The following is a 57,671-nucleotide window of genomic DNA, read 5'->3' on the forward strand; positions in this document are numbered from 1 at the left end:
TAGAGGAGAGGTTACTAATGGTTACTAAAAAAACTTTAGATAGAATAAATGAGTTATCAAAAAAGGCAAAAGAAGTAGGGTTAAGTCCTGACGAGAAAATTGAACAAGATCAATTAAGAAAAGAATATTTAGCAGATTTCCGTTCTCGTATGATGGATGAATTAACTTCACTTAAAATTGTCGATGAAAAAGGGAATGATATTACACCTGCAAAATTAAAATATGAAAAAGCAATGCGTAAAAAAAACTTACATTAAAAAAGTTTTAACAATATAAAAATTTCATATTTCGTTAAAAATAATAGAAAAGAGCAGAAGAATATTCTGCTTTTTTCTATTTCTTGGAAAGAATTTGTTAAAAATGTCAAAACTAAGTGTTAGTTATTGTAATAAATCATGGTAAATTATATGATAATATCTATGAATAAGCTAAAGGAGCGAAATTTATGTCTAATAATATTGAACAATTAGCAATTAATACGATTCGCACATTATCAATTGATGCAATCGAGAAATCTAATTCTGGTCATCCAGGAATGCCAATGGGTGCTGCACCGATGGCATACGCATTATTTGCAAAATTTATGAATCATAACCCAAAAAATTCAAAATGGTTTAACAGAGACCGATTTGTGTTATCAGCAGGCCATGGTTCAATGTTACTATACAGCATGTTACATTTATCAGGCTACGAAGTGTCAATTGAAGATATTAAAAACTTCCGTCAATGGGGAAGCAACACTCCGGGACATCCTGAATTTGGACATACACATGGTGTTGAAGCTACAACAGGTCCATTAGGACAAGGTATTGCGATGGCTGTTGGGATGGCTTTAGCAGAGCGTCATTTAGCAGGTACATATAATAAAGAAGATTTAAATGTAGTTGACCACTTTACATACTCAATTTGTGGTGATGGAGATTTAATGGAAGGTGTTTCTGCAGAGGCAGCTTCATTAGCAGGACATTTACAATTAGGGCGCTTAGTAGTTCTTTATGATTCAAATGATATTTCATTAGACGGAGAATTAAATCGTTCATTCTCTGAAAGTGTAGAAGACCGTTTTAAAGCTTATGGATGGCAAGTGATCCGAGTAGAAGATGGTAATAACTTAGATGAGATTACTGCAGCGATCCAAAAAGCTCAAGAAGAATTATCAAAACCAACTCTAATCGAAGTAAAAACAACAATCGGTTACGGTTCTCCGAATAAATCTGGTAAATCAAAATCGCACGGTGAGCCATTAGGAAAAGAAGAAACGATTTTAACGAAACAAGCGTATGCTTGGGGTTATGAAAATGCATTCCACGTACCAGAAGAAGTGTATGCACATTTTAATAAAGTGATCGTTGAAGCTGGTGCAAAGAAAGAAGCAGAATGGGATGCTACATTTGCAAAATACGAAGAAAAATATCCTGAATTAGCAGCTCAATTGAAGAATGCAATTGAAGGTAAGATTACTGTAGATTTAGAAACAGCATTACCTAAATATGAAGTAGGTAAAAAAATTGCGACTCGTTCATCTTCAGGTGAAGCAATTAATGCTATTGCAAACGTATTACCTAGTTTCTTTGGTGGATCTGCTGACTTAGCTGGCTCTAACAAAACATATATGAATGGTAAAGGTGACTTTACAAGAGAAAGCTACGATGGACGAAATATTTGGTTCGGTGTACGTGAGTTTGCAATGGGTGCAGCCTTAAATGGTATGGCACTACATGGTGGAGTTCATGCGTTTGGCGCGACATTCTTTGTTTTCTCTGATTACTTAAAACCAGCAATTCGCTTAGCTGCTTTAATGAATTTACCAGTTACTTATGTATTTACACATGATAGTATCGCAGTTGGTGAAGATGGACCTACTCATGAACCAGTTGAGCAACTAGCAGCATTTAGATCAATGCCTAATCTGAATGTAATTCGTCCAGCAGATGGAAATGAAAGCTCAGCAGCATGGAAAGTCGCAGTAGAAGCTAAAGACGCACCTACAATGTTAGTATTGTCACGTCAAGATTTACCAACTTTAGAAGGGACTACTACTGATATTTATAACAAAGTTTCAAAAGGTGCTTATGTTATTTCTCCTGCGAAACAAGATAAAATCGATGTAGTAATAATTGCTGCAGGTAGTGAAGTACAATTAGCAGTTGGAGCACAAGAAAAATTAGCTGTAGAAGGAATTTCTGCATCTGTTGTTTCGATGCCTTCGATGGACTTGTTTGAAAAGCAATCTGATGAATATAAACAATCAGTATTACCAAAAGAAGTTACGAAACGAGTAGCAGTAGAAATGGGTTCTTCATTCGGCTGGCATAAATATGTAGGATTCGATGGAGAAGTCATCTCAATCGATACATTTGGCGCATCTGCTCCAGGTAACTTATTAATGGAGAAATTCGGATTTACTGTTGATCATGTCGTTTCAGCAGCAAAAAAAGTATTACAGTAATAAAGTAAAGATGGGAAAAGTAGGGAAGGAATTTTAAATTCTTTTCCTATTTCCTAAACCTTTTTTCAAATATAATGCTTTATTAAAGAATTTTCGACAAAACTAGTTGATTTTCACTCCTTAAAAATGACAAATATTTTGAATGGAATTTTATATAATCTTCCTTACAGATAGTTGTTGGGAGTGGACAAGATATGAGGGAATATAAAATTTTTTTAATTCGAGAACCACTGTCTATAGAATTTTATGGGAAAGAGCATAAAATATATCAACTAGTATATGAGTATTATTACTCATCGATTGAACTAAGGAAAATTATCGAAAAACAATTAGAATATATAACAGAACCAATACCATTATTCGAGCTACATACATTTATTCGCAAATTTGATTCTCAACAGATTTACTTTTATGAAGAGACTGGAGAGTATCTTCTCGAACTTATTGATGGTGCAAAAGCTCAGCTAAAACTTTATCCTCACGAACTAATTTTATATGCAGAAGGATCATTAGAGGCAGAAACAATATTCTTTGAGCTATTAAGAAAATTTCGTTCAACATTCATTGCAATTGATGTGAAGGATCAGCGATTTGGCTGGCTAAGACCTATCGCCTATCAAAAGTATATTTAAACGATTAAATTGCAGTTTGCTCTTGTATAAACTGGTTAGTTTTAGTAAAATTGTTTCTAGATGATTTTAAGGAGGAAGCAATAAAATGTGGGTATACTTTCTAGTCGGCATCTTAGCATTAATTGCAGGTGTAGCGATTGGATTTTTCATAGCTCGTCAATATACAATGAACTACCTAAAGAAAAATCCACCAATTAATGAACAAATGTTAAAAGTAATGATGGCTCAAATGGGACAAAAACCTTCACAAAAGAAAATTAACCAAATGATGAAGGCTATGAACAACCAAACAAAATAATAAATCCTTTTATAATATAAGGCTTTATAGCTTGTTTCGAAATAAATATTGAACATATTCTTTCAGGAAACAGCTCTTTAACGTGAATCCTTTATCAAGAATTTGTAATTATTTAAATCATGAATCATTATACTAATTTAAACCACTTATTCTGTTGGAATTAACCAATAGGAGAGTGGTTTTTATGTTTTAAGAGGGAAAATTAAAATTTAACAACACCGACTACCGTGAAAAAATTTTCTTGATTATGTCTTTAGAGATTTTTAACTATTTAATGAACTAAATGAAGTCGGTTACCTGTGCCGGTTATGAACTGATAAGGGGAGTAGTAAACTAAACCACTTTCTATTGGGAAACGAACCAATTGAAAGTGGTTTTTTGGTATTAAATAAATTTGTAATTTATTGAGTTGAAAAAAGGTGACTCAAAAGTGACCCTAAATGTGAATATAGTCTTTCTATCGGAAAGCAAAAAAGACAGTATTCTCAGTTGAATGCAAATAAAAACCTGAAAATCACAAATAAAATTAGAAAACCGCAAATAAAAATAACTGGGGTGCAATTAAATCAAAATAAATCGCAATTAAAATTAATATTTACCCCTACAGGTATGGGTAAATTGACCTGTAAATTGGTCACTTAACGGATACTTCTATATGAAAAGCTAGCAAAATACTCTTACTCTTATCTAATTGAATAAAAATCTTATACTTTTCTTTAAAATAGGTCAAATTAAGTAACTACAATTGATAGTTTTGAAGAAATACCTACAAAAAGATCACACTTACTTCTTTATGAGAATTAACAGCTATTCAGGTTCTCGTGTAGGTTTTTTATCGTAAAATTAAACATCTACCTTAAAAAAGCAGATTATTAAAAAACATTTAATTTTTATGTTATAATGTACACTGTGTTTTGATTTTTCTAAATATTTTAAAATTAAATTTAATAGCATTGCGGGGGTGAAGGAATGTCTGTTTTTAAAGATTTGTTTTGGTTTTTTAAACAAGAAAAAAGAAGCTATGTATGGGGAATATCTCTTTTAGTAATCGTTGCAATTTTAGAGCTACTACCTCCGAAGGTTATTGGTTATGTAATTGATGAAATGGTAAAAAACTCACTTAATAGTAAAAACTTATTTTTTTGGGTAGGTTTAATTTTTATTAATGGGTTACTTCTTTATGCATTTCGATATTGGTGGAGGAGATTAATATTTGGTTCTTCTTTAAAGCTAGCGAGACAACTTAGAGATGATTTATATCATCATTTTTCAAAAATGTCTCCATCATTTTATCAAAAAAATAGAATTGGAGATTTAATGGCTCATGCAACTAATGATGTTCAAGCAGTACGTGAAACAGCTGGGGCTGGGATTTTAACTTTTGTTGATTCGATTATTTTAGGTGGATCGGTACTAATAATGATGGCAGTTTCAATAAGTTGGAAGTTAACGCTTATTAGTTTATTACCATTACCAATTATGGCCATTTTGACTCAATACTATGGTAAATTATTACATCAACGTTTTCATTTAGCGCAAGAATCATTTTCAGAATTAAATAATAAAGTGCAAGAAAGTATGAGTGGTTTAAAGGTTATCAGAAGTTTAGGGCAAACAAAAGAAGATGTAACTGCTTTTAAAAATCAAGCAGATTTAGTAGTGAAATACAATATGAGAGTTGCTAGAATTGATGCACTTTTTGATCCAACAATCATGTTAGTTGTTTCGATTTGCTATATTATTGCAGTTGTTTATGGATCTAGATTAGTTATAGCAGATGATATTACTGTTGGACAATTAATTACATTTGTTACTTATTTAGGCATATTAATTTGGCCAATGCTTGCAATTGGATGGTTATTCAATATTGTCGAACGAGGCCGTGCTTCTTATGATCGAATCCGTTCTTTATTAAGTGTTGAACCTGAAATTAAAAATAAAAAAAATGCATTAGAAAAACTTCCAATGGGTGAAATTACTTATTCAATTGATTCATTTAAGTTTAATGAAGAATCACATTTTGAATTAAAGGACATCTATTTTAATGTTCAAGAAGGTCAAACAATTGGAATTGTTGGTAAAACTGGTCAAGGAAAAACAACTCTTTTAAAACTTTTAATGAGAGAATATGAAGTTTTTAACGGGAGTATTTCAGTTGGCGATTTAGATATTAAAGATACAACCTTATTATCACTTAGATCACATATCGGTTATGTACCTCAAGAACATTTCTTATTTTCATCATCAGTTAAGGAAAATATAGCGTTTAGCCAAATAGATTCTTCAATCGAAACAGTACAGAAAGCAGCCGAGATTGCTAATATTCATGCGGATATTTTAGAATTCCCATTAGGCTACGACACGATAGTAGGTGAAAGAGGAGTATCATTATCTGGAGGCCAGAAACAAAGAATTTCAATCGCTAGATCTTTAATTAAAAACCCTAATATTTTAATATTAGACGACTGTTTATCCGCGGTGGATGCAAAAACAGAGGAAAAAATATTACATTCTTTAAAGGATGAGAGAAGTGGGAAAACAACATTTATTACTTCTCATCGTATGAGTGCTGTCATGCATAGTGATTTAATCATCGTTTTAGACGAAGGAAGAATTATACAAAGAGGTATACATGAAGATTTAGTTCAAATTGATGGTTGGTACAAAGAAATGTTTCAAAGACAACAACTAGAAGAACTAGTAGAGCAAGGAGGGAGATAAAATGAATCAAGAGATTGAAATCGATGCTAAAAGGCAGAAAAAAGATTTAATACGTCTTCTTTCATTTCTAAAAAAATATAAAGTTTTACTAACTTTTGCATTTATCTTCTTATTCCTTGCAACAGCATGTGAAATGTATGGTCCAATTTTAGTTAAAAGATTTCTAGATGATCATTTAATGAAAAGGTATTTTCCAAAAGATACAATCGTAATGTTATTTTCTATATATGTTGCAATAACAATCGGAAAAATTGTTTTATCATATTTACAGCTTTTAATGTTTCAACAAATTGCTTTTAAAGTTGTTCAAGATATAAGAATGAAAGTATATGAGCATGTACATTCATTAGCTTTTTCGTTTTTTGATAAAACGCCGATTGGAAGTATTGTATCAAGAATTACGAATGATACAGAAGCTATAAAAGATTTTTACGTAAGTGTACTGGCAACGTTTATCCAGCAAATTGTCTTTTTAGTGGGAATCATTATTGCGATGTACTCATTAGACGCTAAATTAGCAACGATTTGTGTAGGGTTAGTTGTAATTGTTTATTTTATTATACTAACGTATCGCAAAAAGAGTTTTCCATTTTTTATGGAAACTAGAGGACAGTTAAGTAATTTAAATGCTAAATTAAACGAACACTTACAAGGTATGTCAATCATTCAAGCATTTAACCAACAAAAAAGATTACAAAATGAATTTGAAGATGTAAATAAGTCTCACTATAAGGCAGGTGTAAAAACAATACGATTAGATTCTCTGTTTTTAAGACCGGCAACAGATTTAATTTATACAATTGGAATAATGTTTGTTCTTAGCTTCTTTGGCATTACTTCTTTTAGTAATCCAGTTGAGATTGGTACCGTTTATGCATTTGTAAGTTACTTAGAAAGATTTTTTGAACCGATTACGCAAATGATGATGAAATTGTCTTTATTACAGCAAGCTGTCGTATCATCATCCAGAGTATTTGACTTAATGGATGAAGAACAAAAAGCTCCTACTAAAATTGGAACTAACTTACCAAAAATAAAAGAAGGAAGTATTGACTTTAAAAATGTATCATTTGCATATGACGGAGTACACAATGTCATTCATGATATTTCATTCTCAGTTAAACCTGGTCAATCAGTTGCTTTTGTTGGTCATACAGGAAGTGGTAAGTCAACAATCATGAATCTACTATTACGTTTTTATGATGTGAAAGACGGAGAGATTCAGATTGATGATCAAAACCTTTCAACATTTGAAGAAAGTGAATTACGATCTAATATCGGATTGGTTTTACAAGATCCATACTTATTTGTTGGAGATATAAAAGGAAATATCTCAATGTATAATAACAAAATAACAGACAGGGAAATTAAAGAAGCATCCGAATTAGTTAGAGCAAATGATTTTATTGAAAAATTACCAAATGGGTATGATGAGGCGGTTGTTGAACGAGGTTCAACTTTATCAAGTGGACAGCGCCAATTAATCACGTTTGCAAGAACGATCGCAGCAAAACCTACTATTCTTATTCTAGATGAAGCAACTGCAAATATTGATAGTGAAACAGAAGAAGCAATTCAAGAAGCTTTAACAGAGATGAGAAAAGGTAGAACTACTGTGATTATTGCTCATCGTTTATCAACAATTCAAGATGTTGATTGCATATATGTATTGCACAAAGGGAAAATCGTAGAGGTAGGGAACCATCAACAGCTTCTGGCAAAACAAGGATTGTACTATAATATGTATCTATTACAAAATAAAGGGTCTTTATTATTGGCTGAGTAATGAAAAAGTAGCTAGATTTTCTAGCTACTTTCAGTGTGTAGACAAAGTACTAAAAACTTGATTTTCTAGCTACTTTTTTTATAAAACCATATCTATTCAGAAGGATATTAGTAAAAATTTAATAGATTCATAAAGTGGAGGTAAATTAATCGAATCAGTGGTTTACAGTTTAAAGAGTTAAATTATCCTAGTAAATAAAAAATTAATAAGTAGTTTAGTTGTTAATAAAACTAGTTAATTTACAAAAGTTTAATATATGTTCGATCTTAATTGATTTACAATATTTTTCCACCTTCATACATTTCACGAATTAATAGTTAAGTTGATTGGAACGGATGTTGCTCGACTCCTATAGGATATGCGGGAAGGCTAAAGACCCCGCAGGCTTGCCGAGGAGGCGAAAGAAAGAATCTCGCCCCATGGAAAGCGAGCATTCTGTAATGGAGATCAACATCACTCCACTCCTTTTACGAAAATTTGATAATTAATTGACAAGGTAGTAAATAACAGCGTGGGAAAAAGTCGCATCTATTTGCGACTTATTTTATATTTACTTGAATATTGAAAACTAACTAAATAAAATAAAGCTTCATCACTAAAACCGTGCCAATTGCACCAAAAACAACGAAAATGATATGTAATCTAAGTAATGATAAGATAATTGCAACTAATCCACCAATGAGTCCAACACTCATATTTCCTTTTTGAACACTTAAAATTCCTGGGAAAATTAATGCACCTAATGCAGCATATGGAACACCTTTTAACCAAGAGGATACCCAATTTGGAAATTGAATCCGATCAACAATAAATACAGGAATTATTCGGGGAATCATTGTCACTAGGCACATACCAAAAACAAGTAAAAAGACAATCATTCTTTGTGATCTCCTTTCATTAATCCAATTGCAAGTAAACTCGCAAAAATGGAAGACAATATTAATGACCATCCTTGACTTAAAAAAGATGAAAGCGTGAAATTTAATAGCATACTTACAATTACGATTAAACATGCTCTCCAATTTGTACGAATGGCTGGGGTTAATAACCCGATAAACATAGCATATAAAGATATTCCCATGCTTTCGCTAATTATTCTTGGTATAAGATTAGAAAAAACTACTCCTAAAATAGTACCGCTTATCCAAGTACAATAAGCAATTGTATGTAATGTAATTAAATAAATCGACGAATAACTTGTTGAACTGCTTTTTTTACCTAAAGTCGTTACAGCAAAATTTTCATCAGTTAGTGTGATAGATAAGTAGACTCTATGCCAAAATGGTAGAGTTTTAAATTGATGATTGAATGATAGGCTCATAACAAAGTTTCTAAAATTTAAAATAAATGTAGCGATATAGATTTGGAAAAAGCTCACACCCGCCAAATACATGGATAACCCCATAAACTGACTAGCACCGGCATAGACTAGTGCACTAAATGAAAGAGTATTTAGTACATTAATGTCAGCTTGCTTTGCAATTAATCCGAATGTAAAAGCAACAGGCAAATAACCAATAATTAAAGGAACAGATGCTAAAAATCCTTCCTTCATTTCCTTACTACGATTCGCTTTAGTGTGTGTAGTTTTTGATTGTTGCAAAACAGTAGACATATTAAGTTGTTAACTCCCTTCAATTAAATTACCCATTAATAAGATTAGAACAATAAAATGTTCTATAGGTGCGATGGCAGTTATATAATATGTTTTTTAACACATTCTATTTCCATATTCATACTTGTTTAGTGTGTTTGGAAAAGAATTGGCCATCAAAGATTGTCATATGATTATACTATAAAATTGAGAAAATTTTTATAATACTAAAAATTTAATTTGATTAATAGTTGGGATCATGAATGAAATTAAAGCATTTGAAGTTAAAAGAGGAGTTTTTATTCATGAAATTTATAAATTATGGGTAATATTTTCCAGTAGTAAATGATAAGGATTAATAATAATAAAATACTTGGCCATATTTTTTTAAACATGTTTCCACCTTAATAATAAATTAGTTTATTAAGAAGTTTGCCGTTATCTTATTGAAAATATTCCATATTCATCACTATTTTTCAATTTTATGGTAATGAATGAAATCTTAGAGGTTCTTAAAATATGTATATGATGTGGTCTATTAACTACTTTTAATACTAAATAAAAAACAATTCTGTTATAATATTATCTAGAATGTAAAGATGAGAAGGGATGTAAGTTAATGGGGGATTTAAATATTGGCATTGCATTTGGAGCGGGATTTCTCTCCTTTATTTCTCCATGTTGTCTGCCGATTTATCCAGCGTTTTTATCGTATATTACAGGGGTATCTTTAAGTGATTTACAAAATGAAAAAAGAATACATAAAAGTAAAACTTTACTACATACTTTATTCTTTTTACTAGGTTTTACAATCATTTTTATTGTTTTAGGTTTTAGCACTTCTATTATTGGTTCCTTTTTTATGCGTTATCAAGATTTTATTCGTCAAGTTGGTGCGATTTTAATTGTATTTTTAGGATTAGTCGTAACGGGAATTTTTCAACCGAAGTTTTTAATGAATGATCGAAGGTTTCAATTCTCAAAACGCCCTTCAGGATTTCTAGGTTCTACTTTAATTGGATTAGCATTTGCAGCAGGTTGGACGCCTTGCACTGGACCAATCTTAACGTCAGTATTTGCACTTGCAGTAAGTAACCCAGGTTCAAGTCTATTTTATATGTTAGCATATACACTTGGATTTTCTATTCCATTTTTTGTATTGTCATTTTATTTAGGCTCACTAAGTTGGATTAAAAAGTATTCGCATAAAATCGTCGTTTTTGGTGGATATATCATGATTATTATGGGAATCATGTTATATTTTGATTGGTTGACTAAAATAACAATTTATTTTACTAGATTTTTTGGTGGATTTACTGGGTTTTAAACATTATTTTTCCAATGTAAAAAAATGCAGGATTTGAAGTTATTGGATTTGCATCGATGTGGCAGAAGCAGTATTATATAATCAGTTTATATGATAAAAAGAATGCTTTGTATTCACAAAAACTGTAGTTTTTAAAATAGTCAATGCATATTAGTATTGTTATTCTTTAAGATTGAGAAAAAAGGTAGTGAAAAAATGAGTAAAGATATGAGTATAATTTTTAGCACAGTTTTTGCAACTTGTATGGCTTTAGGTGTAATTGTCGTAAGACTAAAAGCTGCTAAAAAGCCGACAAACCTTAAAAAAATTATTTTACCTCCATTTTTTATGAGTAGTGGAGCTTTAATGTACTTAGTACCAGAGTTTAGATTGACAGGTTCTGAAGTATTAGAAGCTGTTTGTATGGGAGTATTTTTTTCGTTATTTTTAATTAAAACATCTAAATTTGAAATTGTAGATAATGAAATTTATTTAAAAAGATCAAAAGCATTTGTCTTTATCTTACTTGGTTTATTAGTCGTTCGAATTGTGATGAAGTTATATTTAAGTACTTCAATCGATGTAGGCCAATTAAGTGGGATGTTCTTCTTATTAGCATTTTCAATGATTGTTCCTTGGCGCTTAGCAATGTACAAATCTTATCAAAAATTGAGAAGACAGCTTCCTTCAAATACAATTATCACATGAAAAAACGTGTACCTTTTCGGGTACACGTTTTATTTTGCTAGTAAATGCTTATAATCAGCATAATCGATTTCTTTTTTCTTAAGTGTTTTAACTAAAAATGCATGATCTCGCTTAGGGGTTGCTTTAATATATCCTTCAATAATTAAGCCTTGTGTAATTTGTGAAGCGTTATTTAGTAACGCCAATTCACCAATTTTTCCAGCTATTTTATCTCGAGCTATATCTCTAAATAAAGATGGAACAGGTTGTACTAATTCTTCAAGTAATTCTTTCTGTTCAGTTGACCATAAATGTCTTGTTTTTTGTAAATATTCTTCCTGCCAATCTAAAATTGATTTCCCATCCTCTTTAGGTAATCTTTTCAAAAACTTTCTGAACATAAAGTATCCGCCGATTGACATCATTCCTAACAAGAAAATTGTCCATAAGACAATCATAATTTGAGAAAAGAACGAAAACATATGTATCCTCCTTGTAATAGGTAAACATACCACTATTATAGTAAGAAAATATGACAAGTATCAAGCAAGTACATATATTTTTTGTCAAAAAATGACCATTTATTTTTAAGTACTAGTTTCATTTTAAGTATTTGAATCATATAGTAGAAAAAATAAAGAAAAAAGTCGTAGAGGAGGCAAAGAATGTGAAACAAACTAAATTCTCTTCTCACTTTACTTTTCTAAGTCTTTTGTTTTATATGGCTGCCAGTTCAATATTCCTGATTATCCTGTACAAGTTAATATCAATGCTTGTAGGAAACGGAAATGATTTAAAGAGTTATCTACAAATCGCTGTAGTCGTAATTGTTTTAAGTATTACAGCTTTCCGCCTAATAAGAAGCGATATCGTATTAATCCAGGATGAAATTATTATTCATAAAGGCATTCTAACAGTTAAACTAAAGGTGAAGGATATTACAGAAATAAAGCAATTAGTCGAAGTTTATGGAAAAAATAAAGAAATAATAACTTTATTAATTCATATTAACGAGTCAGTCCAACCAATTATTTTAACCCTTGAAAATCCAAAAGCTTTTATAAGAGAAGTGTTAATTTTAAATTCTGACATTATATTTGATGAAGAATTGATTATTTTAGTTAATAAAAATAACTAATAAATGAAAGCCAAGTTTATTTATTTGTAGACTTGGCTTTTTGCTTTTTAGAAAAATGAAGTCTTTCCTGAGTGAAATCTGATACCAGGTTGGTTGAATAGGAAATCTGCGAAAAATAATATACCAAGGTATTTAGATTTGATAAAATTGTACAATAAACTTTTTATTAATAAATTACAAAGGATGAATCTAATGGGAAGAAAAAAAAAGACGTTAGAATTGGATTTTACATTTTTAGATGATTTTCATCCTTCGTTTACTTCAAAAATGATCACGCAATTAACCGAAAGTGGTTCTACACTTTTAGGTGAATCAATTACTAATTGCCTTTGGGGCATATTAATAGACGAAGATGGCTCAAAACTTGCTAACGATGGACAAGGATTTATGAAAGTTAGTGCTGTTGACTGGAAATCATATGGTTTTGACGTAACAATTAAATGGAGCTCACCTGAAAAAGTTAATATTTTCCCTTATGATAATGTGGAAGACATTGATATTAAATTTTTTTGGTGCGAAGATTTTCCGGTTAACGCGATTAAAAAACAATCCAAGAAAAAGACCATCGTTGTTGATTCAATTACTTTTCCATTTGAAGTAGAATATTCTGGTTTTATTGAATCTGATCTATTACTTGAAGTAAGTTTAAACACACAACTTGAAGAGGATAAACAAATAGTAGTTGATTCCTTAAAGAGTGCATTTGTAAATTGGAATCTTGAAACAGAAAAATCAGGTGGCAATGATATGAAATATATGAAGTACATTAAGAAATTCAATAATAAATATATAACATATTTTGACATAGGAAGTTCAGGAAAAGAAGGTTTAAATTATTTAATCGATTCTTTAGCAATGAATGAAAAATTAGAAATCTCAAAAGTCTTTGTTAAACAGTCTTAATTTTTCAATTTTATTTAATTTAAAGATGTGCACTGCTAAAAATAAATCCTATTTGGATGAAGCATGTAAAGGAAAAAATTATCAGGCATTAAATAAATAGTAACAGTGGAAATCTAAATGAGGGAATAACGAATAAATATACCCTTATATTTTAATTAAAGTGGCTTTGAAAGAGTGAAAAGTATAAGGATAATTATAGTTTCATCTGGATGAAAATGGAGATATATGTAAATACAAAAATGAAATGAAAACCATTTCATAATGGATTATTTTATTAAGTTTTTAATGTTTTTAGTGATATATGCAAGGTTAAGCATTATAATAAGGTTTTCTTTTAGTAAAATATTGTATATTATATTTGTTGAATAGACTCTCTTTTAAGACAGAAAAGTAGGTGAATAAAGTGGGAAAATATCAATTAGATACAAAAGGTCAGATGGCTGTGTCAAAGTTTCATGAAAAACAGACCCCTGCCAAAATTGATAAAAAGCAGCAACTTGAAAAAATGCGTGCAGAGTATTTGAAAAATAAGCAAAAACAAACAGATAAATAGTATGAAAAAAAACATAGGAAGACTAAAATCTCCCTATGTTTTTTTTGAAGTTCTTTTTAGTAAACTCCAACAGAAACGTTCCCTTTAATGGACAGTTTCTTTTTTTGTTGTCGCTGCTTTTCCCGCTTTATACATAAAGGTAAGAAACAGCAGGGTCATAACGCGATCAATCCATGTTAATGAAAAGTCCACAAACAAAAAAGCAATGATTTCTACGATAAATGAAACGAACGTAAATGAGATTGCTCCTACGAAAAATAATTTGTACCACTGGCGGTACGTTAAATAAATGTCCTTTTTTCGTGCAGCATATTTATATACAAGTGAAAACAAGACCGGCATCATCACCGGAATAATAAGTACAATGAACGGGATGACAATGAGTAGAAATAGCTCAGCATTGTCTCCAAATCCATTTTCTAAAACCGTCCATAATGATGTCGTATCCGATGCAATATCGAAATTCATCAAGAGCTCAAATAGCCCTGCACTTAACACGACACTTGCCAGTAAATAGTAACCGATAATGCTTCGTTTTTTCGAATGAAGCACTTCATTGTACTTACTCGGCTGAAAGCTTGATAGCATGATTTTAAACATAATTTTCCTCCAATTTTCCAAATCATCTTCCATTATAAAGGGGAACTAGCTTCAAAGAGACTAGTAATTTTTAACATATTTTTAGAAAAAAATGCCTCGGAAAAGAGGCTTTGGTGTATGCATTAAATACAGGGATTTATTTTTGTATGAAAAAAGGAGTATAAAAACGAAAAAAATACCAAATAAGAATTTTAAGTTTTGGAAGATCTAAATACTAAGAATAATTTTCAATTAAGAGGGTTATAAATAGTTAGGTTCCTTTGGTTTATGTTACAATATTGTACAGTACATAATTGTAGGGGGAATATAGCACTAATGAGTAAAAAGAAAAATTCTAATAGTAATCAAACGTTTGCTATTTCTGTATTTGTTGGAATAGTGGTATTAGTTGGAGCATTATTTTTAGTTTCTAAATTGCAAGATAAAAAGACTGAAGAGGTATATCCAACAATTGCTGGGGTAAATCAAGTGAAAGTTGATGGGTTTGACACTAAAGATCAACCAACATTTAGCAATAAAGATGCAAAAGTGGAAGTAGTTGAATTCGGTGATTATAAATGTCCAATTTGTGCGCAATGGAATAAAGTAGTTTTTCCACAACTAAAAGCTGATTATATTGATAATGGTTTAATCAATTTTTCATTTATAAACTATCCGTTTATATCGAAAGATTCAAATTTAGCTGCACTTGCCTCAGAAGTAGTTTATAAAACTCATAAAGATTCATTTTGGAAGTTTCAAGAGCAAATCTATTTAAAACAAGAAGATGAAACAACTACTTGGGCTACACCTGATAAATTAGCAAGTATAGCGAAATCTGTTATTCCGAATTTAGACGAAAAACAATTTAAAAAAGATTTATACAAAAAAGATGCAATGAAACAAGTTGCTAACGATGTAGCAATTGCTAACCATTATGGTGTTAACGGTACACCTACAATCTTTGTGAATGGTAAAGCAGTGGACAACCCTAGTTTAGAATCAATTAAAGCAGCAATTGACGCTGAAATAAACAAATAAAAATCAATTAAGTAAAGGTATGCGAAAAATCGCATACCTTTCTTTGTTTGAGAAAACAAATTACATTTTTTTCTTTACTCGTGCATCTGCTTGAGCTGAACGTTCTTGTGCCTCTATATCATCATGATCTGCTAATTCTGCTGAATACTCGACATCAAGTCCATCAGGCTTTACATTCTTATTAATATTAGAATTGTAAGTACTTTTCTTCTTTTGCAAATTAAACCCCTCCATAATAACTAATTCATTTAAATTACATATCGTGGTGACTATGTTTTTTCTGTCTTGTATGATTTTGGTTCTTAACTTTATGAGAACCGCTTAGTGGTTTTGGTTGTCCACTTTCATGGTCAATTGGGCTATTTCTTTTTGACGATTTGTTTGTCATTCTTGTCACCTTCCTTTACAAATAGCTTTAGTTGTAAGCGAAAAAATATGCCAAAATGAAATATTTACTAATTTATAATTGAAAGCGTTTTAATCATTTTTTTCTAATAATTTTCGATAACCTTTTTCCATATATATAAATAAATTAATAAAAGGGAGGTAATTCATATGATCTAATTTATCTTATATTAATTAGAAAAATTGAATGTTGAGAAAATTATTTTTCATAATAAAAAACGACAAACAACAATTAAATCTGAGAAATTAATAGAGTAAAAGTTAATTTTTTTCGTTTGTCTGACTCTTTTGATGTATGAAACAAGTAATTTGACCAATACTAGTAATAGTCAAAATGAAAGAGGAGACTGATACTGATTATGCAAGTACTAACAGTTTGTCTTATATATTCGGGTGTGATCGTACTCTATCTCTTGTTCAAGAAAGTTCAATATAATAAGAGACAAAAAAATGTAATTAATTTTTTCCTATACTATAATCGAAGAAAAAGTAATGTTAATAGTAATACGAAAAGAACAGGAGATATTATTTATTTAATGCCTCAATCGACGGTGAGCAAAGGTATTTTAAGAAAGCGAAAAGATGAGTTTGAGTAATGATCATGATTAAAAATTATAAAAAATAGCAAGCAATTCGTACAAATTGCTTGCTATTTTTTTATTGTCTTTTTTTCGTCTTTTTATTGTTTAGCTTATAATCGGCCGAAAGTGGCTCTTGTGCTGTTTCTTCATTAAAACCAGCAGCTTTTCCTTGCTCGATTGAAGCTGACATTCCGCTACCAGAATTATTTTTGCGTCTAGACATAATGATTCCTCCTTATATAAGGCTATTTTCGCAAACACTTTTAATGAATTGGTTTGAAAAAGCCTTTTATAATCGATATTCTTTCCTATATTTTTTTTAGTACCCTAAAAATTCAGTTGGTAAATAATGAGAACCTCATTTTAAATTGTTCAATATCAGTACCTTCCAATAGGTGTTTTTTATGTATGAAATGAACTGGATTTAACAAGATTTCAAAAACGAACAAGGTTAAAGATTTGTCTGGAAGAAAAAATCGAGAACTTTTGGACTATTTATTCAAACCGTTTTTAATTTTATGAATATATTGGCTTATGTATGATTTGATGGTTTGGTTAGAAGTGTTCCTAAGAATGAAAGCAAGCGATGCTATTTCTGGATAAGTCTTCCTATGTAGGTTGGCTTTTTAAATTTATTTAAAAGGAGAAATCTTAAATGACAAAACCAACTTATCACGAAAGAAATTTATCAAATATAAATAAGCTAGCTCCCAATACAAAGCAAGCAGCTTTAAAATGGTACAATTATTGTATAAAAAACAACATCAACGTTTTAATTTACGAAACGACACGAACAAAAGAACGTCAAGAAGAATTAGTTGATAATGGTAAGTCTCAAACTAGAAAGTCATATCATCTTGTAGGTCAAGCATTAGACTTTGTTCCAATTGTAAATGGAAAAGAAGGGTGGAACTCTTACGATATTGAACCATTTAAATCGGCTATTCAATATGCTAAATCCATTGGCTTCACATGGGGTGGGGACTGGAGTGGGTTTGTAGATCAGCCACATTTACAATTTGAATACAAAGGGTATGGTACTGATAAAGTATTGGAAGCTAAACCTCCTGTATATCCAGGAACGGTTTTAAAATCAGGTTCAAAAGGGAATAGTGTTAAATTAGTTCAAAAAGAATTAGGAATTACCGCAGACGGTATTTTCGGGCAAAATACTGATCGGGCAGTAAGAAATTTTCAAAAGAAAAATGGCCTGAGAATCGATGGTAAAGTAGGTCCAAAAACTTGGGCAAAATTATTTGACTAATCTCATTACTAAATTTAGCTTAGATAAAAATTAACATACCATTGTGATATTGCGTAAAAAAGAAAACTACTTCAAACCCTGTATCAGTATTGTACAGGGTTTGTTTTAATATACAACAAACCATATCAATATTGGCATTCATTTAAATTTTTCATTAAAAAGATTCCAATTTTAAACAGCTTACTTAACGGTAAGGGAAAACTAGTCATTATAGAAAATACAATCAATCAACTAAAGGCATCATAATAAATTTAATAAAAAAGCCCTGTAACCTATTCGGATACGGGGTTGTTGTTTTCGTAATTCAATTGCTGAAGCACTCAATATTGTTTGAGAGCTTTTACTAATTTTATTTCTTCCATTACTTGTCTACTAATAAGGGTAAGGTTTCTTTCTCATTCCCACATTATTAATTTGAACGTCGACATTCACAGATACTTTTGACTTTTTAAATGTATCATTCCAATTTCCTTCATATTTTTTAAAAATTTTAGGATTAGTCAAGTGTAATTTTTCCCCAAAGCCAAATGCATCTCCACCGAGTTTTTTTACTTCCGATATGCCTACTTCGATTGTTTGTTTTATAACATTTTCAGCTAATTTTTCATATTTATTGAGCGTTATTGCCTTATCAAAATTGTCATTACAAAGTACTTCGTCAATATGACCTATTGAGTTAACTTTTATATTTATTATTGGAATAGTACCCTTCATTTTAATTTCAGTCGTTGATTTTAATCGAGTAATCTCCATCGAATCATATTCTTTTTTATTGCATGGTATTTGTATATTCGTTTCCTTGATTAGATTATCAATAATTTGTATTGATTTTGCCTGTGGTCCATCTAACCAACCAACTAATTTCCCATCTCTAAATATACCAGTGCCATTTATCTTATCGTAACTTGATTTGACTGTTTCCATATTTTCAAGTGTCTGTGATTTTTTAGTTTTTCTTTCTAAACTTGCACCATTTATAACTGGTTCTCTTCCACTGCTAGAAATTGCAGAAATGACCTCACGCATTAAGGTTTCTTGGTTTTCACCTAAAAGAGATGAGGTATTTTTAATTTTTCCTACAATTGATTTAGATGATATTTTATCAAGTGATGCGATGTTATTCATCACTGTATTTACGTTTTTATCTCTTGCAATAATAACAGGAATATTTACACGAATTTTAGAATCTCTTTCAAATACATCGAAAATATAATTTAGTGATTTTTCTTTTGCTAATGTTTCTCCTATTATAACAAGTGCAACATGAGAATAAATATTTGTTCGAGATCCTTTCTTTGACACGTTTCGTGCTGCTTCTGATATGGTTCTACCTTTTTCTTCTAATGCAATAACTGGAATACCTTGCGGACTTGTCTGTGAAGCTATTGCACTGGGATTCATAATTTGAATGGTTACTTGATATTTATTTTCTTTCGGTAAGTAGTCGATCCCCATTGCGACCACAATCGCTATTTGATTTAATTCTTTATAGTTAGAGCAACCACTTAAAAATATACTTACGATAAGAAATGAAACGATTAATTTCTTTTTGATCATTTTATTCTCCAATATCTTGGCTTTTGGTTTTTAAAAATCAAATTCAGAAAAAATTATATGCTACATAATATATTTTTCTATTTTTTTGTAATTTAATGTACCATTTTCCAAAATATTATCTACTTTTATATGCCTCAATAAAATACTATGTACCCATTATCAATACAGGGTATTTTGTAATATAAATCATAATTTAGATTCTAAATGGTAAAAATAAACATGTATTAAAAGAAAATATGAGGAAGTAATTATTAAATGAAGGTACTAAAATGAATCGTAAATTAAAAGTAAGTGGTTTCCAATTATTATGTATGATTTTTATGTTTATTAATGGTACATCGCCACCAGTAGAAATATACTCTATAGCCAAGCAGGATTCATGGATGAGTTTATTATTAGCACTTACTGTGGGTTGTCTACTATTTCTTGTATATATAAAGTTATATTCATTTTTTCCTGATGTACCATTTACAAAATATATACAAACTATTTTAGGTAAATACATTGGAAAACTGTTAGCTCTAATCTATATATTATATTTTATTTATATAGGTGCACGAGTTTTGCGTAATTTTGAGGAGTTAATGGTTATTACTCTTTACAATGCTTCATCACGTATTTCAATAGGAATATTAATGATGATTTTAGTGATCTATGCAAGTCATAAAGGATTTGAAACATTTGCACGTTCGAATGAATTTATTTTTTTATGTATAATGTTTCTTATTTTTATCATTATTGGATTAGAAATTATTTCTGGTTTAATCAAAATTAATAATTTAAGACCTGTATTAGAAAGTGGTTGGAAACCAGTCTTAAAGGCAACTCCAATATTAGTTGCAAATCCATTTGGTGAGATATTTACATTTACTATGATTTTGCCATATTTAAATAAACAAAAAAAAGTAGTAAAAGTAGGAATAACATCATTTCTATTTTCTGGGCTAATATTGACTTTATTTTCAATGTTAAATACTTCTATTTTGGGTATTTCTGAAATAGAAAGAACTATCTATCCACTTCTTTCAGCTGTTAGTTATATTAATATTGCTGATTTTGTTCAAAGATTTGATACCTTTATTATAGTGATTTCAGTATGTAATTATTTCGTTAAAATTACGATCTATTTCTATTGTGCGTTTTCAGGAGCAGCAGATTTATTTGGCATTAAGGAAAGTAAGCAATTAGTTTATCCTACTTCCGTTATAATGTTGGCTAGTTCAATGTGGATGACTACGAATTTTCTTGCATTACGTAATGAAGCAAGGGATGTTATACCCTACTTACTACAAATACCTCTACAAGTTATTATCCCAATTTGTTTACTAATCATAGTGCTAATAAAAAGGAAACTAAAAAATCCAGCCTTATAAAAGAAAATTTCTTTTGAATTTTAAATTGCACGCAAAATATTGGAAAACGTTTAACATGTTGAAGCGCATTTTATTAATAAAACAAATTCTTTATTTAACCCATGCTGCAATAAAAATAGCTATGACCACATTTTTGTGGTCTTTTTCTTTTGATCAAAAATTATTAATTGAATTTAACAGAGTCTTATTTTTAGTAAAAATAGTGAACTGGTAGTAATCAATTTGGATAGACCTCGTGTTCTTTGATTTGGACATAAATGACATAAATCATTAAACGAAAAGCTAAAAGCAATGATAATAAAACTTAAATTCAAATTGTAAAAAAATGGAAATTTGTGGTAAAATATTATTTGGAATTAAAGAAGGTTCTGGCCCTTTAATTAGTTGTTATAATGCATATTGAAAAAAAATGGGGTGTAATATGAATAATCGTTGGAATGAGTTGATATACAAAATTTGGTCTCGTTTATATGATAATTTTTTTAACACTGGGAAATTCCTCAATGCAAGGAAAGAGATTTTCAGTAAAACTAACTTTAAGAAAAATCAAAAGATACTATTTGTTGGTGTAGGAACTGGTGCAGATTTGGAACTGATTAATCATAAAGAACTAGATATTACATCTATAGACTATTCGGATGATATGCTCAAGAAAGCAAAAGAAAAATTCAAAGACTCTTCAATAAAATTTTTAATAATGGATGCTCAAGACATGAGCTTTAGTGATTCCTATTTTGATGAAGTTATAGGGAGTCTTATTTTATCGGTTGTTCCAGATGCAGATAAGTGTGTTAAAGAGATGTTGAGAGTATTGAAACCAAATGGAGAAATTATCATCTTTGATAAATTTGCACCAAAAAATAAAGGACTTTCGCCATTTAAAAAAGCAATTAGACCATTAATAAAATTATTAGGTACTGACATCGGAGTTAACTTTGAAAAATTGTATGAAAAGAATAAAGATAATTTATTTATTAAAGAAGATTTTCCAATAATGTTTGATGGGATGTACAGAAAGATTATTATAAATAAAGTGAGTACCAATGATCTATCATTATAAGACGCTAATATTAAAACTAAATATGAAAAGCTCAGAGCATAAAGTCTGAGCTTTTTGTATAATAAGCGGTGAGTTAACCTTTGTATTTAAAAACGAACGAATTATGGTATTTTCGGGTTATTATTCTCCTGAGAATCACTCATAAATGCTAAATAAGATTGGTTATAAATTGACATGGAGGGTACATATTCTCCGAAAGCGGCTCATTTCATGCAAGATACAGAAGCAGAAGGTTATATAATGGCCGAAATTAGTCAGGTATAGCTACTCTAGGTGGTCCTACAAAACGATTGTCCTACAAAACGATTTTAGAGAACAATTTTACAGGATAACTTAGAACTAATAATAGTCCTGTATTGCTTTTGCAATGGCAAATGCAGTTACTAGAAGTGAAGCGAAGGACAATATCATGTTAGATATATCTAAATCTACAGATCGAATTGATCCAGCAGCAGCGTCAATTAACTCTCATGTGAGAGCAATGTTAAATATTAACACTACAAGTGTCTACGAAAGTATGTGCTTTTTATTTTTATAATTTTTTTGCAATAAATTATTTTACAAAATTTTCCAAATTAAAGGGCGGATAACTAAACAAAAGATATTAATTTTTATATAATGATATTACATTCTCTTTAATTGATTTTATCACCTATTTTTTATAGAGAAACTTAACCTGAGTTTCTCTCTTTTTTAAAGATAGTTTGCCTTTGCCCAAAATATAAATTAAAAAAAGAGAATCTTCCAGAAAAGGAATTCTCTTTTTTTATATTTAAAAGGGGAAAACGATTAAATGTAATATTTACAAACTATAAGAAATCAATAAAAAAGACCACCTATTAATCGGTTGATGTTTAACTAAGCTTAAGCCATTAAATAGTTAGTTATGAATATAATTTATAAATTATTAACTTCATTAGCAGTTCTTATTGCTGATTCGATTGCCCCTTGTATCCATCCAGGAGTAGAGGATGCATGAGATCCTCCAAAATGTATTCTGCCTTCAGGTGTGCTAATAAAAGGGCCAAGTTCTCTTTGTTGGTTTGGTTTATACATCACAAATGCTCCACCTGTAAAAGAAAATTGCGTCCAACTTTGAGAATAACCTGCCAAAAATTCTTTATAAACTACGTCACCAAAAATCATTGATAGATTAGCTAATGCCTTATCAATACGCTTATTATTTTTCATATGATCCCAAATGGTAGCATCATCTTCCCAGGTGTAGCTTGCTATCATAATACCCGTTTTAAAACCCATATCATGGCTAGGGAAATAAGAAAATTTGATAGGTAAATCGGTTGTTAGCTTTCCACCATACAAGCCAAACCTTTCCCAAAATTTTGTTCTGAATTGAATAGCAATTTTCGTTGAATCTGCATAATGCAATTCTCTAATAACTTTCCATTTTTTATCAGATATAGACTCGTATGGGAAAATATCAACAAAGTTAAATAAAGAATAAGGGATTGTAGAGATAACATAGTCACATTCATACTGATTCTGTCTAGTCAGTATTTCATTCTCTGTGTGAATTGTTACATTGGAATCTCCTTGTATAATTTTGGTTACCCTTTCGTTCAGTATAATATTGTCCCTCAATTGTGGTAAAAAAGCTCTTACAAGGTGATCAGTTCCTCCTGTAATTTCATAAAGTTTTAGATTCGGAGTTAAAAGTACTATAACTTCTCGTAATATAGCTGTAAATCCAAGTTCTGGAAAACCTTCCAAACCTACAATTGCTTTAATCATATCGATTGCACCAGTTGATAAAGAATTTCCTACGGGATTGTATTTCAAAAAATTTTCCATTGAATATTGATCGTATTTATCAATAATGATGTCCCAGTTTTTATCTGGATCTTGGTTTATAAAATCAACCACTGGACCTATTGCAGATAAGAGTAGCTCTACTGCCGTTTTTCCTTTTTCATTTGGGAGAACAGAATACTTCAAGATATCTGGATTTGATTCATACGTTTTTTGATTTGTTAGTACATTATTAAGATAAATTAAATCATTTGGAGTACTATTAATAAATTCATTTACTTGTAAATTAAATTTATTTATTAGTGCAATTGTCAAATGATGAATTGAAGGGATACGCATAGCACCTAAGTCAACATAATCGTAATCAAGAAAAGGTTCTCTTCTTGTGTAAATTCGTCCACCAATTCTTCTATTTGCCTCAATAATTGTAACTTGGTGTCCAGCTTCTTTTAAAAGTGAGCTACTTAATAGCCCTGATATTCCTCCACCAATAATTACTACTCGTTTTGGAGAATTCGTTTTAGATAATCCATTTTGTATTATACTTACCATCTGATTCATCGAGATTTTTTCTTGTACCAAAGAATCCCACCTCATCTGTAGAATAAATAGATTGTCTATTAAAATTATTCATCGACAAGTTGAAGTAGAATTTTCATTATTTAAATAAAAAAATTTATTAAATCTAAAATAAAAATAGCCCACCGAAGTGAGCTACATATATTATTTAAATGGTAATCTGATATGTCTTCTTTTAGGAAATTCGAATCCAATTTTTATTTCACTTGAACATAAATTTCTGCACATTCTTGTCCTGTCGGTTCATAAAAACAATGATTCTTCCATTTTCCTGCAAACGGTTGATTATACCATGAGTTAGGACAAGGTTGACTTTCCACTCCTGGCGGATTGAAATACCAAAGAGAATATTTTGCAGGATAATCTCGCCAGATTTCTAAACATTGTTTAGCAAGCCCAATATAAGGCTCAGTCGCTTTTTGATAAAAATATGGCGATTGAATCGCATCAAATGAAGCATCGCCATCATGATATTGATAAATAACTTCTCGAACCGTATTGACATTTTTAAAATCCGAACATCTAACTAGTGCTCGATTGATTACAACACACCCGACTGCTAACATACCTCTTTTTCCTTCCGCTTCGGCTTCCGCTCTTATTAATCTTGCCAATAAATTAATATCATTTTCATTGTATTTTATTCGAACCATGGCAAAACCACCTTTTTATTCTTCTTCTTGAACAAGCTTCATTTTTTTACAATTTTAATAATTTCATTGGTATTAAAGTATATAGTTCAAAGAGGAAGAATATTTGTGTAACCTTTTATTTTATTTAAATGTTTATTTGTCTAAATTCATTTCCATCTATTAGAGTGATATTTGTTTTAGAAGTATACTCTAATTCATCCTTAGAAAATCCTAAAGAAGTATATAATAACCTCGTTTCACACGATCAGCACTCATGGCTCCTTCTAGTTTTTAGATAACAGGTCTACCCTCATTACCTTTCTAGTGCTTTACCTCTTTATGTACTCGAAGATATATAGGAGGAAATTTATAAAAAAAATTTCGGAATGAAAACTTATTTTACAACTGAATAGTAAGTACTTCATTTCTTGGCAATAGCATTAAATTCTCTTAATTTTATACGAGTTTTTATACAAAAAAACTCGAAATAAAATAAGTAATGCTCTTGGAAGCTTTGCTATTATGTAAACTTTACATGAATTCAATATGTATAAATTCTATTCTTTTTTGGAAATGTAAAATTGTACCATTAATAAGAATAAATATGGAAAATTGAAAAGTAATGAGCCTTCTGAAAGTAGTAATTCTGAATTGTGAATTAAGGAAGTGACCTGCGATGATTACTAGCCCCAAAGACAGTATTACAACATTACAAGTAGTTGTTATCATTATTAATTATATACTTGGAACGGGAATTCTGACCTTGCCACGAGCAGCTACAGAGAAAGTGAAAACACCAGATACATGGTTAACTGTAATTTTAGGCGGGCTGATTGCGATGGTGGCAGGAGTTATTATGGTAAAAATAGGACAACGGTTTCCAGGAAAAACCTTTTATCAATACAGCCAAGAAATTGTAGGGAAATGGATGGGGAAATTACTAAGTCTAATCCTTGTATGTTATTTTATAATGATGGGTGGATTTCATATCCGTGCATTAGTAGAAGTAACAAGTTTATTTTTGTTGGAAGGTACCCCATATTGGGCCATCGCGATGCCATTTATGTGGATAGGTCTCTATTTAATTATAGGCGGCATAAATTCGATTGCCCGTTTGTTTGAAATTATTCTCCCCATTACGGTCGCCGTTTTTTTGGTGGTTGCTTTTATGAGTCTTAAAATATTTGAAGTGGATAATCTGCGCCCGGTACTGGGGTTGGGGATCATGCCCGTACTAAAAGGAATCAAAACAACAGCTCTCTCATATATAGGTTTTGAAAGCCTGTTGATTATAATGGCGTTTATGAAACAGCCAAACCAAGCAGTAAAAGCTGTTTTAGTTGGAATTTTGATCCCACTGATCTTTTACCTGATAACTATCGTAATGGTCATCGGTGCACTATCCGTCGATGGTGTGGTAACCAAAACTTGGCCAACGATTGATCTCGTGCGAAGTTTTGATATGCCTGGTCTGCTATTTGAACGGTTTGAGTCTTTGTTGCTTGTAATGTGGATTATGCAAATGTTTACTTGCTTTAACGTTAGTCATTACGCTGCTTCTTTGGGGTGTGCCCAACTCTTTAAAAAAAACATTCATCCATTTATGTTTGTCCTGCTTTCGGTTATTTATATCATTTCCATGACCCCGAAAAATACGAATGACCTATTTAAACTTGGGGAAACGATGGGCAATGTTGCGTTTTTTTTATTTGGTATACAACCGCCGCTACTTCTGCTTGTCTTAAAATTAAAAAAGAAGAAGTATAAAGCAACATCATAACAAAGTCAGAGTGTTGAAATATAAAATCGTCAATAGGGAAAACGGACATTAATTGAACATTTATTAATGATGAAATTATCATCATTTGGAGGATCTTTTAATTGTTTTAAATGGTTTTAAATGTTAAATATTTGAGCAACTTCATCAATTAAAACAATAGGAATGATTTATCGAAATTAATACCGAACATAGATTAAACTACACAACATCAAATCTAAATTAAACAGTTAGATTACGCTAAGTAAAGGCTATTTGATTAGGGTTTATCGCAGACATTTTTTGATGAATAAGTTGATTGGAACGGATGATGCTCGGACTCCTATGGGATTAGCGGGAAGGCTAAATACCCCACAGGCGGAGCCGAGGAGGCCAAAGAATCTCGCCCCATAGAAAGCGAGCATCATGTAATGGAAATCAACATGACCCTACTCATTTACGAAAATTTGAAAATGAATTGACAAGGTAGTTTTTCAACAGCGTGAAAGTATGGTTTCTTTTCTTTTAGTCCTACTGCTACTGAGAGATAGGAAGAGGTGGAAGAATAGTTTTCGGATTAAATGTAGAAATAATAATATAAAAATATAGGCTCTTAGTAAGATTTAGGAGTCTTCTTTTTGTTTACACATCTTATAGTTTCACACCTACAATAATCACATCTTGTTCACATTTCGTTCACGAACTTTTAATAACTTAAATTAATTATATTGATATAAACAGTGATATAATTTAACAAAATATTATAAATAAACTATTTGATTTAAAAGGTCATAAGCAATACTTATTACAAATGATAAGTTACTTGTTATTTACTTATGATATACATTGTAATAATATATTATTGTAAGGTATTGAAAAGTTTGGATATAAAATATATTCAGACATTTTTTGCTTAATAGGGGGAAGAAAACATGGGGAAAAATGACGTTTTCCAATCTCGTTCGACATTTACTGCGAACGATAAAACTTATCATTATTATCGCTTAAAAGCAATTGAGGAAGCTGGAGTAGCTAAAATCGGTAAATTACCTTATTCGATTAAAGTGTTACTAGAATCAGTTCTTCGTCAAGTAGATGGAAGAGTAATTACAAAAGATCATGTTGAAAATTTAGCAAAATGGGGAACAAGCGAGCTACAAGATGTAGATGTTCCGTTTAAACCTTCTCGTGTTATTTTACAAGACTTCACAGGTGTTCCAGCTGTAGTTGACTTAGCTTCATTACGTAAGGCAATGGCTGATATGGGTGGAGACCCTGAAGTAATTAATCCAGAAATTCCAGTAGATCTAGTAATTGACCACTCTGTAATGGTTGATAAAGCTGGTTCAGCGGATGCATTAGAATTCAATATGGATTTAGAATTTTCTCGTAACGAAGAGCGTTACCAATTCTTAAGCTGGGCTCAAAAAGCATTTAATAACTATCGTGCAGTTCCACCAGCAACTGGTATCGTTCATCAAGTTAACTTAGAATACTTAGCAAATGTAGTACATGCAATTGCAAATGAAGATGGTGAAGTGGTTGCTTTCCCTGATACATTAGTAGGTACTGACTCACATACTACTATGATTAATGGTATTGGTGTATTAGGTTGGGGTGTAGGTGGTATTGAAGCTGAAGCAGGTATGCTTGGTCAACCATCATATTTCCCAGTTCCAGAAGTTATCGGTGTTAAATTAACTGGTGCTTTACCAAGTGGAACAACTGCAACAGATGTTGCATTAAAAGTTACTGAAGTTTTACGTAAAAAAGGTGTAGTAAATAAATTTGTTGAGTTCTTCGGACCAGGTTTACAAAGCATGCCTTTAGCAGACCGTGCTACAATTGCAAACATGGCTCCTGAATACGGTGCAACATGTGGATTCTTCCCAGTTGATGCTGAAGCACTTAACTATTTACGTTTAACAGGTCGTTCTGAAGAGCAAATTCAATTAGTAGAAGCATACTGCAAAGCTAATGATTTATTCTATACAGCCGATTTAGAAGATCCTACATTTACTGATTTAGTAGAAATCAATCTTTCAGAAATTGAATCAAATCTTTCTGGTCCAAAACGTCCACAAGATTTAATTCCTTTATCTGAAATGAAAAAATCATTCAAAAAAGCAGTTTCTGCTCCAATGGGTAATGCAGGATTCGGTTTAACTGATGAAGCGTTAGATAAAGAGGTAACTGTTAAATTTGAAAATGGTACTGAAACAACATTTAAAACTGGTGCAGTTGCAATTGCAGCAATCACAAGTTGTACAAATACTTCAAACCCATACGTTATGTTAGGTGCTGGTTTAGTAGCTAAAAAAGCTGTTGAAAAAGGATTAACAGTACCTGCTTATGTAAAAACTTCATTAGCTCCTGGATCTAAAGTTGTTAGTGGATATTTACAAGAAGCTGGCTTAATTCCTTTCTTAAATCAATTAGGATTTAACATCGTTGGTTATGGATGTACTACATGTATCGGTAACTCAGGTCCATTAGCTCCTGAAATGGAAGCAGCTATTGCTGAGAATGATATGTTAGTAACATCTGTACTTTCTGGTAACCGTAACTTCGAAGGACGTATTCATCCTCAAGTTAAAGGTAACTACTTAGCATCACCACCATTAGTAGTTGCTTACGCGTTAGCAGGTAATGTAAATATCGACTTTTCAGTTGAACCAATCGGTCAAGATAAAGATGGAAACGATGTATTCTTAAAAGATATTTGGCCAACATCTGCAGAAGTACAAGAAGTAGTTGCATCTACAGTTACTCCTGAATTATTCAAAAAAGAATATGAAAGAGTATTTGAAGATAACAAACGTTGGAATGAAATTCAAACAACTGATGATTCATTATACAAATGGGATAGCGAATCAACTTATATCGCAAATCCTCCATTCTTTGAAGGATTATCAAAAGAGCCAGGCGTAGTTAAACCATTAGCTGGTTTAAAAATCGTTGGTAAATTCGGTGATTCAGTAACAACTGACCACATTTCACCAGCTGGTTCAATCGGTAAAACAACTCCTGCAGGTCTTTACCTACAAAGTAAAGGTGTTAAACCTGTAGACTTTAACTCATACGGTTCTCGTCGTGGTAACCACGATGTAATGATGCGTGGAACATTTGCTAATATCCGTATCCGTAACCAAATCGCTCCAGGTACAGAAGGTGGATACACTACTTACTGGCCAACTGGCGAAGTAATGTCAATTTATGATGCAGCAATGCGTTATAAAGAAGATGGTACTGGATTAATGATCTTAGCTGGAAATGACTACGGTATGGGAAGTTCTCGTGACTGGGCTGCTAAAGGAACAAACCTTTTAGGTATTAAAACAGTTCTTGCTGAAAGCTTCGAGCGTATTCACAGAAGTAACTTAGTATTAATGGGTGTTTTACCACTTCAATTTAAAGATGGTGAAAATGCTGAAACATTTGGATTAACAGGTAAAGAAGTATTTGCTGTTAATGTAGATGAGAATGTTAAACCACGTGATCTTGTTAAAGTAACTGCAACAAAAGAAGACGGCACAACTGTTGAATTTGATGTAGTTGCTCGTTTTGACAGCGAAGTTGAAATCGACTACTACCGTCATGGTGGTATCTTACAAATGGTATTACGTGATAAATTAAATAATTCTAAAGTAACTCATTAATTAATATTGAAAACACGGTCTTTATTGGGCCGTGTTTTTTGTGTTTTGGGTTAGTGGCAAATCGCAATTAAAAGGATGTCGTCGCAAATAAAAACCAGAAATCGCAATCATAAATAAAAATCAGAAATCGCCAATAAATCTGTAGAAATCACAATTAAAATCCGAATATTAGTAAGTAATCAGACAGAATCAATCAGCCTAACACGAAAATGGACTAAATGGTTAAAAAATTTAGGAATTAATAAGGCATTCTCGTAAAAAATATATTTAAAGTGGATCTATATTAAGATATTTTGAATTGAAAAAAGGATTTAAGGGATAATCCAGAGAGAGATTGTCAAAGAACAGATGCGAGCTTGTTCCACTTTTGTATTTATTATGGTTAAATAGAGATAGTTCATTAAAAGGGTGATTTGTATGAAAAAAGTAATTCCTTTGCTGATACTATTAGTAGCATTAGGATATTCAATTTTTCAATTATATGAGAAAAAAGAAGAAGAGAAAAAAGTCAGTAATAATAATGATGCTTATATTGCATCAATTCAAAAATTAGGTGTTCAAGTTGGACAGCAGGCACCAGATATACAATTGATGACTTTAGATGAAAAGAAGGTTAATTTATCTTCATTTAAAGGTAAGAAAGTAATCTTAAACTTCTGGGCTACTTGGTGCCCTCCTTGTCAAGATGAGATACCAGCATTAGAGAAATTCCATCAACAGCATAAGGATATTGAAATGATCGGTGTTGCGGATTATATTGGCGAGAAAAAGGATTTAAATTTTATCAAAAACTTTGTTAATAAAAACAGTATGAATTATCGTATTTTAATTGATGAAAACGGTGATAATTTTCGTAAATATGGCGTGATTTCAATCCCAACTACATACTTTATTAATCCGAATGGAGAAGTAGTTTTTAAGCAAATTGGACCATTGACTGAAAAACAATTAAATGCATTTTTAAAATAAGAAAAAATTTACTAAAATGTAAGAAAACTCTTTTTTTTGGCAATACTAACATAAAAAGAAGAGGTGAGTGTTTTGAGAAAGAAAAGACATAAGTCGTTTCAAGAATTAATTCTTGAAAATAAAAATTCTCTATTAAATGATGAAGAAGCTTTGAATAAAATATATGATCGACTAGAAGAACGTTTAGAAAGAAAAGCTAAAGCTGAGTAATTAGTCACTTTGAAAATCGAATCTTATTTATACAAGAGAAGGAATTATTTCCTTCTTTTTTTGTTGTCAAAATTGATCATTTTTTAATTTCCTATTACATAATTACAGCAACAAAACTCATACTATCGCTAGGGGGCGATAAAATGGGAAATCCAAAAAAACATCCTAAAGATTTTGTACCAAATCATATAGGTACTCAAAACAAAGCAGCTGGTGGGAATAAGGGTAAACAAATGCAGTATAAAGATCCTACTGGTAAACAACCAATCGTAGATAACGGGTAAAATTAAAAAAACAAAAATATAATGATGAAACGGAGTGTTATTTTTATGGAACATACACCAAAGCCAGATGATCGTAGTGATAATGCAAGTAAAATCCAAGATATGATTAATAATACGAAGGAAAATATGAACAAAGCAGAAGCTTCAATGAAATTCGGGAATGAACAGGATCGTCAAAATGCATTAGCTAAAAATCAACGTCGCGAGGAGTCATTATCAGCATTAGAAAGTGAACTAAGAGACGAGCAAGCATTTAATAATACAAATGACTGATTAAAAATAAGCTAGGTATTTAGAGTTAGCCTCATAAATACCTAGCTTTTCTTTATGCTCTTTTAACTACATTAAAATTAGCTTCAAGAAGTTCCCAATTTTGAATAAAAGGTAATCCTAATTTCCAATACGATATCCCACGTATTTTCTCTTCTTTTATTAAGTTAAACTTGGCTTGAATTGATCTTGCATCTTCGAACCAAACTTCATGTTTTTGACCATTTGATTCTGTATATCGGAAATGAGGTGCTCTAGCTCTGTTATCAAAAAGGATTTCGTTTGTCATTTGAATTGCTAAATTTGTAGCTGCCTCAGCACTTAATGCTTTAGCCATCGTACCTTGTTTAAATGGAACTTTCCAGTCAAATCCATATAAATTTTGACCCATTACAATTTTTGGTACAGGAATGACCGTTTTCGCATAGTTGATTACTTTACGAACTTGATCAATTGGTGATACGGCCATAGGAGGACCGCCTTGCCAGCCCCAATCATATGTCATGATGACAACGAAGTCTACTACTTTACCTATGTTAGCATAATCATGAGCTTCGTAAAATCTACCTTTTTGGTTTGAACTTGTTTTTGGGATTAAAGTAGCACTTAAAATAAATCCTTGAGGCAGCCTTGATTTTACTTTATTTAAAAAATTAATATAAGCTACACGATCAGTTGAAGCAACATCTTCAAAGTCTATATTTACTTCTCTAAATCCATATTTATTAGCAGTACTAATAATTGTATTTATTAGTTTATCTTGAACAGCTGGACTTTGTAATATATCGGTTGCAAGTGATGTTGAAAACTGTCCATTTTCAAGATTAGAGACAACCATCATATAAATACAGCGATTATCCCTAGCAATTTGAGGAATGTTTCCAAGCGGTGGTTCTGATAGTGTCCCATCTCTTTTTGCATCAAAGCTAAAATGCGCTAAATAAGTTAAAAACTTACTTTCAGTTCGAGCCGATTCTTCAAGTGCTGGTTTAATTGGGTTTGAAGTAGGTTGTAAATAGCCAATTGATTCGATATTTCTTTTTTTTCGTGGTGGAAGATGTAGCTTTTGGCCGATATTTAATGAAGCATATGGACTAATACCACTTAAAGTTGCAATCTGACTTGATGTTACACCATAGGTTAGAGCTAAATCATGTAAGTTATCACCGGGTTGAACAAAATATTCGTTTCCTGTAGTTGGTACAACAAGCGATTGACCTTTTATTATTTTATAAGGAGCTACAAGAGCATTTGAATTAATGAGTGCTTGGCGTTCAACTCCATAAAAATCTGCAATACTCATTACTGTTTCTCCACTTTTTACAACATGAATTTGCATCAAGTTTATCTCCTTTCATTAAACGTAGATATTCGTCTCTATTAAATATATGCCGAAGAGTTTGGATTAGAAGAGAATAGGTGGAAAAGCAAATCGAAATTGATTTTGAACATAAAAAACCTAGCCAAAGCTAGGTTTTTAGGACAAATATTTATTTTTTTGATTCTTTCTCACTATTTGGATCAAGCGGGAATTGAATGATATTTGAGTTACTGCCTGAGACAGTAGGGAGTTTACCATCCCATTTCTCTGCTTTTTTGTATTCAATTAATTCATTGGTCAACGTTTGTTGGATTACTTGGTTCGCTTTTGCTTGACCTTGTGCTCGGATTAGTTGTGAATCAGCATCAGCCTTTGCTTCTACTTTTTTCTTTTCTGCTTCAATCTTAGCCGTTTCTAGTTCAATTTTTTTACGATCATTTTCTTGAGCAGCTTGTACACGAGCATCAATGGCATCTTGCGTTTTTGCGTCTGGTTTTGGTGTTCCTAATGTTAAATTTTCAACAAAAAAACCAAGTACTTTTACATCGTCTTTATAAATTGTTTCAATATCAGCTGAGGCATTACTTGATTTCTCACCGTATAATTGCAAAACTGTGTATTTTGATACGGCAATTCGAGCTGCATCTTGTAAACGTTTCTTTAAATATGTATCCTCTATTTCTTCGATCGACACAGGTCCAAACTCATTAAACATTGATACTACTTTAGAAGGATCTATTTTATATGTATATGATAAATCCATTTCGATTCTTTTACCATCTGAAGTAGCTAATGCAACGTCTTTATATTCTACAGTTCGAAGACGGACAGGATATTCGGTAACTTTATCGAATAAACCAACGAAATTCCAACCTTGTGATAATGTATTTTTCTGTATTCCTCCATTTGGTGAATAGACAACCCCTACATAACCAGGTGTTATTTTTTCAATGAAGAATGTGGGAATTGTTGCGATTAAGATCAGTGCTATACCCGCGATGATTCCTCCAATTAGTTTACGATTGAAAAATGTAGTCTTTTTTTCATTTGGACGAATTTCCATTATTTTTTTCCCCCTTATCCTTTAAAATATTTTTTACTTTCACGGATTTCTCTCCAATTTTTTCAAATGTTGGAGAAAGAAGAAGCCACACTCCGAATAAAAAAAGAAGGATGATTAAGATTGAGCCCACTAGTACCTTCAAGAAGATCGACCTCCTAACTAATGTTAAAAAACCATTAGTATTTTATAAGAAAATTATAACATTTAGGATAAGTTAAAAAATAGAACAATTATTAATTTTTTGGTAAAGTATTCTGTAGAAGAATAAGAGGTGACTTTATGTTTATTTCAGAAAAATTAGTTGAAGTAAGATATGCAGAAACGGATGCAATGGGTGTTGTTTACCATGCAAATTATTTAGTATGGTTTGAAATTGGACGTACCCAATTAATAAAGGATTTGGGCTTTAATTATGCAGAAATGGAATCACAAGGTGTTATTTCTCCAGTGATTGATTTGAATGTTTCATATAAGAAGAGTCTTCGATATGGACAGACTGCTACAGTAAAAACAAAAATTAAATCACTCACACCACTTAAAGTGATCTATGAATATGAAATCCTTAATGAGGAAGGCGATATTTGTTGTATAGGAAATTCAACACATGTCGTTGTTCATAAAGAAACATTTAGACCGATTAAATTTAAGAAAGTGTTCCCTGATTGGTATGAAGCATATGAGAAGGCGATGGAGCAGGAATAAAGGGATAGATAAAGAAATCAAGAGCTACAAAAATAAAAGATTAGAGAGGGAAGATTTTAATCTTCAATCTCTAATCTTAAGTATCTCTTGCTTTTAAAATTTTACTTTTGGTTCTGTTTTGTCTTTAATTCTTTTTATATTTGGACGATGTTTATATACGACAAAGATTGTAAGTACAATCAAAATATAAGTTATTATGTATCCATTGTCTTTAATTAGTCCAGTGTATTCCATTATAAAAGCTAAAATTGTACCTAAAAAAGCTGTTAACATTGACGAAAGTGAAACGTATTTTGTTGTTTTTAAACTAATAGCGAAGATAATGATTAAGCAGACAAAAAGTAGTGGCGATGCATATAATAAAATCCCTGCAGAGGTTGCTACCGCTTTACCACCTCTAAAACCGGCAAATATTGGATACATATGACCAATAACAGCAACTAGGCCGATAATTAAAGGGTGAATTCCATGATAATGGAATAATACAGGTAATGAAGCTGCTAGAGTTCCCTTTAAAATATCTCCAAGTGTTACAATAATACCTGCTTTTTTACCTAATGTGCGGAATGTATTTGTCGCACCAAGATTACCGCTACCGTGTTGACGGATATCTACTCCGTAAAATATTTTTCCAACTACTAAACCGAATGGTACAGATCCGATTAAATAGGCTAGTACAATAATGACCAAACTCATTTTCTAGCTCCTTTTCAAACAATAATAAATTAGTGCAGTATCATATGATTTTATCATAATTTTAAGCGAATATATAGATAGTTGCTTTAGAATATTAATTCAAATGAGGAAACAAAGGACATTTTATTTTAGGTAGAAATGCTTATATCTATCAATTTTTATGGAAGGAAAAAAATATGAACCCGACAGTTTTAATTATTGAAGATGAAAAAAGGTTAAGAGAAATCGTAAAAGAGTATTTTGAAAATGATCAATTTACAGTAATCGAAGCAGAAGATGGAGAAGAAGGCATAAAGAAATTTAACGAAAATCAAGTAGATTTAATTATTTTAGATTTAATGCTACCTAAATTAGAAGGATGGGAAGTTTGTAAGCTAATTAGGGAGCAATCAAGCATTCCAATCATTATGACAACTGCTCGCTCAGAAGAAGAAGATCAATTACTTGGTTTTGATATTGGAACAGATGAATATGTGACAAAGCCATTCAGTCCTAAAATTCTAGTAGCAAAAGCAAAAAGTGTCCTTAGAAGAACGGCTGATTTAAAAGAAGACGATAAAGATACTAAAACGATTTGTGGCATTACAATCAATACATCATCAAGGACTGCTTCAATTAATAATGAGTTATTACAACTCACGAATAAAGAGTTCGAATTATTATGTTATTTAATAGATAATAAAGGCATCGTATTAACAAGAGATCAATTATTAAATAATATTTGGGGCTTTGATTATTTTGGTGATGGAAGAACTGTAGATACACATATAAAAAAACTGAGACATAAATTGGGAGACAAAGCAAAGCATATAGCAACAGTTATTAGAGTAGGCTATAAGTTTGAGGAGTAGATGATGAAAAATAGTATAGTCCGTAAACTTTTTTTATCCATAACGTTATTACTAGTTATTTTTTTAGTAATTGTATTTGTTGGACAATCAATCTTTCTGCAATCGTTTTATACGAATAAGAAAGTAAATATTGTAACAGAAGAACTAACACAGTTTGCTAATGGGTATAAAGCGGGTAAATTTAACAACAATCAGTTTCAACAAGAACTATCCAAACTATATTCGAAATACAATACAACTTTAGCCGTTTTAGATAAAAGAGGGGTCCTAAAAGCTGAGAATAATTTTGATTTAACCGTACTCACAAATGATGGAAAGAAGGTATATGTACCTTTAAATAATCTATTATATTCGGATCAAATAGACAGCATTTTAGGACTTAATATTAAAGAAAATTCAAGGATTACAATCAGAGGTTATGTTCAAGATGATTATTTTTTTCCACTCTATATAAAAACGAATATGGGTGTTTGGCAAGAGGAAAATCAGCCGGCTAACACGGTTCAATTGTCATCTAAAAATAGTCTTCAGGAAATGGTGAATATTGAAATTAAAGGGAAAGTTGTTAATTTACATTTACCGATTGCAAATCAATATACGTATTCAGCTCAAATGAACTCATTAATGGGTGCAATATCTGATTGGACAAAGAGTAATGAAGATTTTTCTAACTATACGAAGCAGGATTTCCCATTAATTTATCGCTATTTAGACCGAGCAAATGGATTAGAAAATAAAGTTTTTATTTACCCAATTACTACGAATAAAGGTTCAAAAGAAGTTATTTTTGCCATTACATCTCTTCAACCAGTAAATGAAGCAATGTACGTACTAAAAGATTTTTATCTATACGCATTTATTATTGCTTTACTATTGATTGTGATTGTATCTTTTTACTATTCGAAATTAATAACGAAGCCATTATTGAAAATGAATTCTGTAACAAATCAATTAGCAAAGTTAAATTTTAACGAGAAAATTGATATTCAATCTGATGATGAAATTGGCCAATTATCCAAATCAATTAATTCATTATCCGAGAATTTAGCTAGTACGATTGAAAATTTACAGCAGGCAAATGTTAAATTAATGAAAGATATTGAAAAAGAAAAACAGTTAGAACAAATAAGAAAAGAGTTTATTAGTGGAGTATCTCATGAGCTAAAAACTCCTTTGAGTATCGTGCAAAGTTATGCAGAAGGTTTAAAAGATGGATTAAATATTGAAAAAAATGGTTATTATGCAGATGTAATCCTTGAAGAAGTTGACCGGATGAACGGTTTAGTTGTCGATATGCTTGAACTTTCCAAACTTCAATCAGGAACATACACACTTAAAAGTGAACCTTTCTTAATTGTGGATTGTATAGAAAATGTGATTATTCGCATGTTTGAAAATAGTAATATTCAATACCATTTCAATTTTAATTTAGATGAAGATACGCTCGTAATAGGAGAAAAAAGAAAAATAGAACAAGTACTCATTAATATCCTTTCAAATGCTATCCATTATGGTAACCCAGGTAGTGTCATAGAAATGAATTTATTAGATGAAGGGGATTATGTAAATATCGCTATTTTTAATGAAGGTAATCCAATCCCTGCTGATAAAATTGATAAAATTTGGGATCGCTTCTATCGAATTGATGAATCAAGAAATAGACAAAATGGTGGAACAGGTTTAGGTTTAGCAATCGTAAAAACGATCCTTGACTTACATCATTCATCTATAAAAGTTCATAATAAGGAAGATGGAGTTGAATTTATTTTTAATTTGAAAAAATATTTAAATTAAATCAAAAAGTTCACAGCAAATACACATGAGTGGGTTAAATTAATATCAATCAAAGATACCTACATATTGGAGGAATGAATTATGGGATATTATGATGAAACAGATTTATACGATGAAAATAATCCTAAAAGGCAAAAGAGAAGTAGACGTGGGGGGTATCCACTAGTTACAGGTTTTATTGGAGCGATAATTGGAGCTGTAACGATTTCAATCGTATCCCCAGATATTTTTAATTTAACAAATAAACCTGCAAACTTATCAAATGATACGAATACAGTACCAACACAAGTTATTAATGTATCACGCGAAGATTTGACAACTACAATTCAAAATGCACGTAAATTTGTAGTAGGAGTAAATAATTATCAATCATCAAATCCATTTTCAATGGAAACTGAAGAAGCAGGATCTGGTTCTGGGGTAGTTTATAAAAAAGTAGGAAATAAAGCTTTAGTAGCGACAAATAACCACGTTGTTGCTGGTGCAAAACAATTAAAAGTTAAGATGGCAGACGGTCAATTAATAGATGCTAAACTTGTTGGAACAGATGAATTATTAGATTTAGCTGTTGTAGCAATTGATGCAAAATATGTTACGAATATCGCTAAATTAGGTGATTCAGAAAAAATTAACGTAGGTGAAACGGCTATTGCAATTGGAAATCCCCTTGGATTTTTAGAAAGTACAGTAACAGAAGGAATTATAAGTAGTAAAGCTCGAGAAATACCACAAGATATCGATGGAGATGGAGTTGCAGATTACCAAACTCAAGTAATTCAAACAGATGCTGCGATTAATCCTGGTAATAGTGGTGGTGCTTTAATCAATGCTAAAGGTGAAGTAATCGGGATTAATTCAAGTAAAATTGCCGAACAAGCTGTTGAAGGAATTGGATTTGCGATTCCAATGAATATTGCAAAACCAGCTTTAGATCAAATCGAAAAATTTGGTGAAGTCACTCGTCCTGTAATGGGTGTAGGCTTAAAATCACTTAATGAAATACCGCAATTTAATATTGAAGAAACATTAAAATTACCTGGTTCTGTTACGAAAGGTGCCGTAGTTACGCATGTTGACCCAAATACTCCTGCTGCGAAAGTTGGAATGAAACAATTAGACGTTATCGTTGCACTTGATGACAAACCAGTAAGTGACGTAATTTCGATCAGAGAATACCTCTATTCACACAAAAAAGTTGGAGATAAATTAAAAGTTACTTATTACCGTAGTGGTAAATTAATGAATTCAACATTAACATTAGCATCTAGTCAATGATTGACAGGTAATTGACTTAGGAAATATGATAAAAGAATAATAAATAAGCGAAAAGTTATCTTTTCGCTTATTTTATAAAGAAAGGGTGATTAGCAAATGAGTAAATACCCATCAAGAGAAGAAATTGGCAAGATTTTAAAATCAAGTAAAGTAATTGCTGTTGTTGGATTATCAAAAGACCCGTCTAAAACGTCTTATATGGTAAGCAAGGCAATGCAAGATGCTGGGTATAAAATTATTCCAGTAAACCCAACGGTTGATACTGTATTAGGAGAAAAAGCAGTAGCGAGTCTAACAGACATAAAAGAAAAAGTCGATATTGTAAATGTATTTAGAAGACCTGAACACCTATTACCTGTAGCAGAAGAGTTTCTAAAAATTGATTGCGATGTTTTCTTTGCACAACTTGGAATCGAAAACGAAGAAGCATATCAATTGTTAAAGGAAAATGGTAAAACGGTCATTATGGATCGTTGTATTAAAGTTGAGCATGCAATGACAAGATAGGCCGTTAAAAAAGCTCACTGTTTTCGGACTGGCTTTTAGACGCTCGTTTTCTTCGTTGCTTTAACTGTGATGTTGATATACCGAAAAGGGTACTTAGGTCATCTCCAGTATTCGTGACTCGAAATTTAAGCGCTTGCAATCAGTCTGAAGATGAAATTTTTAAAATTGTTTTTAATCTGGCTCACTGTTAATCAGTGAGTTTTTTTAACGGAAGATCGAGTAGGGATTAGAAAATTAGGGTATGTCGAGGAATCGTTCGACATGCATAAAAATAAATAAGTAATTAAAAAGCCACTTTGTATGATCTTTAAATTTGAGTTTTGTTTATTTATTTTATCAATTTTCAACTTAAACCTTGTTTTTCTTGATTCTAAAATCCAGTTTTTTATGAAGTTTTCCGATATTTTTTTTCATGTTCGACTTGTAAGTTAGGAAAAAAACCATTAACATGAACGATTAGAAGAAACATTTTATTTATACTATGATATAATGGAACGGATGTTCTTATGTAAGTGTTTAGTTAGAAAGGAGAAATGGTGTTGGCAAAGAATGAAACAACATATAACGAAGATGCGATACAGGTACTAGAAGGTTTAGAAGCTGTACGTAAACGACCTGGAATGTATATTGGCAGCACAGATAGTAGAGGTCTGCACCATTTAGTTTATGAAATCGTAGATAACTCTGTAGATGAAGCATTAGCTGGTCACGGGACTCAAATAGATGTGGTTATTCATAAAGATAATAGCTTAAGCGTAAAAGACCATGGTCGTGGGATGCCTACTGGAATGCACAAAATGGGAAAACCAACTCCCGAAATTATTTTAACTGTATTACACGCAGGTGGTAAATTTGGACAAGGCGGTTACAAAACAAGTGGCGGTCTACATGGCGTTGGTGCATCAGTAGTAAATGCTTTATCAGAATGGTTAACAGTTGAAATTCACCGTGAAGGAACAATTTACAAGCAACGTTTTGAAGATGGAGGTAAAGCAGTAACTTCATTAGAAATTGTTGGTAAGACAAGACGAACTGGTACAACAATCCATTTTAAACCAGATCCAACTATTTTTAGCACTACAAATTTTAACTTTGATACTTTATGTGAAAGACTTAGAGAGTCAGCATTTTTATTAAAAGGATTAAAAATAACAATTAAAGATGAACGACATGATGCGTTTGAAGAGTTTTATTATGAAAACGGTATCGAAGCATTTGTATCGTATTTAAACGAAGAAAAAGAAGCGCTACATCCTGTTGTATTCTTTGAAGGATTACAAAATAAAATAGAGGTTGAATTTTCGTTCCAATTTAATGACGGATACTCGGAAACAATGCTTTCTTTCGTAAATAATGTTCGTACAAAAGATGGTGGTACACACGAAGTTGGTGCAAAAACCGCTTTAACAAGAGCATTTAATGAATATGCAAGAAAAGTAAGTCTCTTAAAAGAAAAAGATAAAAATCTAGATGGAGCGGATATTAGAGAGGGATTAGCTGCAATTGTATCTGTACGAATTCCTGAAGAGCTACTTCAATTTGAAGGACAAACAAAAGGTAAATTAGGTACTAGTGAAGCAAGATCAGCTGTTGATTCAGTTGTTTCGGATCAATTAGCTTATTTTCTAGAAGAAAATCCAGACATTGCAACTTCATTAGTAAAGAAATCTATAAAAGCTTTTCAAGCTAGAGAAGCTGCAAGAAAAGCACGTGAAGAAGCAAGAAGTGGTAAAAAGAGAAAACGCTCAGAAACTTCATTAAGCGGTAAGCTCACACCTGCACAGTCACGTAACCCACAGAAAAATGAATTATACCTAGTTGAGGGTGATTCAGCTGGTGGAAGTGCTAAACAAGGTCGTGATCGACGTTTCCAAGCAATATTGCCCTTGCGCGGTAAGGTGATCAATACCGAGAAGGCAAAACTTGCTGACATAATGAAAAATGAAGAGATTAATACGATTATTCATGCGATTGGTGCAGGAGTAGGTAGTGATTTTGATATAGAAGATGTTAACTATGACAAAATCGTTATTATGACCGATGCGGATACCGATGGAGCGCATATTCAAGTACTTTTACTAACATTCTTTTACCGTTATATGAAGCCATTAGTAGAGGCTGGTAAAGTTTATATTGCCTTACCTCCTTTATTCAAAGTAAGTAAAGGTTCTGGAAAAAAAGAAGTAATTGAATACGCTTGGTCAGAGGTAGACTTACAAGATGCAATCAAAAAAGTTGGTAAAGGGTATATGATTCAGCGTTACAAAGGACTTGGTGAGATGAATGCAGACCAACTTTGGGAAACAACGATGGACCCTGAAACGAGAACACTTATTCGCGTGAAAATTGATGATGCTGCAAGAGCAGATCGTCGTGTAACTACTTTAATGGGTGATAAAGTTGAACCTAGACGTAAGTGGATTGAATCGAATGTAGTATTTGATTTAGATGAAGAGGATAAAATTTTAAACAATGAGCAAGTTGAAGTAGATTCAGAAGGGAGCAATGTCTGATGCAATCATCGGAAAAATTATATAATATCCCTTTAGAAGATATAATCGGTGACCGTTTTGGTCGATATAGTAAGTATATTATTCAAGAACGAGCATTACCTGATGCTCGTGACGGATTAAAGCCAGTTCAGCGTCGTATTTTGTATTCAATGCACGTTGAAGGAAATACGCAAGACAAGCCTTATCGTAAATCTGCTAAAACAGTCGGAAATGTAATTGGTAATTACCATCCTCATGGTGATACTTCTGTTTATGATGCGATGGTAAGATTAAGTCAAGATTGGAAATTAAGAAATGTATTAATTCAAATGCACGGAAATAACGGTAGTATTGATGGAGACCCTCCAGCAGCTATGCGTTATACAGAAGCTAGGTTATCAGCAATTGCAAGTGAACTATTAAGAGATATTGACAAAGAAACAGTTGATTTTGTGCCAAACTTTGACGATACGAGTATGGAGCCTGTTGTTTTACCATCAATGTTTCCAAATTTACTAGTCAACGGTAGTACTGGAATCTCTGCTGGTTATGCAACTGAAATTCCATCGCACCACCTTGGAGAAGTAATCGATGCCACGATTATGCGAATTGAAAATAAAAACTGTACAGTAGATGATTTAATGACCGTAATCCATGGTCCTGATTTTGCTACTGGAGGGATTATTCAAGGTGTAGATGGAATCAAAAAAGCTTATGAAACAGGAAAAGGAAAAATCATTATTCGAAGCCGTGTTCATACGGAGGACTTACGTGGTGGTAAACAGGCTTTAATCATTACAGAAATTCCTTCAGAAGTGAATAAAGCGAATTTAGTAAAGAAAATAGACGAGGTTCGTCTTGATCGAAAAGTAGATGGCATTACGGAAGTGCGTGATGAAACAGATCGTACTGGACTACGTATTGTCATTGAACTAAAAAAAGATGCCAATAACGAAGCGATTTTAAATTATTTATATAAAAATACGGAGCTTCAAATACCTTATAACTTCAATATGGTTGCGATTTATAATCGTACACCAAAACAGATGTCATTACCGGCAATTCTTGATGCTTATATTGAACATCAAAAAGAAGTCATTACAAATCGTTCAAATTTTGATTTAAGAAAAGCAAAAGCTCGCCAACATGTTGTAGAAGGTTTAATGAAGGCTTTATCGATTTTAGATGAAGTGATTACAACTATTCGTTCTGCAAATGATAAACGCGATGCAAAAGATAAGTTAATCGCTCAATTTGAGTTTACTGAACAACAAGCGGAAGCAATTGTTATGTTACAGTTATATCGTTTAACAAATACTGATATTACTGCATTACAAGAAGAAGCAGATGAGCTAGATAAAAAGATCAAACAGCTAGAAGCAATTTTAAACAGTGAAGCAAAATTATTGTCAGTTATCAAAACAGACTTAAAGAAAATTAAGTTAAAATATGCAGACGACAGACGTTCAACAATTCAAAAAGAGATTGAAGAAATTAAAATTTCTAGAGAAGATATAATCGCTCAAGAAGATGTCATTGTCACTGTTACAAGTGAAGGATATGTTAAACGAACAAGTCCAAGATCTTTTTCAGCTTCTAATGGGAAAGATTACGGAATGAAAGAAGGCGACCGTTTAATTTATCAAATAGAAAGCACAACGACGGATACGCTAATTTTATTTACGTCAAAAGGTAACTATTTATATTTACCAATTCATGAAATGCAGGATATCAGATGGAAAGATATGGGGCAACATGTTGCTAATATTATTCCTATTGATCGAGATGAAGCAATTCTTTCTGCTACGGTCGTCAATAATTTTGAAGAAAATAGAGATTATATTTTATTTGTCACAAAAAATGGTGTTGTAAAACGTACAAGTATACAACAATTAAAAGTACAACGTTATTCTAAACCACTTGTCGGTATGTCAATTAAGTCTGATGATTCCTTAATTTTTGCTGGTGTCACTTCAGAAACTGATCAAGTTTTATTGGCTACAAGTTCAGGGTACACATTGTTATTTAAGGTTGAAGAGATTAGTATTCAAGGATTAAGAGCTGGTGGAGTTAAAGGAATTAACTTAAAGGATCATGATTTTGTAGTTTCTGCAGACACGATTAGTAATGACGTGAAGGAAATTTTTTGTGCAACACATCGAGGGGCAATTAAAAAAATGAAACTCGATACAATCCCTCAAAGTTCTAGGGGTACACGAGGAGTTAAAGTACTTCGAGATTTAAAAAATAATCCTCATTTATTAATTGGGGTATACGCAATAAATGAAAAAGATATGTTTGCTTTATTAAGTAAATCTGGTCAATTTGAGACTGTTGACCCAACTGATTTAAGAAATAGTGATCAATATAGTAATGGCTCGTTTGTTATGGATACAGATGATTCTGGAGAAATAAAGACGATCATTCGATATAAAAAAGAAGAAAATAATTAAAATTAGGCCTATTCCAAGCTTTTTGGAATAGGTTTTTTTGTCGAATTTGTCGAAAAACGTAAAATGATACTAAGAAAATATTTTTTAAAGATTAACCTAGTAAAATATATTGAAATCTTTTAATTTTATATTTCGAGAATAAGGAAAAAAGGTTTTTAATAATTATTTAATGGGAATAATTACCTAAAATAACAAGGAATCGACAGAATTGTCGAAATATTTTGAACCAAAAGAACTTGTCTAACGAAAAAATATAGCTTACTATTTTCTTAAGAATTTTAAATTTTCAAAAAATAGGTTTTTAAGGGGGCGTACATATGGTTTTTAAGAAAGGATTTGCAATTTTAGCATCAGTATCGTTAACTGCGGGTATTTTAGCAGGCTGTGGAAGTAATAGTTCAAAGGATGGAAACCAAGTCATTAAAATCGCAACAAATACACCACTATCTGGTAATAATGCAATTTTAGGTGAATCCATTAAGCTTGGAGCTCAGCTTGCATTAGAAGATCAAAAAGCAGCTTTCAAAAAGTTAGGCTTTGATTTAAAGATTGTACCTTATGATGACCAAGGGGATCCAAAAAAAGGTGTAGCAAATGCTGAGCAGTTAGCTGCAGACAATAAAATCCTTGGTGTTGTAGGACATTTAAACTCTGGTGTAGCAATTCCTTCTTCTGTAAAGTATGAGAAAGACCATATCGTAATGGTATCTCCTTCAAATACTGCAAATGAAGTAACTGATCGTGGATTAGGAGTAGTTAACCGAATTTGTGCTCGTGATGACTTCCAAGGTCCTGCAGGTGCGAATTTCGCTGTTAATACTTTAAAAGCTAAAAATATTTTTATCATTCAAGATAAAACACCTTACGGAACTGGTTTAGCAAATGAATTCAAATCTGCTGCTGAGAAATTGGGCGCTAAAATTCTAGGTGAAGAAGGAATCTCAATCGGAGATAAAGATTTTAACGGGGTACTAAATAATGCAATTGCGAAAAAGCCTGATTTAGTATTCTTCGGTGGACTATATGCTGAAGGTGGCATTTTATTAAAACAAGCACGTGAAAAAGGATTAAACATCCCATTCATGGGTGGAGATGGAATGGACTCTTCAGGTTTAGTTGATATTGCTGGAGATGCTGTTAAAAACTTCTACTATACTTCAGTAGCTGGAGATACGTTAAAAACAGATAAAGGGAAAGCTTTTGCTGACGCATATAAATCTAAATTTAATAAAAACATCGAATCGTTCTCATCTTATGGCTATGATTCTGCAGGCGTTTTATTAGCAGGATTAAAAAATGCGATCAATGACAATAAAGGAAAAATGCCAACACGTGAACAAGTTGAAAAAGCAGTACGTGCGATTCAAGATTATGATGGTGTAGTAACGAAGGTAGGCTTCGACAATAAAGGAGACAACAAATACGCGAAAGTATTTATTTATACGTTTAAAGAAGCTAAATATCCTGGTACTCAAGAAGGCGAAGTTTCTAAACCTTAATTAGAAACGATACCAACCAGAAAAAGAAAAGAGTATCCCGTAAAAAACGAGATACTCTTTTTCTCACAATAAGTTGAGAAATTTGTAAAAAATTGGAATTTGGTAGGAAATAAACTACATTATTTATAGGAGGTCTTATACATGAATGAAGTAATCCAAACACTACCTCAAGTACTAATAGACGGTCTTGTTTTAGGAGCGGTATATGCAATCGTAGCACTCGGTTACACGATGGTTTATGGGATTTTGGAACTAATTAACTTTGCACATGGTGAAATATTCATGGCAGGTGCGTTCATTGGTACTGCGATATTAATTACATTTACTGGTTTAGGTTTATTAAGTAGTTTACCTGCAATTATCGTATTAGCAATTGTTTTAATTATTGCTTCATTAGCAACTGGATTCCTTGGAATGGGGATCGAAAGGGTGGCGTATCGCCCATTACGTAAAGCACCAAAATTAATTACATTAATTACAGCAATTGGTATTTCATTTTTACTACAAGATATCGTACGTTTTATTGCTGAATTAAAAGAAGGAAATTACATTATTACTGGCCCATCACTATTTTCAGGACAACACCAAATTAAAACTAGCTCACTTCTTTCTTCATTTGGAAATGCACAAATTAAATCAGCATCAATTATTATTTTAGTCGTTGCAGTTGTAATGATGATTTCATTAGATTACTTCATCAATAAAACAAAATGGGGTACAGCAATGCGTGCAGTAGCTCAAGATCGTGAAACTGCATCATTAATGTCTGTTAATGTTAACAAAGTCATCTCTTTAACATTCTTTTTAGGATCTGGATTAGGTGGTGCAACTGGCGTGCTCTTTGCATTACAATATAACACAATTGATCCATACATTGGTTTTATTTTAGGCCTAAAAGCATTTACGGCAGCAGTATTAGGTGGGATCGGAAATATCCGTGGTGCAATGTTTGGTGGTTTATTAATCGGTATAATCGAAGTATTTGCGGCAACAAATTTATCAACATTAACACACGGCATTTTCCCATCAGAATATAAAGATGTAGTTGCATTTGCAATATTAATTCTAGTTCTAATATTCAAGCCAGAAGGTTTATTAGGTAAACCTGTAGCTGAGAAAGTGTAGGTGAATTAGATGAAGAGCTTATTAAATGGGTTAAAACAATCAAATAAATTACAAGGAATTTTCTTAGGCGCTTATATCATTGTTACATCATTAGGATTATACCTTTTGCAAGAATCTGTTACAGCATTTCTATTAATCTTGTTCTCGCTTTACTTATTATATAAAACTAATTTTCCAGTCAAATTAAAATGGAGCATTGGAATCCTAGTTTTAACTGTGATTATGCCGTATGTTGCATCACAAGGTACAGCATTTGAATCATATATGGGTGTAGCGACTTTAGTTGGAATCTATGTTGCAATGGCACTTGGATTAAACGTAGTAGTTGGTTTAGCTGGGCTATTAGATTTAGGATTTGTTGCCTTCTTTGCAATCGGTTCATATACTTATGCAATTTTTTCGACTAAACAAGTTACGAATTTCTTACATTTTGATTTCCTTCCGTTTTCAGGAAACTCATTCTGGGTATTTATCATAATCGGTGGAATTATCGCTGCTATTGCTGGCGTATTATTAGGTATTCCAGTACTTCGTGTAAAAGGTGATTATTTAGCAATTGTAACACTAGGATTTGGAGAAATTATTCGAATTGTATTTAATAACTTAGATAAACCAGTAAATATTACTGGAGGGGCACAAGGTATTTCTTCTATTCCAGCTCCAACGATATTTGGACTAGAGATTGATAATTCCGGCCAATTTTATTATGTTGTGTTAGTTGTTTTATCAATCGTCATTTTAGCTGTAACTAGATTACAAGATTCTAAACTTGGACGTTCTTGGAAAGCGGTACGTGAGAATGAAATCGCTGCACAAGCATCAGGCATTCACTTAGTACGTACAAAATTAATTGCATTTGCAATCGGTGCTTCTTTCTCAGGAATGATGGGAGTAGTATTCTCTGCAAAGCAAATGTTCATTGACCCGACAAGCTTTACGTTACTTGAATCGATTACGATCTTGGTAATGGTTATTTTAGGCGGAATGGGTAGTGTGCCAGGTGTTATCCTTGGAGCTGCTCTTGTTACAATTTTAAATCTACAAGTATTAACAGAAGTAACAAACTATTTAAACCAATTAACATTAGATGGAGTGATTAATTTACCACCGGCTTTATCTCCTTCAAAAATGCAACGTATGATTTTCGGACTGATTTTAGTATTTGCAGCAATTTTTAGGCCAAAAGGATTATTGCCTGCCAAAAATAAGGTTGTTCCAAAAGAAGACGTCGTAGATCAAACTGTAGTCGAAGAAAAAACACGCACAGTTTCATTTTAAGAGAGGAGGTTATCAAATGTTAAAAACAACGAATTTAACGAAAAGTTTTGGCGGTTTAACTGCTGTTAATAATGTCAATATTGATATTAAAGAAGGCTCAATTACAGCAGTTATTGGACCAAATGGAGCTGGAAAAACAACATTTTTTAATATGATTACTGGTGTCTATACACCTAGTAGTGGTGAAATTTTGCTAGGGAATGAGAGTTTAGTAGGGTTAAAGCCACATACAGTTAATAAAAAAGGGATCGCTCGTACATTCCAAAATATCCGTTTATTTAATAGTATGACCGCTTTAGAAAATGTCATGGTAGGAATGCATCAGCATTTAAAGTATGGAATTTTTTCAACAATATTCCATTTACCTAAATTTAAAAAAGCAGAAAAATCGGCGATGAAAGAAGCTTATAAATGGTTAGAATACGTTGGATTAGCTGATGTTTATAATGAGGAAGCATCGAGTTTATCATACGGTGCCCAAAGACGACTTGAAATTGCGCGTGCATTAGCATCTCAACCAAGAATCTTACTTTTAGATGAGCCAGCTGCAGGGATGAATCCGAAAGAAACGAAAGAATTGACTGATTTAATCTATCATATGAGAGATGACCTTAACTTAACAATCGTCTTAATCGAACATGATATGAAGCTTGTGATGGAAATATCCGAGTATCTATTTGTACTTGATCATGGCGAAAAAATTGCAGAAGGAAAACCACTCGAAATTCGAAATAATCAAAAAGTAATTGAAGCATATTTAGGAAAAAGTGCAGTGACTACTGCATAGTGAAAGGAGTACGAAAAAATGACGCTATTACAATTAAAAGATATTAACTCTTTTTACGGTGGTATACAAGCACTGAAAAATATTAACATTGAAGTAAATGAAGGCGAAATCGTAACATTAATTGGAAGTAATGGTGCGGGTAAATCTACTACTCTAAAAACGATTTGTGGCCAAGTTAAACCAAAATCTGGAACGCTTATATATAAAGGTGAAGAAATTATAAAGCTACAATCCCATGAAATTGCTTTAAAAGGAATCGCCCATGTACCAGAAGGAAGAAGAATTTTTTCTAAATTAAGTGTAAAAGAAAATTTAGAAATGGGAGCTTTCTCAGTTAAAGATAAAAAACTAATCGCTGCACGAATGGAAATGGTATTTGATTATTTTCCAAGACTGAAAGAGCGTTTAAGCCAAAAAGGCGGTACGATGAGTGGAGGAGAACAACAAATGCTAGCGATTGGAAGAGGGCTGATGATGGGACCATCATTACTAATGCTAGATGAACCATCTATGGGTCTTGCTCCAATTATCGTTGAACAAATATTTGAAATCATTGAGCAACTAAACAAACAAGGAATGACAATCTTATTAGTCGAACAAAACGCATACCAAGCATTACAAATTGCTCATCGAGGTTATGTCATTCAAACAGGTGAGATTCAAATGGTTGGTGAAGGTAAGACATTAATGGATAATGAAGAAGTGAAAAAAGCTTATTTAGCTTAATAAATCTTCAAATCAAAGGGGATGTATCATATGTCAGGTCAACTGACATTTGAACATCCCTTTTTGCTGTAATTGCTAATGAAAATTCATTTACAGAGGGTATCTCGAAGACACTATGCATTTAAAGTTTATTTTACAGACTTTTTTAAAGATAAATGGCAGATTTGGATTAGTATTTTATTGTTTAAAAAGATATATGATAATTTTACACTTGATCGTTTCTACAATGAACTAATAATTGTATAGGGATACTTTTACGGGTATAGGTAATTTTTTACTTTAATTGCAGATTCGCTGATTTTAAATGTAGTTTCGGTAATTTTAATTGCAGATTCACTGATTTTATTTCCAGTTCAGCCGATACTTTCCTAAGGTTTTCTCTACAAAAATAAAAAGAGGGAACCCCATTTAGATTCCCTCATTAACATGAAATTTTATCTATTAGAAATAAATTCCGAAACTTTTAATTGCTCTTCACTTGAAGCATTGTTAATGGAAGATTGAAGTGATTCCTCTAGTAAACTACGATTCTTGTAAAAATCTTCATGTTTACTATTATAATAGTACTTCACTGCTTCTAAATCTGAGAAAAACTCTTTTCCAAGCTTTAGAAGAAATGTTACTGGAAGTCCTTCGATCACTACTGTATTTACATTTTCAGAAATTTCATTTACCGTACTGTTTGAAGTTGAAATCATTTCCTCGTTTAATTCTTTAACAAGTAATTGTTCGAACCCTTTTATTTTATTGTTTCTTTTGTTTACGATTCGCTTTTTGTTTGTCTTTAATAAACGAATGGAATGATGTTTATCAAGCAATACTGCTGAACGTTTCTTTTTCTTTAAAAAAATGCTGCTACTCAAAACTAGCACTCCCTTCTGATAGTTAGGTATATAAATAAAACAACTTTTCTATCATACCAAGTAATGCTCATACTGTAAAGGTTTTATCTTTACATGTAGAATCCTCTGAAAAATTCAATAAATTCACAGTATATTTTTATCATAATTGTTCATAATAATAATTGACTTAAACATGGTCACTTTGTTAAAATAACAACATATTATTTATTACATATAACGTTGACGGAAAGAAGTACCTAAAGATTATTTTGCTTAGCGAGTTGAGGATGGTGTGAGCTCAATCAAAACCTTTAGCGAAAGGCATTCCTGAGTTAATTTTTAAAGTGGACAATTTTTTTAATTGTCAACTAGGGTGGAACCGCGGGTGCATATACAGCTCTCGTCCCTAGGCAGAAAATGCCTAAGGATGAGAGCTTTTTTATTTCATTCTTGCATTTTCAAAAAACAATTGAAAATTGGAGGCAAATGAAATGTCAGAAAAATCGATGGATGTTGTAGTAAGTCACGCTAAACACAGAGGATTTGTATTTCCAGGATCTGAAATTTACGGTGGTTTAGCAAATACGTGGGATTATGGTCCACTTGGTGTTGAATTAAAAAATAATGTGAAAAAAGCTTGGTGGAAAAAGTTTGTTCAACAAAGTCCATATAATGTTGGATTAGATGCAGCAATCTTAATGAATCCACGTACTTGGGAAGCTTCAGGTCATATTGGTAATTTTAATGACCCAATGATCGATTGCAAAAATTGTAAAGCTCGTCATCGTGCAGATAAATTAATCGAAAATGCACTTGAAGAAAAAGGAATGGAAATTATCGTTGATGGTCTTCCATTTTCAGAAATGGCTAAATTAATTGAAGAACATAAAATTGCTTGCCCTGATTGTGGTAGCCATGATTTTACAGATATTCGTCAATTTAACCTAATGTTTAAAACATTCCAGGGTGTTACTGAATCAAGTACGAATGAAATTTTCTTACGTCCAGAAACAGCTCAAGGTATTTTCGTAAACTTCAAAAATGTACAACGTACAATGAGAAAGAAAGTACCATTTGGTATTGCTCAAATTGGTAAAAGCTTCCGTAACGAAATTACTCCAGGAAATTTCACGTTCCGAACTCGTGAATTTGAACAAATGGAGCTTGAATTTTTCTGTAAACCAGGTGAAGAGTTAGAGTGGTATTCTTATTGGAAAGAAACTGCTAATAAATGGCTTTTAGCTTTAGGTATGAAAGAAGAAAATCTTCGTTTACGTGAACATAGTGCGGATGAATTATCACACTATAGTAACGCGACAACTGACTTTGAATATAAATTCCCATTTGGTTGGGGCGAATTATGGGGCATTGCGTCTCGTACAGATTATGATTTAAAACAACATATGGAATATTCAACAGAAGATTTCACATATCATGATCCAATTACAAATGAAAAATATGTTCCATATTGTATCGAGCCATCATTAGGTGCAGACCGTGTTACATTAGCATTTTTAATTGATGCATATGAAGAAGAGGCATTAGAAGATGGTACTTCTCGTACAGTAATGCGTTTACATCCTGCATTAGCACCATATAAGGCAGCGATTTTACCTTTATCTAAAAAATTATCTGAAAATGCTCAAGAAGTATTTGCTTCTTTAGCAGAAGAGTTCAATGTTGATTTTGATGAAACTGGTTCAATTGGTAAACGTTATAGACGTCAAGATGAAATCGGTACTCCTTTCTGTATTACGTACGACTTCGAATCAATTGAAGATAAAAAAGTAACTGTTCGTGACCGTGATACTATGGAGCAAACTCGTGTTGCAATAAGTGAATTACAATCATTTTTAGCAAATAAAATTAAATTTTAATTTAGTTTTTTGAAATAAGGTGTCCTTTTGGACATCTTTTTTCATATATTTTACTAAAGCTTGTTTAAAGTTTAAGAAATATACTAAAAATGGTAAAATAAAGGTATAAAATAAAGGAGGAGTTTAAATGAGGAGTTCAAATCCTATCTTAAATTCTGAACGATTAACGAAATCAAGGCATTCTGCTAAGGCAATGACGATCGGTGGGACAATTGGTAAAACAATTATCGCATTAATCTTATTAATCGCAACTGCAGGATATTCATTTTATCTAACGGCTACTGGAACACTTAATTCTAAAGTGTTTATTGGATGTTTAATCGTTGCATTCATTATTGGCTTGGTAACATCTTTTTCTCCTAGAATTGCACCGATTACTACACCTATTTATGCAGCAGTTGAAGGGATTCTAATTGGTAATATTTCTGCTGTTTATGAAGCAACATATGGAATGATTGTTCTACAAGCGGTTCTATTAACAATTGCAATTATAGCAGGTACATTAATTTGTTATGCTACTGGACTCGTTAAAGTAACGCACCGTTTTAGATCAATTGTTTTCGGTTTAACAATCGGAGTGTTTATATTTTACTTACTAACGATGGTCCTTCAACTTTTCCATGTTCCAATTCCATATATCCATCAATCTGGTCCAATAGGGATACTTGTTAGTTTAGCGATACTTGTTATTGCTTCATTAAATCTATTCTTGGATTTTGATCTAATTACAACAAGTGTTAGACAAGGAGCACCAAAAGAATTCGAGTGGTATTGTGCTTTTGGTTTATTAGTAACAGTCATTTGGGTTTATATTGAAGCACTTCGATTCCTATCAAGGCTTCGCGATTAAATAATTTTAGTCAGTCACCTTACTCTCAAATGAAAGTAAGGTTTTTTACTATATTTTGATTTGAATTCGATCATGAATAGATAGAATGACAATAGTAGAAAGTAGGGAAATAGATGAGTAAGAAAAAATTTGAAGTCTTTGAAAATGAAACAATTAATGATTGCTTAGAGAGAATGGAAAGAGAAGGCTATAAACCTGTTAAAAGAATGGAAGTACCAATATTTTCAGAACAAATGGTTAATGGAAAGGTAGAAATTGAACCAACTGGAAGAAAGATTGTATTTGAAGGCAGATTAAATAAGAATTAATACGAATAAAGATAATAATTTAATGGAATAGTAACCTTATATGAATAAAATGAGGTGAAAATATGCATAAATTAGCATGTCCACGCTGTAAAACAAACAAAAGTAGATTTTATTTAATTGAACAAAACCCAAAAGCAGTTAAATTAAATGCTCAAAGCGGAGATGTTGAAATAGAAGAATATGTTTCAAGTGGGCTAGATCCATTTTTTGTTCCATATAAAGGTCCAGAATATTTAGTTCAATGTGGAACTTGTGGTTTAATTGATCAAAGTGTAATGTTTGAAAAAACAGCGGATTCCTTGAAATAAATTTTTTAAAAAACAACTATGTGCGTAGGCATAAATAGAATTAAAATAAGATGACCTCTATTTTGAGAGATCATCTTATTTTTGTGGATAAAAGATTCCATTGCTAAAATGAGAGTAAATATATTTCTTGAATAACAAATCTATTTAGAACCAATCTTTTTTCTTGAACCACATCACTAATCCAATCACGATCAATAGCATAATTACCCAACAGTAATAATAACCATATTTTAATTGAAGCTCGGGTATGTGAACAAAATTCATTCCATATACGCCAACGATGAAGGTTAGTGGCATGAACACAATTGAGACCGATGTTAACATTTTCATCGTTTTATTCATTTTGTGTGAGTTTGTTGAAATATAACTTTCTCTAATGTCATTTGCCACTTCCCTGTTATCTGCGATGTCATCTAATAATTTTAATAAATGTTCGTAGACGATCCGTAATTTCTTTGTCGTTTCTTTGTCAATTTCAACGTGGGTTGAATTTAATATACGATAAATTAAATCTTTTGTTGGTTTAACTGTTTTTCTCATTTTTGATAACTTGCTTAATTGTTTTTTAATTCCATCAATCATGCTAAGATCGGAATTTGATCCTAATTCATCAATCTCTTCAATGTCATCTTCAATTTTTTGGACAATTGGAAAGAATTTATCAACAATTTCATCACAAATGTGATACAGGATTCTTTCTGGTTTTATTCCTTTTGTATTCTTTAATCCTTTTAGTTTGTTCCAAACAATTTGTATCGCATTTGACTCCTCCCAACAAAATGAAACGATGTATTTGTGGGACAAAAAAAGATCGATTTCAGCTTGTTCCATGTTCTCCTGCAATGATTGTAGAATAATAAAACGATAGCCATCGTAATAATCCATTTTTGGTCTTTCTTTATAACTTACACAATGCTTAATTGCTATTTCATCGAAATGGAAATGAGTTTTCAATAGGTCAATTTCTTCTTTTTCAGGTTTTCCAAAATCGACCCAAACCCAATCAATTTGTTCGGAATTTAATTCTTCAATTGATACATCAAACGTATGGGTTCCGTCCTTGTATACAGCCATCGTTTTGATCATTTTGGCACACCCTTTTTCTCTTTAATACTCTCCAAAACAGTTTAACACAATATACTCTATTAGTTTTTTAAAAAATAATGAGAAAGTATTAACGATCAAGAAAAGTTTGTATTGTTTAAAAAGTGAAAATTAGAAAAGAAATAGAATTGAATAAGGAAGAGAAAGAATATTTGCTGTTCTTCCCTTATTAACCTTTTCATTTTAAAGTTCTGATTACCATTGGAATAAGGAATTAAAATTAAGAAAAAAATAAATTTAAGAAAACTTTGACTTATTAGCAGTCGATGGATATAATAAATAACAATTAAAGCACACAAATGAATTCAATGACGAGAAAAGTAATTTTCGTTACTGTTCTACAGAGAGCCGGGGAAGCTGAAAGCCGGTGAATAGTACTTAAATGAAGATCCTCTCCGAGAAGTCAAACTGAAAACATAAGTAAGTTTGAACGGGTGTCTACCGTTAAAAGGAACGCGTATGATTGTACGTGGCTGAGTGCTATTGAAGAGCGGACTGTTTTCAATAGAATTAGGGTGGTATCGCGGTTAAACCCGTCCCTTATTATAGGGGCGGGTTTTTGTGTGCTTTTAAAAAATAAGAGAGGCGATATCAAATGAAAAAAGAAAACATAAAAGAATCTGTACAAAATCGTGAAAAAAGGATTAGTGAATTTTGGTCAAAGGAAAATACCTTTAATAAATCAGTTGAACAAAGAGATCATAATCAATCTTTTGTTTTTTATGAAGGTCCCCCAACTGCAAATGGACTACCACACGTTGGTCACGCTTTAGGACGTACGATAAAAGATGTAGTAGCTAGATATAAAACAATGGCTGGATTCCAAGTTGTTCGTAAAGCTGGGTGGGATACGCATGGTTTACCAGTTGAACTCGGTGTGGAAAAGATGTTAGGCATTTCAGGTAAGGCAGAAATTGAACGTTATGGTGTAAAAGCTTTCCTTGAGAAATGTAAAGAAAGTGTATTTACTTACGAGAAACAATGGAGAGATTTTACTGAACAGCTAGGTTATTGGGTGGATATGGATGATCCATATGTAACATTGGATAATGCTTATATTGAAAGTGTATGGAATATTCTAGGGACAATTCATGAAAAAGGTTTACTTGTAAAAGGTCATCGTGTTTCACCTTATTGCCCTAGCTGTCAAACATCACTAAGCTCACATGAAGTAGCGCAAGGATATAAAGACGTTAAGGATTTATCAGCAACCGTTAAGTTTAAATTGCAAGGTGAAGAAAATGTCTATTTCCTTGGATGGACGACAACTCCGTGGACACTTCCTGCTAATGTAGCATTAGCTGTAAATCCAACTATGGAATATGTTCGTGCTAAAAAAGGTGAGGAAGTATATATTCTTGCGAAGGCATTACTAGATAAAGTACTAAAGGCTGATTACGTCATTTTATCTGAATTTCTCGGGGCAGATCTAATCGGTATTAGTTATTTCCCACCATTTCACTTCGTAAAAGTTGAAGTTGGCCATAAAGTTGTGAAAGCAGATTTTGTAACTGAAGGTAGTGGTACTGGAATTGTTCATATCGCACCTGCATACGGTGAAGATGACTATAAGGTTGTGCAAGAAAATGGGTTATCTTTTGTAAATGTAGTAAATGAAAAGGGCCAATATACTGATGAAGTACCTAATTTTCAAGGTCGTTTTGTTAAAGAGTGTGATGTAGATATCGTGAGGTATTTAGCCGAAAACGGACTATTATTTAGTAAAGAAAAATATGAACACAGCTATCCGCATTGTT

At 31.9% G+C, this 57,671-nt stretch carries 53 protein-coding genes, 2 pseudogenes and 2 other annotated features (1 of these 57 cut by a window edge); of the genes and pseudogenes, 40 read left to right on the plus strand and 15 right to left on the minus strand.

Going from position 1 to position 57,671, the window contains the following annotated elements; all coding sequences use genetic code 11:
- Nucleotides 1-17 precede the first annotated feature (17 nt).
- The 6 genes from RAH41_RS01905 (at nucleotide 18) to RAH41_RS01930 (ending at nucleotide 7,886) form a co-directional block, all read left to right on the plus strand.
- Entirely contained in the window at nucleotides 18-257 is a 240-nt protein-coding gene (locus RAH41_RS01905) for a DUF896 domain-containing protein (RefSeq protein WP_331220215.1), read from the plus strand.
- 188 nt (nucleotides 258-445) lie between these two features.
- Nucleotides 446-2,449 (plus strand): transketolase, encoded by a 2,004-nt coding sequence (tkt, locus tag RAH41_RS01910; RefSeq protein ID WP_331220217.1) that lies wholly within the window; start codon nucleotides 446-448, stop codon nucleotides 2,447-2,449.
- 194 nt (nucleotides 2,450-2,643) lie between these two features.
- Complete coding sequence (sirA, locus tag RAH41_RS01915; RefSeq protein WP_331220220.1) at nucleotides 2,644-3,081, plus strand: sporulation inhibitor of replication protein SirA; 438 nt, start codon at nucleotides 2,644-2,646, stop codon at nucleotides 3,079-3,081.
- 85 nt (nucleotides 3,082-3,166) lie between these two features.
- Entirely contained in the window at nucleotides 3,167-3,379 is a 213-nt protein-coding gene (locus tag RAH41_RS01920; RefSeq protein ID WP_056476721.1) for a YneF family protein, read from the plus strand.
- A 969-nt stretch (nucleotides 3,380-4,348) separates the two neighbouring features.
- Nucleotides 4,349-6,100 carry an ABC transporter transmembrane domain-containing protein gene (locus RAH41_RS01925; RefSeq protein WP_331220225.1) on the plus strand — a complete coding sequence of 584 codons (1,752 nt, stop codon included), beginning with the start codon at nucleotides 4,349-4,351 and terminating at the stop codon, nucleotides 6,098-6,100.
- Nucleotide 6,101: 1 nt separating this feature from the next.
- Nucleotides 6,102-7,886, plus strand: a complete 1,785-nt coding sequence (locus RAH41_RS01930) for an ABC transporter ATP-binding protein (RefSeq protein ID WP_331220226.1) — start codon at nucleotides 6,102-6,104, stop codon at nucleotides 7,884-7,886.
- Nucleotides 7,887-8,458: 572 nt separating this feature from the next.
- On the opposite strand, the gene RAH41_RS01935 is transcribed toward RAH41_RS01930, so the two are convergent.
- Entirely contained in the window at nucleotides 8,459-8,764 is a 306-nt protein-coding gene (locus RAH41_RS01935) for an AzlD domain-containing protein (RefSeq protein WP_331220227.1), read from the minus strand.
- The gene (locus RAH41_RS01940) at nucleotides 8,761-9,501 is read right to left on the minus strand and encodes an AzlC family ABC transporter permease (protein WP_331220228.1); all 741 of its coding nucleotides are present in this window, start codon (nucleotides 9,499-9,501) and stop codon (nucleotides 8,761-8,763) included. Before RAH41_RS01940 ends, RAH41_RS01935 begins: the two co-directional genes overlap by 4 nt.
- Nucleotides 9,502-10,099: 598 nt before the next feature.
- Between RAH41_RS01940 and RAH41_RS01945 the strand changes: the two genes are divergently transcribed.
- The gene (locus tag RAH41_RS01945; RefSeq protein WP_331220229.1) at nucleotides 10,100-10,807 is read left to right on the plus strand and encodes a cytochrome c biogenesis CcdA family protein; all 708 of its coding nucleotides are present in this window, start codon (nucleotides 10,100-10,102) and stop codon (nucleotides 10,805-10,807) included.
- Nucleotides 10,808-11,014: 207 nt separating this feature from the next.
- The gene (locus RAH41_RS01950; protein ID WP_331220426.1) at nucleotides 11,015-11,494 is read left to right on the plus strand and encodes a cytochrome c biogenesis protein CcdC; all 480 of its coding nucleotides are present in this window, start codon (nucleotides 11,015-11,017) and stop codon (nucleotides 11,492-11,494) included.
- Between the two features lie 29 nt (nucleotides 11,495-11,523).
- Here the strand turns inward: RAH41_RS01950 and RAH41_RS01955 are convergent, their stop codons facing one another.
- Complete coding sequence (locus tag RAH41_RS01955) at nucleotides 11,524-11,955, minus strand: DUF2621 family protein (RefSeq protein WP_331220231.1); 432 nt, start codon at nucleotides 11,953-11,955, stop codon at nucleotides 11,524-11,526.
- 185 nt (nucleotides 11,956-12,140) lie between these two features.
- On the opposite strand from RAH41_RS01955, the gene RAH41_RS01960 reads away from it, so the two are divergent.
- The 3 genes from RAH41_RS01960 to RAH41_RS01970 all read left to right on the plus strand — a co-directional run bounded on the left by RAH41_RS01960 (nucleotide 12,141) and on the right by RAH41_RS01970 (nucleotide 14,067).
- A complete protein-coding gene (locus RAH41_RS01960; RefSeq protein WP_331220232.1) occupies nucleotides 12,141-12,611 on the plus strand; it encodes a hypothetical protein in 471 nt (156 codons plus the stop codon).
- Between the two features lie 192 nt (nucleotides 12,612-12,803).
- Nucleotides 12,804-13,514 carry a hypothetical protein gene (locus tag RAH41_RS01965; protein ID WP_331220234.1) on the plus strand — a complete coding sequence of 237 codons (711 nt, stop codon included), beginning with the start codon at nucleotides 12,804-12,806 and terminating at the stop codon, nucleotides 13,512-13,514.
- 403 nt (nucleotides 13,515-13,917) lie between these two features.
- On the plus strand, nucleotides 13,918-14,067 hold the full coding sequence (locus RAH41_RS01970; RefSeq protein WP_331220236.1) for a hypothetical protein: 150 nt from the start codon (nucleotides 13,918-13,920) through the stop codon (nucleotides 14,065-14,067).
- Between the two features lie 84 nt (nucleotides 14,068-14,151).
- Here RAH41_RS01970 and RAH41_RS01975 read toward each other — a convergent pair whose 3' ends face one another.
- Complete coding sequence (locus RAH41_RS01975) at nucleotides 14,152-14,667, minus strand: hypothetical protein (RefSeq protein ID WP_331220238.1); 516 nt, start codon at nucleotides 14,665-14,667, stop codon at nucleotides 14,152-14,154.
- 315 nt (nucleotides 14,668-14,982) lie between these two features.
- Between RAH41_RS01975 and RAH41_RS01980 the strand changes: the two genes are divergently transcribed.
- Nucleotides 14,983-15,687 (plus strand): DsbA family protein, encoded by a 705-nt coding sequence (locus tag RAH41_RS01980; protein WP_331220239.1) that lies wholly within the window; start codon nucleotides 14,983-14,985, stop codon nucleotides 15,685-15,687.
- Nucleotides 15,688-15,747: 60 nt separating this feature from the next.
- Here RAH41_RS01980 and RAH41_RS01985 read toward each other — a convergent pair whose 3' ends face one another.
- From RAH41_RS01985 to sspO, 3 genes are all read right to left on the minus strand, one after another.
- Nucleotides 15,748-15,906, minus strand: a complete 159-nt coding sequence (locus tag RAH41_RS01985; protein WP_331220240.1) for a YfhD family protein — start codon at nucleotides 15,904-15,906, stop codon at nucleotides 15,748-15,750.
- A gap of 34 nt (nucleotides 15,907-15,940) precedes the next feature.
- Nucleotides 15,941-16,075: a small acid-soluble spore protein P gene (locus RAH41_RS01990; protein WP_084006741.1), complete on the minus strand. Its 135-nt coding sequence runs from the start codon at nucleotides 16,073-16,075 to the stop codon at nucleotides 15,941-15,943.
- A gap of 674 nt (nucleotides 16,076-16,749) precedes the next feature.
- The gene (sspO, locus tag RAH41_RS01995; RefSeq protein WP_069032362.1) at nucleotides 16,750-16,896 is read right to left on the minus strand and encodes a small acid-soluble spore protein O; all 147 of its coding nucleotides are present in this window, start codon (nucleotides 16,894-16,896) and stop codon (nucleotides 16,750-16,752) included.
- Nucleotides 16,897-17,328: 432 nt separating this feature from the next.
- Between sspO and RAH41_RS02000 the strand changes: the two are divergent.
- Both RAH41_RS02000 and RAH41_RS22560 read left to right on the plus strand, forming a co-directional pair.
- Nucleotides 17,329-17,718: pseudogene (locus tag RAH41_RS02000) on the plus strand (M15 family metallopeptidase); the annotation flags it as partial.
- 108 nt (nucleotides 17,719-17,826) lie between these two features.
- Nucleotides 17,827-17,937: pseudogene (locus tag RAH41_RS22560) on the plus strand (peptidoglycan-binding domain-containing protein); the annotation flags it as partial.
- 372 nt (nucleotides 17,938-18,309) lie between these two features.
- Here the strand turns inward: RAH41_RS22560 and RAH41_RS02010 are convergent.
- A complete protein-coding gene (locus RAH41_RS02010; protein WP_331220244.1) occupies nucleotides 18,310-19,494 on the minus strand; it encodes a Ger(x)C family spore germination protein in 1,185 nt (394 codons plus the stop codon).
- Between the two features lie 269 nt (nucleotides 19,495-19,763).
- On the opposite strand from RAH41_RS02010, the gene RAH41_RS02015 reads away from it, so the two are divergent.
- The 3 genes from RAH41_RS02015 (at nucleotide 19,764) to RAH41_RS02025 (ending at nucleotide 22,465) form a co-directional block, all read left to right on the plus strand.
- Complete coding sequence (locus RAH41_RS02015; RefSeq protein ID WP_331220246.1) at nucleotides 19,764-20,867, plus strand: endospore germination permease; 1,104 nt, start codon at nucleotides 19,764-19,766, stop codon at nucleotides 20,865-20,867.
- Nucleotides 20,868-21,288: 421 nt separating this feature from the next.
- Nucleotides 21,289-21,927: a class I SAM-dependent methyltransferase gene (locus tag RAH41_RS02020; RefSeq protein ID WP_331220248.1), complete on the plus strand. Its 639-nt coding sequence runs from the start codon at nucleotides 21,289-21,291 to the stop codon at nucleotides 21,925-21,927.
- Nucleotides 21,928-22,294: 367 nt separating this feature from the next.
- Entirely contained in the window at nucleotides 22,295-22,465 is a 171-nt protein-coding gene (locus RAH41_RS02025) for a hypothetical protein (protein WP_331220249.1), read from the plus strand.
- 359 nt (nucleotides 22,466-22,824) lie between these two features.
- Here the strand turns inward: RAH41_RS02025 and RAH41_RS02030 are convergent, their stop codons facing one another.
- Both RAH41_RS02030 and RAH41_RS02035 read right to left on the minus strand, forming a co-directional pair.
- A complete protein-coding gene (locus RAH41_RS02030; RefSeq protein WP_331220250.1) occupies nucleotides 22,825-24,279 on the minus strand; it encodes a flavin monoamine oxidase family protein in 1,455 nt (484 codons plus the stop codon).
- A gap of 194 nt (nucleotides 24,280-24,473) precedes the next feature.
- Complete coding sequence (locus RAH41_RS02035) at nucleotides 24,474-24,929, minus strand: cell wall hydrolase (RefSeq protein WP_331220252.1); 456 nt, start codon at nucleotides 24,927-24,929, stop codon at nucleotides 24,474-24,476.
- A 655-nt stretch (nucleotides 24,930-25,584) separates the two neighbouring features.
- Here RAH41_RS02035 and RAH41_RS02040 point away from each other — a divergent pair.
- The 6 genes from RAH41_RS02040 to tlp all read left to right on the plus strand — a co-directional run bounded on the left by RAH41_RS02040 (nucleotide 25,585) and on the right by tlp (nucleotide 32,059).
- Nucleotides 25,585-26,688, plus strand: coding sequence for a spore germination protein (locus RAH41_RS02040; protein ID WP_331220253.1), 1,104 nt, complete (start codon nucleotides 25,585-25,587; stop codon nucleotides 26,686-26,688).
- Between the two features lie 908 nt (nucleotides 26,689-27,596).
- On the plus strand, nucleotides 27,597-30,323 hold the full coding sequence (gene acnA, locus RAH41_RS02045; RefSeq protein WP_331220255.1) for an aconitate hydratase AcnA: 2,727 nt from the start codon (nucleotides 27,597-27,599) through the stop codon (nucleotides 30,321-30,323).
- Between the two features lie 417 nt (nucleotides 30,324-30,740).
- On the plus strand, nucleotides 30,741-31,292 hold the full coding sequence (locus RAH41_RS02050) for a TlpA disulfide reductase family protein (RefSeq protein WP_331220257.1): 552 nt from the start codon (nucleotides 30,741-30,743) through the stop codon (nucleotides 31,290-31,292).
- A gap of 72 nt (nucleotides 31,293-31,364) precedes the next feature.
- Nucleotides 31,365-31,502 carry an FbpB family small basic protein gene (locus RAH41_RS02055; protein WP_082459651.1) on the plus strand — a complete coding sequence of 46 codons (138 nt, stop codon included), beginning with the start codon at nucleotides 31,365-31,367 and terminating at the stop codon, nucleotides 31,500-31,502.
- A gap of 143 nt (nucleotides 31,503-31,645) precedes the next feature.
- Nucleotides 31,646-31,786 (plus strand): acid-soluble spore protein N, encoded by a 141-nt coding sequence (locus tag RAH41_RS02060; RefSeq protein WP_056476763.1) that lies wholly within the window; start codon nucleotides 31,646-31,648, stop codon nucleotides 31,784-31,786.
- A gap of 45 nt (nucleotides 31,787-31,831) precedes the next feature.
- On the plus strand, nucleotides 31,832-32,059 hold the full coding sequence (tlp, locus tag RAH41_RS02065) for a small acid-soluble spore protein Tlp (protein WP_331220261.1): 228 nt from the start codon (nucleotides 31,832-31,834) through the stop codon (nucleotides 32,057-32,059).
- Between the two features lie 52 nt (nucleotides 32,060-32,111).
- Here the strand turns inward: tlp and RAH41_RS02070 are convergent, their stop codons facing one another.
- Nucleotides 32,112-33,398 (minus strand): glycosyl hydrolase family 18 protein, encoded by a 1,287-nt coding sequence (locus tag RAH41_RS02070; protein ID WP_331220262.1) that lies wholly within the window; start codon nucleotides 33,396-33,398, stop codon nucleotides 32,112-32,114.
- 148 nt (nucleotides 33,399-33,546) lie between these two features.
- Complete coding sequence (locus RAH41_RS02075; RefSeq protein WP_331220263.1) at nucleotides 33,547-34,440, minus strand: prohibitin family protein; 894 nt, start codon at nucleotides 34,438-34,440, stop codon at nucleotides 33,547-33,549.
- A gap of 279 nt (nucleotides 34,441-34,719) precedes the next feature.
- Here RAH41_RS02075 and RAH41_RS02080 point away from each other — a divergent pair, with 279 nt between their 5' ends.
- Nucleotides 34,720-35,142 carry a thioesterase family protein gene (locus RAH41_RS02080; RefSeq protein ID WP_331220264.1) on the plus strand — a complete coding sequence of 141 codons (423 nt, stop codon included), beginning with the start codon at nucleotides 34,720-34,722 and terminating at the stop codon, nucleotides 35,140-35,142.
- A gap of 93 nt (nucleotides 35,143-35,235) precedes the next feature.
- Here RAH41_RS02080 and plsY read toward each other — a convergent pair whose 3' ends face one another.
- The gene (gene plsY / locus RAH41_RS02085) at nucleotides 35,236-35,838 is read right to left on the minus strand and encodes a glycerol-3-phosphate 1-O-acyltransferase PlsY (protein WP_069032376.1); all 603 of its coding nucleotides are present in this window, start codon (nucleotides 35,836-35,838) and stop codon (nucleotides 35,236-35,238) included.
- A 176-nt stretch (nucleotides 35,839-36,014) separates the two neighbouring features.
- On the opposite strand from plsY, the gene RAH41_RS02090 reads away from it, so the two are divergent.
- The 11 genes from RAH41_RS02090 (at nucleotide 36,015) to RAH41_RS02140 (ending at nucleotide 50,625) form a co-directional block, all read left to right on the plus strand.
- Entirely contained in the window at nucleotides 36,015-36,689 is a 675-nt protein-coding gene (locus tag RAH41_RS02090; protein ID WP_331220265.1) for a response regulator transcription factor, read from the plus strand.
- Between the two features lie 3 nt (nucleotides 36,690-36,692).
- Nucleotides 36,693-38,483: a sensor histidine kinase gene (locus tag RAH41_RS02095; protein ID WP_331220266.1), complete on the plus strand. Its 1,791-nt coding sequence runs from the start codon at nucleotides 36,693-36,695 to the stop codon at nucleotides 38,481-38,483.
- An 81-nt stretch (nucleotides 38,484-38,564) separates the two neighbouring features.
- The gene (locus RAH41_RS02100; protein WP_331220267.1) at nucleotides 38,565-39,758 is read left to right on the plus strand and encodes a S1C family serine protease; all 1,194 of its coding nucleotides are present in this window, start codon (nucleotides 38,565-38,567) and stop codon (nucleotides 39,756-39,758) included.
- 96 nt (nucleotides 39,759-39,854) lie between these two features.
- Complete coding sequence (locus RAH41_RS02105) at nucleotides 39,855-40,265, plus strand: CoA-binding protein (protein ID WP_331220268.1); 411 nt, start codon at nucleotides 39,855-39,857, stop codon at nucleotides 40,263-40,265.
- A gap of 539 nt (nucleotides 40,266-40,804) precedes the next feature.
- Nucleotides 40,805-42,778 (plus strand): DNA topoisomerase IV subunit B, encoded by a 1,974-nt coding sequence (gene parE / locus RAH41_RS02110; protein WP_331220269.1) that lies wholly within the window; start codon nucleotides 40,805-40,807, stop codon nucleotides 42,776-42,778.
- Complete coding sequence (parC, locus tag RAH41_RS02115; protein ID WP_331220270.1) at nucleotides 42,778-45,210, plus strand: DNA topoisomerase IV subunit A; 2,433 nt, start codon at nucleotides 42,778-42,780, stop codon at nucleotides 45,208-45,210. Before parE ends, parC begins: the two co-directional genes overlap by 1 nt.
- 317 nt (nucleotides 45,211-45,527) lie before the next feature.
- Complete coding sequence (locus tag RAH41_RS02120; RefSeq protein ID WP_331220271.1) at nucleotides 45,528-46,709, plus strand: branched-chain amino acid ABC transporter substrate-binding protein; 1,182 nt, start codon at nucleotides 45,528-45,530, stop codon at nucleotides 46,707-46,709.
- A 141-nt stretch (nucleotides 46,710-46,850) separates the two neighbouring features.
- The gene (locus RAH41_RS02125; RefSeq protein ID WP_331220272.1) at nucleotides 46,851-47,834 is read left to right on the plus strand and encodes a branched-chain amino acid ABC transporter permease; all 984 of its coding nucleotides are present in this window, start codon (nucleotides 46,851-46,853) and stop codon (nucleotides 47,832-47,834) included.
- A 9-nt stretch (nucleotides 47,835-47,843) separates the two neighbouring features.
- The gene (locus RAH41_RS02130) at nucleotides 47,844-49,112 is read left to right on the plus strand and encodes an ABC transporter permease subunit (protein WP_331220273.1); all 1,269 of its coding nucleotides are present in this window, start codon (nucleotides 47,844-47,846) and stop codon (nucleotides 49,110-49,112) included.
- A gap of 16 nt (nucleotides 49,113-49,128) precedes the next feature.
- The gene (locus RAH41_RS02135) at nucleotides 49,129-49,899 is read left to right on the plus strand and encodes an ABC transporter ATP-binding protein (RefSeq protein WP_331220274.1); all 771 of its coding nucleotides are present in this window, start codon (nucleotides 49,129-49,131) and stop codon (nucleotides 49,897-49,899) included.
- A gap of 18 nt (nucleotides 49,900-49,917) precedes the next feature.
- Nucleotides 49,918-50,625 carry an ABC transporter ATP-binding protein gene (locus RAH41_RS02140; protein ID WP_331220275.1) on the plus strand — a complete coding sequence of 236 codons (708 nt, stop codon included), beginning with the start codon at nucleotides 49,918-49,920 and terminating at the stop codon, nucleotides 50,623-50,625.
- Between the two features lie 434 nt (nucleotides 50,626-51,059).
- Here RAH41_RS02140 and RAH41_RS02145 read toward each other — a convergent pair whose 3' ends face one another.
- Nucleotides 51,060-51,488 carry a hypothetical protein gene (locus tag RAH41_RS02145; protein WP_129691899.1) on the minus strand — a complete coding sequence of 143 codons (429 nt, stop codon included), beginning with the start codon at nucleotides 51,486-51,488 and terminating at the stop codon, nucleotides 51,060-51,062.
- Between the two features lie 210 nt (nucleotides 51,489-51,698).
- Nucleotides 51,699-51,878, plus strand: a binding site (T-box leader).
- An 80-nt stretch (nucleotides 51,879-51,958) separates the two neighbouring features.
- Here RAH41_RS02145 and RAH41_RS02150 point away from each other — a divergent pair.
- The 4 genes from RAH41_RS02150 (at nucleotide 51,959) to RAH41_RS02165 (ending at nucleotide 54,810) form a co-directional block, all read left to right on the plus strand.
- Complete coding sequence (locus RAH41_RS02150) at nucleotides 51,959-53,344, plus strand: glycine--tRNA ligase (RefSeq protein ID WP_331220276.1); 1,386 nt, start codon at nucleotides 51,959-51,961, stop codon at nucleotides 53,342-53,344.
- Nucleotides 53,345-53,471: 127 nt separating this feature from the next.
- Nucleotides 53,472-54,194 (plus strand): Bax inhibitor-1/YccA family protein, encoded by a 723-nt coding sequence (locus tag RAH41_RS02155; protein WP_331220277.1) that lies wholly within the window; start codon nucleotides 53,472-53,474, stop codon nucleotides 54,192-54,194.
- A gap of 113 nt (nucleotides 54,195-54,307) precedes the next feature.
- Entirely contained in the window at nucleotides 54,308-54,502 is a 195-nt protein-coding gene (locus RAH41_RS02160) for an NETI motif-containing protein (protein ID WP_331220278.1), read from the plus strand.
- Nucleotides 54,503-54,564: 62 nt separating this feature from the next.
- A complete protein-coding gene (locus RAH41_RS02165; protein WP_331220279.1) occupies nucleotides 54,565-54,810 on the plus strand; it encodes a DNA alkylation repair protein in 246 nt (81 codons plus the stop codon).
- Between the two features lie 144 nt (nucleotides 54,811-54,954).
- Here the strand turns inward: RAH41_RS02165 and corA are convergent, their stop codons facing one another.
- Nucleotides 54,955-55,896 carry a magnesium/cobalt transporter CorA gene (corA, locus tag RAH41_RS02170; RefSeq protein ID WP_331220280.1) on the minus strand — a complete coding sequence of 314 codons (942 nt, stop codon included), beginning with the start codon at nucleotides 55,894-55,896 and terminating at the stop codon, nucleotides 54,955-54,957.
- Between the two features lie 317 nt (nucleotides 55,897-56,213).
- Nucleotides 56,214-56,458, plus strand: a binding site (T-box leader).
- Nucleotides 56,459-56,524: 66 nt separating this feature from the next.
- Between corA and ileS the strand changes: the two genes are divergently transcribed.
- Nucleotides 56,525-57,671: the beginning of an isoleucine--tRNA ligase gene (gene ileS / locus RAH41_RS02175; protein WP_419471554.1), read on the plus strand. It continues 1,934 nt past the right edge of the window; 1,147 of the gene's 3,081 nt are visible here — the first part of the coding sequence; its start codon is at nucleotides 56,525-56,527; its stop codon lies off the right edge, out of view.

Origin of the sequence: Gottfriedia acidiceleris, assembly GCF_036421055.1 — a bacterium.
GTDB lineage: Bacteria > Bacillota > Bacilli > Bacillales > Bacillaceae_G > Gottfriedia > Gottfriedia acidiceleris_C.

What these genes read in the sequence shown, in the direction of transcription:
- sirA (WP_331220220.1), top strand. Translation starts at nt 2,644, where the DNA reads ATGAGGGAATATAAAATTTTTTTAATTCGAGAACCACTGTCTATAGAA.
- RAH41_RS02020 (WP_331220248.1), top strand. Translation starts at nt 21,289, where the DNA reads ATGAATAATCGTTGGAATGAGTTGATATACAAAATTTGGTCTCGTTTA.
- RAH41_RS02040 (WP_331220253.1), top strand. Translation starts at nt 25,585, where the DNA reads ATGATTACTAGCCCCAAAGACAGTATTACAACATTACAAGTAGTTGTT.
- RAH41_RS01945 (WP_331220229.1), top strand. Translation starts at nt 10,100, where the DNA reads ATGGGGGATTTAAATATTGGCATTGCATTTGGAGCGGGATTTCTCTCC.
- tlp (WP_331220261.1), top strand. Translation starts at nt 31,832, where the DNA reads ATGGAACATACACCAAAGCCAGATGATCGTAGTGATAATGCAAGTAAA.
- RAH41_RS01905 (WP_331220215.1), top strand. Translation starts at nt 18, where the DNA reads ATGGTTACTAAAAAAACTTTAGATAGAATAAATGAGTTATCAAAAAAG.
- corA (WP_331220280.1), bottom strand. Translation starts at nt 55,896, where the DNA reads ATGATCAAAACGATGGCTGTATACAAGGACGGAACCCATACGTTTGAT.
- acnA (WP_331220255.1), top strand. Translation starts at nt 27,597, where the DNA reads ATGGGGAAAAATGACGTTTTCCAATCTCGTTCGACATTTACTGCGAAC.
- RAH41_RS02100 (WP_331220267.1), top strand. Translation starts at nt 38,565, where the DNA reads ATGGGATATTATGATGAAACAGATTTATACGATGAAAATAATCCTAAA.
- RAH41_RS01980 (WP_331220239.1), top strand. Translation starts at nt 14,983, where the DNA reads ATGAGTAAAAAGAAAAATTCTAATAGTAATCAAACGTTTGCTATTTCT.
- RAH41_RS01990 (WP_084006741.1), bottom strand. Translation starts at nt 16,075, where the DNA reads ATGACAAACAAATCGTCAAAAAGAAATAGCCCAATTGACCATGAAAGT.
- RAH41_RS01930 (WP_331220226.1), top strand. Translation starts at nt 6,102, where the DNA reads ATGAATCAAGAGATTGAAATCGATGCTAAAAGGCAGAAAAAAGATTTA.
- RAH41_RS02050 (WP_331220257.1), top strand. Translation starts at nt 30,741, where the DNA reads ATGAAAAAAGTAATTCCTTTGCTGATACTATTAGTAGCATTAGGATAT.
- plsY (WP_069032376.1), bottom strand. Translation starts at nt 35,838, where the DNA reads ATGAGTTTGGTCATTATTGTACTAGCCTATTTAATCGGATCTGTACCA.
- RAH41_RS02060 (WP_056476763.1), top strand. Translation starts at nt 31,646, where the DNA reads ATGGGAAATCCAAAAAAACATCCTAAAGATTTTGTACCAAATCATATA.
- RAH41_RS02080 (WP_331220264.1), top strand. Translation starts at nt 34,720, where the DNA reads ATGTTTATTTCAGAAAAATTAGTTGAAGTAAGATATGCAGAAACGGAT.
- RAH41_RS01955 (WP_331220231.1), bottom strand. Translation starts at nt 11,955, where the DNA reads ATGTTTTCGTTCTTTTCTCAAATTATGATTGTCTTATGGACAATTTTC.
- RAH41_RS02095 (WP_331220266.1), top strand. Translation starts at nt 36,693, where the DNA reads ATGAAAAATAGTATAGTCCGTAAACTTTTTTTATCCATAACGTTATTA.
- RAH41_RS02025 (WP_331220249.1), top strand. Translation starts at nt 22,295, where the DNA reads ATGGCAAATGCAGTTACTAGAAGTGAAGCGAAGGACAATATCATGTTA.
- sspO (WP_069032362.1), bottom strand. Translation starts at nt 16,896, where the DNA reads ATGTCTAGACGCAAAAATAATTCTGGTAGCGGAATGTCAGCTTCAATC.
- RAH41_RS02120 (WP_331220271.1), top strand. Translation starts at nt 45,528, where the DNA reads ATGGTTTTTAAGAAAGGATTTGCAATTTTAGCATCAGTATCGTTAACT.
- RAH41_RS02125 (WP_331220272.1), top strand. Translation starts at nt 46,851, where the DNA reads ATGAATGAAGTAATCCAAACACTACCTCAAGTACTAATAGACGGTCTT.
- RAH41_RS02135 (WP_331220274.1), top strand. Translation starts at nt 49,129, where the DNA reads ATGTTAAAAACAACGAATTTAACGAAAAGTTTTGGCGGTTTAACTGCT.
- RAH41_RS02150 (WP_331220276.1), top strand. Translation starts at nt 51,959, where the DNA reads ATGTCAGAAAAATCGATGGATGTTGTAGTAAGTCACGCTAAACACAGA.
- RAH41_RS01950 (WP_331220426.1), top strand. Translation starts at nt 11,015, where the DNA reads ATGAGTATAATTTTTAGCACAGTTTTTGCAACTTGTATGGCTTTAGGT.
- RAH41_RS01965 (WP_331220234.1), top strand. Translation starts at nt 12,804, where the DNA reads ATGGGAAGAAAAAAAAAGACGTTAGAATTGGATTTTACATTTTTAGAT.
- RAH41_RS02035 (WP_331220252.1), bottom strand. Translation starts at nt 24,929, where the DNA reads ATGGTTCGAATAAAATACAATGAAAATGATATTAATTTATTGGCAAGA.
- RAH41_RS02160 (WP_331220278.1), top strand. Translation starts at nt 54,308, where the DNA reads ATGAGTAAGAAAAAATTTGAAGTCTTTGAAAATGAAACAATTAATGAT.
- parC (WP_331220270.1), top strand. Translation starts at nt 42,778, where the DNA reads ATGCAATCATCGGAAAAATTATATAATATCCCTTTAGAAGATATAATC.
- RAH41_RS01925 (WP_331220225.1), top strand. Translation starts at nt 4,349, where the DNA reads ATGTCTGTTTTTAAAGATTTGTTTTGGTTTTTTAAACAAGAAAAAAGA.
- RAH41_RS02155 (WP_331220277.1), top strand. Translation starts at nt 53,472, where the DNA reads ATGAGGAGTTCAAATCCTATCTTAAATTCTGAACGATTAACGAAATCA.
- RAH41_RS02105 (WP_331220268.1), top strand. Translation starts at nt 39,855, where the DNA reads ATGAGTAAATACCCATCAAGAGAAGAAATTGGCAAGATTTTAAAATCA.
- RAH41_RS01920 (WP_056476721.1), top strand. Translation starts at nt 3,167, where the DNA reads ATGTGGGTATACTTTCTAGTCGGCATCTTAGCATTAATTGCAGGTGTA.
- RAH41_RS02090 (WP_331220265.1), top strand. Translation starts at nt 36,015, where the DNA reads ATGAACCCGACAGTTTTAATTATTGAAGATGAAAAAAGGTTAAGAGAA.
- RAH41_RS02015 (WP_331220246.1), top strand. Translation starts at nt 19,764, where the DNA reads ATGAATCGTAAATTAAAAGTAAGTGGTTTCCAATTATTATGTATGATT.
- RAH41_RS01940 (WP_331220228.1), bottom strand. Translation starts at nt 9,501, where the DNA reads ATGTCTACTGTTTTGCAACAATCAAAAACTACACACACTAAAGCGAAT.
- RAH41_RS02130 (WP_331220273.1), top strand. Translation starts at nt 47,844, where the DNA reads ATGAAGAGCTTATTAAATGGGTTAAAACAATCAAATAAATTACAAGGA.
- RAH41_RS01935 (WP_331220227.1), bottom strand. Translation starts at nt 8,764, where the DNA reads ATGATTGTCTTTTTACTTGTTTTTGGTATGTGCCTAGTGACAATGATT.
- RAH41_RS01975 (WP_331220238.1), bottom strand. Translation starts at nt 14,667, where the DNA reads ATGTTTAAAATCATGCTATCAAGCTTTCAGCCGAGTAAGTACAATGAA.
- RAH41_RS02010 (WP_331220244.1), bottom strand. Translation starts at nt 19,494, where the DNA reads ATGATCAAAAAGAAATTAATCGTTTCATTTCTTATCGTAAGTATATTT.
- RAH41_RS02165 (WP_331220279.1), top strand. Translation starts at nt 54,565, where the DNA reads ATGCATAAATTAGCATGTCCACGCTGTAAAACAAACAAAAGTAGATTT.
- RAH41_RS02140 (WP_331220275.1), top strand. Translation starts at nt 49,918, where the DNA reads ATGACGCTATTACAATTAAAAGATATTAACTCTTTTTACGGTGGTATA.
- RAH41_RS02075 (WP_331220263.1), bottom strand. Translation starts at nt 34,440, where the DNA reads ATGGAAATTCGTCCAAATGAAAAAAAGACTACATTTTTCAATCGTAAA.
- tkt (WP_331220217.1), top strand. Translation starts at nt 446, where the DNA reads ATGTCTAATAATATTGAACAATTAGCAATTAATACGATTCGCACATTA.